Source organism: Paracoccus zhouxuedongae (assembly GCF_041927815.1).
Taxonomy (GTDB): Bacteria; Pseudomonadota; Alphaproteobacteria; order Rhodobacterales; family Rhodobacteraceae; genus Paracoccus.
In genome coordinates this window covers 224,761-280,521 of sequence record NZ_JBHFHM010000003.1, presented here as the reverse complement: position 1 = coordinate 280,521, position 55,761 = coordinate 224,761, and the positions used below count along the sequence as shown (strand labels likewise).

The window sequence follows — 55,761 nt, the reverse complement described above, 5'->3', positions numbered from 1 at the left end:
GAGGCCGACTCGACCTCTTTCAGCACGGCCTTCAGCCGCTCCTCGAACTCGCCGCGATATTTCGCACCGGCGATCAGCGCGCCCATGTCCAGCGCCATCAGCCGCTTGTCGCGCAGGCTTTCCGGCACATCGCCATTGACGATGCGCAGGGCCAGCCCCTCGGCGATGGCGGTCTTGCCGACACCGGGTTCACCGATCAATACCGGGTTGTTCTTGGTGCGGCGGCTCAGCACCTGCATGGCGCGGCGGATTTCCTCATCGCGGCCGATGATCGGGTCGATCTTGCCATCCTCGGCGGCGGCGGTCAGATCGCGGGCGTATTTCTTCAACGCCTCCATCGTATCCTCGGCGGACGCGCTGTCGGCCGTCCGGCCCTTGCGGATGTCGTTGATCGCGGTGTTCAGCTTTTGCGCGGTGACGGCACCGGCATCCAGCGCATCCTTGGCGCGGGTGTTGACCACCGCCAGCGCCATCAGGATGCGTTCGACCGGCACGAAACTGTCGCCCGCCTTCTTGGCGATCTTTTCGGCCTCATCCAGCACGCGCACCAACTGGCCATCGGTGTAAACCTGACCGTCGCCGCCGCTAACCTTGGGCTGCTTGTCGATCAGCGCGTCAACCGCCTCGGTCACGCGCGCAGGCTCGCCCCCGGCGCGGCGGATCAGATTGGCGGCCAGCCCCTGATCGTCATCCATCAGCGCCTTCAGCAGATGTTCGGGCAACAGGCGCTGGTGGCCCTCACGCAGCGCGATGGTCTGGGCGGCTTGCAGAAAACCGCGCGACCGTTCGGTAAACTTTTCCATGTTCATGGGCATGTCCTTTCCTCAGCCCCCGCGATGATGCCGCCCGAAAGGCGCGGCCCGGTGCGGGTCTTGATCCCGATGTGTGCAGCGGAAAACGGGCTTTCAAGGGGCAGGGTTCCGTGACATAACGCGGCCGTTTCAGGAACCGGGGGATCACCATGGACGACCGTCTGATCGTGGCGCTGGACGTGCCCAATGCCTTGGCCGGGCTTGAGCTGGCGCAAGCCCTGGGCGATACCGTCAGCTTCTACAAGATCGGGCTGGGGATGCTGACCGGCGGAGGCCTTGCGCTGGCCAACGAACTGAAGGCCGAACACGGCAAGCGCATCTTCCTGGACATGAAGCTGTTCGACATCGGCGCGACGGTCGAATCCGCCGTTCGTGGCCTGGCGCAGTTCGATCTGGATTTCCTGACCGTGCATGGCGATCCGCATGTGGTCGCGGCGGCCAAAGAGGGCGCGGCTGGCAAGGACATGAAGATCCTGGCCGTGACGATCCTGACCTCGCTGGACCGTGCCGATCTGGATGCGGGCCTGATCCGCGAAGGCGCGATCCCCGATCTGGTGGTTGAACGCGCCGCCCGCGCCTTTGCCGCCGGGGCTGATGGCGTCATCGCCAGCCCGCAAGAGGCCGCGCTGATCCGCGCCCTGCCCGAATCCGCGGGCCGCCTGATCGTCACCCCCGGCGTGCGCCCGGCAGGGGCTGCGCTTGGTGATCAGAAACGCGTCGAGACGCCCGCCGCGGCCATCGCGGCAGGTGCCGATCACATCGTCGTCGGCCGCCCGATCTGGCAGGCCGCCGATCCGGCCAGCGCTGCCCGCGCGATCCTGGCCGAACTGCCCGGCAGGTGAAAAAGGGCGGCCCGGTGGGCCGCCCCCGCGCTGCCCTCAGGCGGCGTTGATCTGTTTGACCGCCAGACCGGTCATCGCGGCATTGGCCGCCTTTTCCATGTCCAGAATGCGGGTCAGCTGGTCGCGGGCAATCGGCTCGCCCATCACCTCGGCCCATTGGCGCAGGGTGCCATAACGGGCGATCTCGTAATGCTCGATGGCTTGCAGCGCGCCCAGCAGCGCGGCGTTCAGCGCCACACCCTCGGCCTCCTCGACGATCCCCTCGGCCTCTTTGATCAGGCCGACGATGGCGTCGCATTTCTCACCCTCGGGCTTTTCGCCGATGGTGCGGAACACGCCTTCCAGCATCTCGATCTGCTGGCGGGTTTCCTCGACATGGGCCTCGATCGCGGCCTTCAGGTCGGCGTCGGTCGCGGCCTTGGCCAGCTTCGGCCCGGCTTTCACGATCGCCTTTTCAGCGTAGTAGATGTCTTTCAGAGTGTGGTGGAAAGCATCGGCAAGCGTCTTCATCTGCGGTGTCTCCTGTGGCTGTGGGGCCAAGGGTTCTGGCCCCCTTGCAGGATCAACCCGGCAGGTCGCACATCGTTCCAGCGTCAGTTGTCGTTGATATCGCGGTGCCAGATCCGCGCCTCGCCCCGCGCACCCATGCTGCGCCGCAACAGCCACCATGCCACCAGTGAGGCCAGCCCGAAGGCAACCAGCGCCATCGGCAGGCCCGCGCCCAGCACGCCCGTCCCGATCAGCGCCGCCACCACGCCCGCGCCGATGGCAAAGCCCAGCAGGATCCAGCCCGGCAGGATGATCTCAAGCCCGGCCAGAACCAGCGCCGCGACCGCCCAGGCCCAGGGACTTTGCCAGATCATCAGCCGCGCCCCTTCAACAGCTTGAAGGCGTCGCTGAATGCCTCGATCGCATTGGCGGGCAGGATCACGGTCTGTTTGCCCGGCCCCTTGCCGACCTCGGCCAGGGCCTCGACCTGCTTCAGTGCGACCTGGTATTGCGCGGCCTCGATACCATTGTCGCGGATCGCGGCTGCGATGGTCTGGGTCGCATAGGCCTCGGCATCGGCGGCGATGCGGCGGGCCTTGGCCTGCTGCTCGGCTGCATAAAGCTCGCCGTCGGCGGCCAGTTCGACGGCGCGGCGGCGGCCCTCGGCTTCTGTCACCTGCGCGCGACGGGCGCGTTCGGCGTTCAACTGCTGCAACATGGCGGCGCGGGTCGCCTCATCCAGGTTCACGTCCAGAATCTCGGCCCGCGTCACCTCGATCCCCCAGTCATCGACGACATTGGCCAACTGGTCGCGGATGCGGTCGATCAGGCTGGCGCGGTTCGATTGCACCTGGTCCAGCTCCATCGTGCCGATTTCCGACCGGACGATGCCAGCGACGGTGGTGGCAATGGCGGCGTCGATATCGCGGATGCGATAGACGGTCTTTTCCGGCTCGATGATGCGATAGAACACGCTGGTTTCGACCTGCACCAGCACGTTGTCGGCGGTGATGGCATCCTGGCGGTTGGTCGGCAACTGCCGTTCCAGGATGCTGATGCGATGTGCCACGCGGTCCAGCACCGGCACGATCATGTTGATCCCCGGCCCCAGAACCGCGCGCAGACGGCCAAAGCGTTCCACCACATGCTTTTCCGATTGCGGCACGATGCGCACCGCCTTCAGCACCAGCACGATCAGGAACAGGCCCAGAATCAGCAGAAACAGATTGCCCCCGCCGATGGTGTCGATGATCTGATCCATGCCGCTTCCCCCTGTGATGTCCCCTTCCATGTATGTCGCGGGGGTAACAGCCACAAGACGGCTACTCGGCCGCCAGCCGCCCCACGCCCGGCACCAGCATCGCCAAGCGCGCCCAGACCCGCGCCAGCCGGTCGCGAAAGGCAGGATAGCCCGGCAGCGGGCGCAGCGTCGCCTCATCCATATACAGCGCGCGGTCGATCTCGATCTGGATGGCGTGGCGGCCACGGTCGGGCGCGCTGTGACGATCCAGCACATAGGCCCCGGCGAAGGGCGTATTGCGGCGCGTCACGAAGCCCTCGGCCAGAAAGGCGGCGGCGACGGCATCTGTCACCCAGGCGTCGGCGGAACGCCCAAAGCGGTCGCCCAACACGATTTCGGGGCGGGGGCGGGTCAGGCTGGCGCAGGCATCATGCGGCATCGAATGCACGTCGATCAGCACCGTCTGGCCGCAATCGGCCTGGGTGCGGTCGATCAGCGCGGCCAAGGCTGCGTGATAGGGGTGCCAGACGGCAGCCAGCCGCGCCTCGGCCTCGGCCAGCGTGATCTTGCCGCGCAGGATCACCCGGCCCCGTGCCACGACGCGCGGGATGACCCCCAGCCCCGCCGCCACCCGGCCATTCAGCCGCGCGGGCGCCAGCCCCTCGATCAGCGCGGGGTCCAGCTCATCCGCGGCGCGGTTCAGATCGACCACCCCGCGCGCCACCCGCGCCGTCATCACCGTCGCGCCCAGCCGGTGCGCGGGCAGGATCAGATGGCCGACAAAGGCATCCTCGGACGACCTCAGCACCCGCAGCCCCAGCGGGCTTGCGGCGCGAATCCCCGCAGGCCACCACCGCCCGCTGTGCGGCGAGGCAAAGATCACCCCGCTGCGCCGGGGCGCGGGTTCGTGCAGGCGAAAGGGCGGCAGATCATCCATCCGCCACAGCATATCCGCCCGCATCCGAAGGCCAACAGGAACTTGTCACCGAACCGCCATTTCCTCTTGAACCGTCCGGCGACTCTGTCTATAGCACGCCAGACCGACGCGGTTTCGCCCGCGTCCTTGTTGTTTTCAGGGACGCCGAAGCCATCTGTCAGGGGGCGGTTAGCTCAGCGGTAGAGCACTACGTTGACATCGTAGTGGCCACTGGTTCGATCCCAGTACCGCCCACCATTTCACCGCTGCGGGGCATGCCCGGCAGCACAACAGTTTCAAGGCGGTCCCTGTGGGCAGCCGCGAATGGGGAAAAGACGATGAAGGTTGCGAACTCGCTCCGCTCGCTGAAAACGCGCCATCGTGATTGCCAGGTCGTGCGCCGCAAAGGCCGCATCTATGTGATCAACAAGACGCAAAAGCGCTACAAGGCCCGTCAGGGCTAAGTCGCCAGGCGACAGAACTGAAACGCCCGGACCGCTGGTCCGGGCGTTTTCTTTTTGTGCGATGGTGACCCGGCCGCCATGGCGACCGGGCGCGGGGCTCAGCGGCTGGCTGTGCCGTCGGTGCCGCGAATCGCCGAGACCTGATCGCCGTCCAGGTAGCCGGTGGCGGAAAGGCCCACCGAGCCCTGCCAGGCGGCAATCGCCCGCCGGGTGCCGCTGCCGAAGATGCCGTCGGTGCCGCGCGTGTCATAGCCCATCAGGGTCAGGCGGCGCTGGATCTCGGCGCGCTCGGTGCGGCTCAGGCCCAGCAAACCCTCCTCGATGCGGGCGCGGTCGCTGTCGCTGCTGGCCGTGGGCGTGGCGGGGGCGGTGCTGCGCAGGCTGCGGACCTGATCGGCGGTCAGATAGCCGGTCACGCTTTGGCCCTGGGCGTTCTGCCAGTTGGAAATGGCGCGACGGGTGCCGCTTCCGAAGATGCCATCAGTGCCGCGCGTGTCATAGCCCAGCCCGGTCAGCTGCTGCTGCACCATCCGCCGGTCGGCCCGCGACAGGCCCAGATTGTATTCGGCCCGCGCCGCAGCGTCGGTGCCGGTGGCGGGTGCGGGGGTCGTCGTGGTGGCCGGGCCGCCGACGTTCAGCACCTTGACCTGCGCCGCCGTCAGATAGCCGGTCACGCTGTCGCCGCGATCGCGCTGCCAGGTGGCGATCGCATTGCGGGTGCCGCGCCCGAACGCGCCATCGACGCCGCGCGTGTTATAGCCCAGCGCGGTCAGACGCGACTGGATGCGGGTGCGGTCGGCGCGCGACAGGCCCAGGTCAGCCTCGGTCGCAGCCGCATTGCCCGCGGCCGGCGCAGTGCCGGGCGCGGCCTGCCCCATGGCCTTCAGCCGCGCCTTGGCGGTGGCCGCATTCGGCCCCTGCGGATAGGCCGCCAGATAATTCTGATACGCCTGCGCGGTATTGGCCTGACGCGCGGCTTCCCACACTTGCGGCTCCTGTGCGGCCTTCAATTGCGCCTGCAACTGGGCGTTCAGAATGCCGCCGATCAGGTCGATCGGCTTCACCTCGGCCTGCGCGGTCACCGGCGCGACGGCGATCATCGCCGCCACGGCCAGAGGGATCAAACGGGTCTTCGTGCCAGCCATCATCGGCCCTCCCACACGGGGGGCCTAGTCGTAACGGCGGCGGTCCTCGATCACCTTGCCATCATTGGGCAGCGATCCCGGTGCCACCAGCTCGATCCGGCCCCGAAGTTTCAGCGCCTCGACAACCGAGGCCTCATACAACGCCCGATCCGTGGCATGGGTTTCAATCTGCACCGTCATCACATCCATTTCACCGTCCCGGTCGGCCAGCACACGCGCGCGTGCGATCTCGGGGTGGCGGGCGACCAGGGCCGCGACCTGTTCGGGGCGCACGAACATCCCTTTGATCTTGGTGGTCTGGTCGGCGCGGCCCATCCAGCCCTTGATGCGCAGGTTGCTGCGCCCGCAGGGGCTGGCGCCGGGCAGCACCGCCGACAGATCGCCGGTGGCAAAGCGGATCAGCGGATAGTCGGGGTTCAGCGTCGTCACCACGACCTCGCCCACCTCGCCATCTGGGACCGGATCGCCGGTTCCGGGGCGGACGATTTCCACGATCACGCCCTCATCGACGATCATCCCCTCGACCAGGGCGCCATCGGCCATCGTTTCATAGGCGATATTGCCCAGATCGGCGGTGGCATAGCACGACAGCGTGGTGACGCCGCGATCGGCATATTCCTTGCGCAGGCTGGGGAACAGCGCGCCGCCGCCGACGGCGGCACGGGTGATCGCCAGCCGCTCGCCCATCTCGTCGGCCTTGTCCAGGATGATCTTCAGATAATCCGGAGTGCCCGCGTAAACCGTGGTGCCGATATCGGCGGCGGCCCGCACCTGAAGCTCGGTCTGGCCGGTGCCGGCGGGCAGCACGGCGGCCCCCACGGCGCGCGCGCCCGATTCAAAGATCATCCCGGCGGGGGTCAGGTGATAGCCAAAGCAGTTCTGCACGATATCGCCCGCGCCGACGCCGCAGGCATGAAGGAACCGGCCCATGCGCCACCAGTCGCCGCCGACCATGCCCGGCTCATAGATCGGGCCGGGCGATTGGAAGATGTGGTGGAACGCCCCCGGTGCGCGCGCCGTCAACCCACCAAAGGGGGCATCGGCCTTTTGCGCCGCCGACAGGTCGGCCTTGCGGATCACCGGCAGGCGGGCCAGGGCGGCGCGGTCGGTGATGGCGGCGGCCTCGACGCCGCCCAGATGCGCGGCCATGCCCGGCGCGGTCAGCGCGCGCGCAATCGCGGCGGGCAGGTCGCGGGCCAGATCTGCCGCCCGCTGATCGGCCGAGCGGGTCTCAAGTTCATCGAAATGGCTCATGGTATCGTCCTCAGGCCAGCCAGCGCTTGCGGCGGCGATAGCTGCGCACGTCGCGGAACGACTTGCGCCCCTCCTCGGACATGCCCAGGTAAAACTCTTTCACGTCGGGGTTTTCGCGCAGGGCGTCGGCGGGGCCATCCATCACCACGCGGCCCGATTCCAGGATATAGCCGTAATGGGCATAGCGCAGCGCGACGTTGGTATTCTGTTCGGCCAACAGGAAGGTTACGCCCTCGCCCTGGTTCACCGCCTTGACGATCTCGAAGATCTGCTCGACCAGCTGCGGCGCCAGACCCATGCTGGGTTCGTCCAGCAGGATCGTTTCTGGGCGGCTCATCAGCGCGCGGCCCATTGCCACCATCTGCTGTTCCCCACCCGAGGTATACCCGGCCTGCGACCGCCGCCGTTCCTTCAGGCGCGGGAAGTAGTTGTAAACCATCTCAAGGTCAGCCGCGATCGCAGCGCGGCCATCGCTGCGGGTATAGGCGCCGGTCAGCAGGTTTTCCTCGACCGTCAGGTGTTCAAAGCAATGGCGGCCCTCCATCACCTGAATGACGCCCTTTTTCACCAGGCTGGCCGGGTCCATGTCCTGCACCCGCTCGCCCCGGTAGAAGATATTGCCCTTGGTCACCTCGCCGCGTTCGGAATGCAGCAGGTTGGAAATCGCCTTCAGCGTGGTGGTCTTGCCCGCGCCGTTGCCGCCCAGAAGCGCGGTGATCCCGCCCTTCGGCACGCTCAGGCTGACGCCCTTCAGCACCAGGATGACGTGGTTGTAGATGACCTCGATATTGTTGACCTCCAGCAGGGTTTCGCCCACTGCGGGGTTCTGGGCAGAGGTCTGGGGACTGGCGTCCAGCATGGCGGCATCCTTTCGCGGCATCGTGGCGGGTCGGGCGATCAGGGGTGTCCCCGGCCCAAGGATCGGGCCGGGGACGGGTCAGATCAGTTGCAGCGCGGGGTGATGGCCGCTTCCTTGGCGAAGGCCTCGGAATCCGACAGCACCAGCGGGTCCAGCACGTCGTGGTCCGGCTCGGTGAACTCGGTGATCAGGTTCCACTTGCCGGCAGCCGCGTCCCATTGCTGGACGCGCGACAGGCCAGTGCCGCCATGGTTGTCGCAGCTTGTCGCCAGCGCCGGGCCAAAGTCGGGCAGGCCCAGTTCGGTCATCCGCTCGGGCGTGATGTCCAGCGCCTCGAACCCGTCACGAACCTGCGCGGGGGTCACTTTCGACGTGCCGGCCAGTTCCTGCGCCTTGCGGATCGCCTCGGAAATCACCAGCGCCGCATACATGCCGCGCGAATACAGCACCGAACCGACATGCGCCCCGCCCTGCGACGCCTTGCCGGGATCGATGACGTATTTCTGCATGTCGGCATACATCGGATAGTCCTTGCCGGTGCCGTGGAAGGCCAGCGACTTGTAGCCATTGGCTGCCGCGCCCACCGGGGTCACGTCGACCTCGGAACCCGACCACCAGATGCCGACCATGTTTTCCAGCGGGAACCGGATGTTCGAGGCTTCCTGAATGGCGACCTGGTTCATCACGCCCCAGCCATACAGGATCACGAAGTCCGGCTTGTCGCGGCGCACTTGCAGCCATTGCGATTTCTGCTCCTGGCCGGGGCTGTCGACGGGGATTTCCGCCAGCTCGAACTTGTGCTTCTCGGCCAGCGCGCGCAGCGTCGGGATCGGCTCCTTGCCGAAGGCGCTGTTGTGATAGACCAGCGCGATCTTCTTGCCCTCAAGACTGCCGCCCGCCGTGTCCATCAGGTGCTTGACGATGACCGAGGCACCATCCCAATAGTTCGTCGGCGCGTTGAACACCCATTCAAACACCTTGCCATTCTTGGCCGAGGTGCGGCCATAGCCGGGGGTATACAGCGGGATCTTGTCCGCGGCGACCTTGGGGATCAGCTGATAGGTGATGCCGGTCGACAGCGGGTTGTAAACCAGCGCGCCCTGACCCTTGGTCGATTCATAGCATTCGACGCCTTTTTCGGTGTTATAGGCGGTCTCGCATTCCGGCACGACGACCTTTTCGCCGCCGATGCCGCCATCGCGTTCGTTCAGCAGGGTAAAGTAGTCGTTGAAACCATCGGCATATTGGGTGCCGTTGGCGGCAAAGGGACCGGTCCGATAGGACAGGTTCGGCACCACCAGATCGGCCATGGCCGGGGTGGCGATGGCCAGGGCGGCCGCAGTCATCAGGAACTTCTTCATCCGAATTTTCCTCCCAGTCGAATGATGACAGTCAGTCTTGCACCCGGCCGGTTGGCCCGGCCGGTGTGAACCTCAGTGCGGGAAGGGCCACAGCCGCAGCTTTTCCTTGGCCAGCTTCCACAGTTGCGCCAGCCCGTGCGGCTCCAGGATCAGGAAGGCCACGATCAGCGCGCCTACGATCATCAGCTCGATATGGGCGGCCAGATCGGTGGGCCAGCCCAGGCCGCCGACCAGCACGTTTTTCAGAAACACCGGCAGCAGCACCAGAAATGCCGCGCCCGCGAAGGAACCGAACACCGACCCCAGGCCACCGATGATGACCATGAACAGGATCAGGAACGATTTGTTGATGCCAAAGGCCTCGCCAACCTCGGCAGCCCCCAGATAGACGGCAAAGAACAGCGCCCCGGCGATGCCGATGTAAAAGCTGCTGACCGCAAAGGCCGTCAGCTTGGCGCGCAGCGGGTTCACGCCGATGATCTCGGCGGCGATGTCCATGTCGCGAATTGCCATCCACTGCCGACCGCTGGCGCCGCGCGTCAGGTTGCGCGCAACCCATGCCAAAGTGAACAGCAGCACCAGGCAGAACAGGTATTTGGCGGCGGCACTGGTGTTCGGGCCGGTCACGAACTGGCCAAACAGAGTGCGTTCTGGCGCGGTGATCTGGCCCGAGGCCGAATAGTTGTAAAACCACGGCACCTTGTTGAACAGCCAGACCAGAAAGAACTGCGCCGCAAGGGTCGAGACCGCCAGGTAAAAGCCCTTGATGCGCAGGCTGGGCAGGCCGAACAGCACGCCCACCACGGCGGTGATGCCGCCCGCGATCAGCACATGGATCAGGATGTTCACCTCGGGGAAGGCGGTCATCAGCTTGTAGCAGGCATAGGCCCCCACCGCCATGAACCCGCCGGTGCCAAGCGACACCTGCCCGGCATAGCCGACCAGGATGTTCAGCCCCAGGGCCGCGATCGCATAGATCAGGAACGGAACAAAGACCGCGTTCGCCCAGTAATCGTTGATGACAAAGGGGATGATCCCGAATGCCACCGCGATCAACGCATAGTAGCGCCAGCGGTCGAACCGGATCGGGAACGTCTGGCTGTCGTCCCGATAGGTCGTCTTGAAATCGCCTGCTTCACGATACAGCATTCAACGCCCCTTCCCCATGGTGTTCCGGGGAAGGGCGGCTGCGCTTCCCCCTAGGCGGCGCGGCGCAGCCGCAGCCAGCTTGTCAGTCCGATGGCCGCGCCCAGGGCGGCCAGGATGATGTTCAGAACCAGATGACTTGCGGCAGCGCCCGCCGGTGCGGCAAGCGCGATCCAGCCAAAGGTGGCCGCCGCGGCCCAGCCGATCACACAGATCACAGCCAAGGTTTGCATGGTGTTCATGGCTGGTCCTCCCCCCTGCCCCTGCGACAGGGACACAGCCGGACTCCATGACGGGCCGCGGCGGCGTCCCTTGTCTCCGGCTGATGGGTCCGACGGGGCCTCCCCACCCCGCGGCAACCGGATCTGTGACAGGTTGCCGCAGACCAAAGTCGTAATCAACGCCTTTTTCTTGCGACGAAGGGACCAAGTTTGCGCGCGCCATCATCACACCCGTTCGATGATCTTTTCGCCGAACAGACCCTGGGGACGGAACACCAGGAAGATCAGCGCCAGCACATAGGCGAACCAGTTTTCGGTCGCGCCGCCGATCATCGGGCCGACGAAGAACTCGAACAGTTTTTCGCCCACGCCGATGATGAGACCGCCGACGATCGCACCGGGGATCGAGGTGAAGCCGCCCAGCATCAGCACCGGCAGCGCCTTCAACGCGATCAGCGACAGGCTGAACTGGACGCCGGATTTCGACCCCCACATGATCCCCGCGACCAGCGCCACGAAACCGGCGATCGACCAGACCATCACCCAGATGAAGCGCAGGCTGATGCCCACCGACAGCGCCGCCTGATGGTCGTCTGCGACGGCGCGCATCGCCCGGCCCTGCTTGGTGTATTGGCTGAAGGCGACAAGGCTGGCGACCAGAATGGCGGCGATCACCGTGGCCCAGATGTCCAGCCGGTCGATGAAGAAGCCATAGCCAAAGATGCTGTCGGTCGCGGCCTCGACGGTTTCCGACAGACCCTGCGGGATGCCGACATCCAGCGCCTTGATGTTGGCGCCCCACATCACATCGCCCAGCCCCTCAAGGAAATAGGCCAGTCCGATGGTCGCCATGAACAGGATGATCGGCGGCTGGTTCACCAGATGGCGCAGCACCGCCCATTCGATGATGATCGCCAGCAGCACCATCACAGCAGCGGCCAGCAGGATCGACAGCCAGGCCGGCAGCGTCCAGCCGAAATGTTCAAGCTGGCTGCCGAAGATCGCGTTGATGATATGGGCGAAGGGCACCTGCCCCTGTTGCAGCCCCACCAGGGTCAGCGCGGCAAACAGCGCCAGCACCCCCTGGGCATAGTTGAACACGCCCGACGCTTTGTAGATCAGCACGAAGCCCAAGGCGACAAGCGCATACATGACCCCGGCCATCAGGCCATTCAGGGTCACTTCCATGGCGTAAAGAAGCTGGTCCATCACAGGGCCTCCATCCGGGTCGGGGCGGGAACAGTGCACGAACGGTGCACAACCTGTGCACAGGCGGCGCATGGGTTGTGCAGGGCGGTGTCGCGGCGCGGGCTAGTCATGGGCCACCCCCAGATAGGCGGCGATCACCTCGGGGTTGTTGCGCACCTCATCGGGGGTGCCGTCACCGATCTTCTTGCCGTAGTCCATCACGACCACGCGGTCCGACAGGTCCATGACCACGCCCATGTCGTGTTCGATCAGCGCGATGGTGGTGCCGAACTCGTCGTTCACATCCAGGATAAAGCGGGACATGTCCTCTTTTTCCTCGACGTTCATGCCGGCCATCGGCTCGTCCAGCATCAACAGCTTGGGTTCGGCAGCCAGCGCGCGGGCCAGTTCCACCCGCTTTTTCAGGCCATAGGGAAGGCGCCCCACCGGCGTCTTGCGGATGTTCTGGATTTCCAGAAAGTCGATGATCTTCTCGACCTTTTCGCGGTGTTCGTTTTCCTCGCGCTCGGCGGCGCCCCACCAGATCGCCTGGCTGAGCAGCCCCGATTTCATCATCGTCAGGCGGCCAGTCATGATGTTGTCCAGCACCGTCATGCCGTCGAACAGCGCGATGTTCTGGAACGTGCGCGCCAGCCCCAGCCGCGCCACCTGATAGGGGCGCATCGGCGGGCGCTTTTCGCCACGAAACCAGACCTCGCCCTCTTGCGGGACATAAAAGCCGGACATGACGTTCATCATCGACGACTTGCCGGCGCCGTTCGGGCCGATGATCGCGCGGATCTCGCCCTCGCGGATGTCGAAGCTGATATCCTTGATCGCCACCACACCGCCAAAGCGCAGGGTGATGTTCTTCATCTCCATCAGCACGCCGCCAATCTGGCGACCGTCCGCTGTAACGTAACCTTCGGAAGTTGCTTGCGTCTTCATGCCGCCACCTTGCCTTTCACCGGCACCACGGCGGCATCTTCCAGCCGCAGCGTGGCCTTGATCTTGCCCTTGCGGCCGTCCTCATAGGTGACTTCCGTTTCGGTATAGATGCTGTCCTTCCCGTCATAGAGCGCGGCAATCAGATCGGCGAACTTGTCGGCGATGATGTTGCGGCGCACCTTGCGGGTGCGGGTCATTTCGCCGTCATCGGCATCCAGTTCCTTGTGCAGGATCAGGAAGCGGTGGATCTGGCAGCCCGACAGCATCGGGTCTTGCGCGACCGACCGGTTCACCTCCTCCACATGGGCCTTGATCATCTCATAGACCTTGGGATGACCGGCCAGTTCCTGATAGCTGGCATAGGCGATGTTGTTGCGTTCTGCCCAGTTGCCGACCGCCGTCAGGTCGATGTTGATGAAGGCGGTGCAGCGGTCGCGGCCGGCACCGAACACCACGGCCTCAAGGATGTTGGGATAGAACTTCAGCTTGTTTTCAACATATTTCGGCGCGAAAAGGCTGCCGTCGGCCATCTTGCCCACGTCCTTGGCGCGGTCGATGATGCGCAGATGGCCGGTGCCGGGTTCAAAGAAGCCCGCATCGCCGGTCGCCACCCAGCCCTCGGGGTCTTTGGTCGAGGCGGTGCTTTCCGGGTTCTTGTAGTATTCGACAAAGGTGCCGGGGCTGCGATACAGAACCTCGCCGTTTTCGGCGATCTTCACCTCAACCCCGGGGCTGGGCACGCCCACCGTGTCGGAGCGAACCTGCCCGTTCGGCTGCTGGGTGATGAAAACCGACGCCTCGGTCTGGCCGTACAGCTGTTTCAGGTTGATGCCCAGGCTGCGGTAGAACTCGAAGATCTCGGGGCCGATCGCCTCACCCGCCGTATAGGCCACGCGGATGCGCGACAGGCCCAGCGTGTTCTTCAGCGGCGCGAACATCATCACATCGCCGGTGCGATAGTCGAAATAGTCGCGCAAAGGCTGGGGATAGAGGTTCAGCAGCGGCCCGCGCGCGTTGAAATGGGCGCGGGTGTCGACCGGGTGGCGCAGCTTGGTCAGGGTCAGGCGAACGGCGTTTTCCAGCATCGTCTCGGCCGCGAAGCCGATCCCCATGGCATAGCGCCACGCCCACCGCAGGCGGCGGCGAAGGGTCGGCTTGGACCGCTGCACGCGATAGCGCGGCATCCCGTATTCTTCCCCGGTGGTCTTGGCGAAGTTCATGAAATGCTTGAACATCCCATGCTTCAGATCGCCCGCATCCTCCATCCGGATCATCACGCTGGTCAGCATCTGTTCAAAGATGCGCGGCGGCGCAAAGAAATAGGTCGGGCCGATTTCGCGCAGGTCGGTCATCATCGTATGCGCGCCTTCGGGGCAGTTGACCGTAAAGCCGACATACATCGCCTGACCCAGCGAAAAGATGAAATCGCCGACCCAGGCCATCGGCAGATAGGCCAGCACGTCCTCATCCGGACCAAGATTGTCGAACGCGGCCGAGTTCTTGGCCGTCTCGATGATGTTGCGGTTCGACAGAACCACGCCCTTGGGCTTGCCAGTGGTGCCGCTGGTATACAGCATCACACATGTGCTGTCGTAAGTCAGTTCCGCGATCCGGGCATCCAGTTCGCCGCCCAGTCGCTGATGGGCCGCGCGGCCCTCGGCCTGCACGTCGGCCAGGGCGTTCATGCGGGAATGGTCGTATTTCCGCATCCCGCGCTTGTCGGTATAGATGACCTGTTCGGCCTTCTGGATCTTGGCCTCGGCCTCGATCACCTTGTCGACCTGTTCCTGATCGCCGCAGATGATGAAGCGCGCGCCGCAGTGATCCAGCACATAGGCCATCTCGTCTGCGGCGGCATCCTGATAGAGCGGCACCGGCACCGCGCCGCACATCTGCGCGGCGACCATGGCCCAGTAATGCGCCGGCCGGTTGCGCCCGATCACCGCGACATGATCGCCCCGGTTCAGCCCCAAAGCCAGCATCCCCAGGGCAAGCGCGCGGATTTCCTCGGCGGCCTCGGCCCAGGTCCAGGATTGCCATATCCCGAACTCTTTTTCCCGATAGGCCGTGCGATCGCCGAAACGGTCGACATTGCGCGCCAAAAGCGCCGGAATCGAGCTTTGCGCGGGATCCCCCGCCACCGGCTGTGTCGTCATGTAACCTCCCCGCGGCCCTGCGGACCCCTGATCCGAACGGGCGATTCCTCGCGCGCCCATTGCGGCATGTCCGAACCCTTGCCGTCAAAGGTTTCCTCAATTTGTCGTGAATGTTACGAAACCTTTCACGCCAACACCGGGGGCGCAAACAGCCTTTCGCCGCACCGCGACGGGTGTTAGCCAAGGATCGGGGGGAAGACATGGACGACCAGCTGATCCTGTCGGGGCTGAACCTGATCCAGCAGGCCCTGTCGATCTTTGACAGCGATCTGCGGCTGCGGGTCTGCAACCGCCCCTATCGCCAATTGTTCGACCTGCCCGACCGGCTGGTGCGGCCCGGCGCCAGCTTTCAGGATACAGTGCGCTATCTGGCCGAGCGTGGCGAATACGGCGGCCAGGACGATCTGGAGGCCGCAGTCCAGCTTCGCGTCGATCAGGCCCGCGCCTTTCAGCCGCATTATCTGGAACGTCAGCGCCCCGATGGCCGCTGGATCTCGGTCGAGGGCGCGCCGCTGGCCCAAGGCGGCTGGGTCGCCGTCTATACCGACATCACCGACATCAAACGCCAGGAAGCCCTGCTGCGGGCGCGGTCGGCGGAATTGTCGGGCCAGCTTCTGACCCGCGCCGAGGAGCTGGCCGAGGCCAACCGCGCTTTGGCCGCGCTGAACGCCAGCCTGACCGAGGCGCAGCAGACCCTGACCGAGACCGAGGCGCGCACCCGGCTGGTCACCCAGATGGTGCCCGCCCATATCGCGCATATGGATCGGGCCTATCGCTATACCTTTTCCAACCGGCGGCTGAATGCGGTGATGCCAGGTTCCAGCGCCGATGTGGTCGGGATGACCGGCGAACAGGCACTGGGCCGCGCCACCTTCGACCGCATCCGCCCCCAGATCGACCAGGCCCTTGCCGGGCGATCTTCGGTGTTCGAGATCAGCCACGACCCGTCCGGGCGGCGCATCCGCATCGCGCTGACCCCCGATCCGGGGCCGGATGGCGCGGCGCCGGTGGGCGTGTTCGTGCTGTCGACCGATGTGACGGCGGAAACCCAGGCGCGCGCGGCCCTCGCGCAGGCGGCGCGGCGGCAGATCGGGGCGCAGCTGACCTCGGGTCTGGCGCATGATTTCGCCAATCTTCTGACCGTGATCCTGGGGCTTCAGGGGCGGCTGGCGCGGGTGCAGGGCCTGCCGCCCGAGGCCGCCGACCTGGCCGCCGCCACCCTGTCCGCCGCGCGGCGCGGCGGCACCCTGCTGGACCGCATCGCTACCATCACCGGCAAGCGCGAGATCACCCCCCAGCCCGTCGATCTGTCGGTCCTGCTTGAGGATCTGGCGGCGATGGCGCGGCCCACTTTGGGCGATGGCATCCGGCTGTCGGTCACGACGCTGGCCCTGCCCGGCCCGCTGCTGCTGGATCCCGGCGCGTTGCAGGACAGCCTGCTGAACCTGCTGCTGAACGCCCGCGACGCGATCCGGGGTGCGACCGGCGAGGCCTCGGGGCGCATCGGCATCGTCGCCGCACCGATCCGCGACACCTGGATCGAGATCATCGTGACCGACAGCGGCCCCGGCTTTTCCGACGAAGCCCTGGACCGGGGGATGGAGCCGTTCTTCACCACCAAGGGCGGCGGCGGTTCCGGCCTTGGGCTGTCGATGGTCTATGACCAGACCGTGCTGGCGGGCGGCACCGTGCGGCTGGGCAACAGCCCCGATGGCGGGGGCGAGGTGCGGCTGCGCCTGCCGCTGCGCCCCGCGCCGCATCTGGACGCCGCGCCGCCGACCATGGTGCTGCTGATCGACGACCATCCCGACATCCGCGCCGCCGTGCGCGACCAGTTGCGCGACCTGGGCCATTCGGTGATCGAGGCCGCCTCGGTCGCCGAGGCGCGGCAACTGGCCGACCTGCCGGGGCTGGGCATGATTCTGTCCGACATCACCCTGCCCGGCGGCGAAACCGGCGCCGACCTGATGCGCGATCTGGCCGCGCGCGATCATCCCGTGCCGCGCCTGTTGATGACCGCGCTGCCCGAAGCCCATCCCGACCGACAGGCCGCGCCCTGCCCGATCCTGTCCAAACCCGTCAGCGCCGCCGATCTGGCCGCCGCGCTGTCCGCGATCAAGGCCCAGCCATGACCCAAGCCCATATCGCCATTCTGGATGACGAAGCCGAGATCCGCAGGATGCTGTCGGATGCCCTGGAGGAGGCGGGCTTCCGCACCACCTGCTACGCCCGCGCGACCGAGTTCGAGGCCGCCTTGCGCCGCATGACCCCCGATGTCTGCCTGGTCGATCTGGGCCTGCCCGACCGCGACGGGCTGGCCCTGGTGCATCGGCTGGCGCTGGAATCGGGATCGACGATCATCATCATCTCGGGCCGGGCGCAGGTGCAGGATCGGGTCACCGGGCTGGAACTGGGCGCCGACGATTACATCATCAAGCCCTTCGACCCCGCCGAGGTCGTCGCCCGCATCCGCGCCCGCCTGCGCCGCCCCGCGCCCGGTGCCGCAAGCGCCCGCGCGACCGCGCGTTTCGCGGGCTGGACGGCGCATTTCGACCGCTACACCCTGACCGACGCCGAGGGCCGCGTGACGCCCTTTTCCCATGCCGAGGGCGAGGTGCTGCGGTTATTTCTGGACAGCCCGAACCGGCTGATCTCACGCGCGCAGATGCAGGAAATGCTGGGCGGGGCGGCGGGGGAAAGCTTCGACCGGGCGATGGATGTGCGGATTTCGCGGCTGCGCACCAAGCTGGGCGAAGATCCGAAAAACCCGCGCCTGATCAAGACGATCTACGGCGCGGGCTATATTTTCCTGGGGGATGTCGTCTGGTCCTGAGGCCGCGCCCTTGGCTGGCTGCGGATGCGTATTTGGACAAGAAAGAAGGGCTAACGGCGCAGGATGTCGGCCTCGGCCTCCTCAGAGGACAGACCAAGCGCCTCCATCCCTTCCTCAAGGTAATCGGCCAGATTGGGCACGCCCATCAGGTAGTCCTCGGTCGGCGTCGTCGCCTCGGCCCGCGCGGTGGCGATCGCCTCGGGCAGTTCCTCGGGCGAAAAGGTCTGGCGGCCGATCCACATGACGGCGACCAGGCTGGCCTGTTCATCCTCGTTCAGACCGGCGATGAAGTCGCGCAGTTCGGATTCGGTGCCGGTCTGGCCACGGCGGCTTCCCTGATGTTCCCAGGCATTGACGCCGCTGTCGAACTCTCGCGCGCGGATGATGACGTAGCCGATCTTGTCAGGGCTGATGGGCAGCATGGTGATCTCCTTCGCCCGCATCATCGCGCCGGGGCGGGGCGAGGGCAAGCTATTCCGCCCTGCCGCCCCCCGATTTCGACGCCGCCAGCAGCGCGCCACCCGGATCGGCGGGCGGATCGGCGGCCAGTTCCTCGAAATCGACGTTATCCAGACGGCGGGCGCGTTTGCCGGCCTTGTCGGCGGAAATCTTGATCTCGTCGATGTCGCGGGCGGCCTGGGTGAAATGCCGGTCCAGATTGCCCACCCGATCCACAAGCCGCGTCACATCCGCGCCAAGCGCCGCCAGCTCCTTGCGGATCGCCCCGGCCTGCGCCCGCATCCGGGCATCCTTCAGAATGGCGCGCATCGTGTGCAGCGTGGCCATGCAGGTGGTGGGCGACACGATCCAGACGCGCGCCGCAAAGCCGTCACGCACCAGTTCGGGGAAGTTGGCGTGCAATTCGGCATAGACCGCCTCGGAGGGCAGGAACATCAGCGCGCCATCCGCCGTCTCGCCCTCGATGATGTATTTCTCGGCAATCGCCTTGATATGACCGCGCACCGAAATCCGCATCATCCGCTGCGCCTCGATCAGCTCGGCCTGATTGGTCGCGGCGCGCAGCTTTTCATAGGCCTCAAGCGGGAACTTGGCGTCCACGACGATCGGCCCTGGCGGGTTCGGCAGGTGAATCAGGCAATCGGCGCGCTTGCCGTTCGACAAGGTGGCCTGCCAGGCATAGGCATCGGGCGGCAGCGCCTTGGCCACGATGTCGCGCAACTGGATCTCGCCGAAGGCGCCGCGGGTCTGCTTGTTCGACAGGATGTCTTGCAGGCCCAACACCTCGCCCGACAGTTTTTCGATCTTGGCTTGCGCGCGGTCGATCATTTCCAGCCGCTGTTGCAGATCGCCCAGGCTGCGCGCGGTGCGGGTGGCGCTGCCGTGCAGGTTTTCGGCCATGCCGGTGGCGACCTCGGCCAGACGCTGTTCCATCAGCGCCAGCACGCGGGCCTGCGATGCCGCATGGGCTTCGCTGACGTGATGCAGCCCCCCGGCCAGTTGTTGCTGGCCATCCGACAGGCCCTGAACCCGCGCGCCCAGGGCGCCGACCTGATCGTAAAGGGGCGCGGCCATGCGCGCCGACCGGCCCGCCGCGCGCAGGGTCAGGATCAGCAGCACCAGCACCAGCAGCACCAGCCCGGCCACGGCCAGCACCACGGGATCGCCCGGATCAATGACGCGGTTGCCAATCTGCATCACGCCCGCCCGAACAGCCGTTCGACATCGGCCAGCCGCAATTCCACATAGGTCGGGCGGCCGTGGTTACACTGGCCCGACAGCGGCGTCGCCTCCATCTCGCGCAGAAGGGCGTTCATCTCCTCGGGGCGCATCTGCCGCCCGGCGCGGATCGAGCCATGGCAGGACATGCGCGACAGCACCGCGTCGAGCCGCGCCGTCAGCGTCAGGCTGTCGCCCTGATCGGCCAGTTCATCCAGAATGTCGGCGATCAGCGCGGCGGCATTGACCTGCCCCAGCAGGGCCGGGGTTTCCCGCACCGCCACCGCGCCGCCGCCAAAGGGTTCGATGGTCAGCCCCAACCGGTGCAGATCGGGCGCGACCTCCAGCAGGCGGGCGGCGTCGGCTTCGGACAGGCTGACGATCTCGGGGATCAGCAGCGCCTGCGCGGCCACGCCCTTGGCCGCCATCTGCGCCTTCAGCCGCTCATAGACCAGTCGTTCATGGGCAGCGTGCTGATCGACGATGACGATACCGGTTGCGGTCTGCGCGATGATATAGGTGTCATGCACCTGCGCGCGGGCGGCCCCCAAAGGGTGATCCGTCACCTCTGCGGTCGGTGCATCGGCGCGCATGGCCGGGGGCAGGTCAAAGCCGGTCGCGGCCTCGGCCATGCCCGATTCTGGCGCCTGCGCGCGGGTCGCCGCGTAAAGCGCGCCCTGCGACGGGCGGTCCATCTGATAGACGCGCGGCGGCAGCGGGGCTTCGGGCCGCATCGCGCCCAGCGTCGCACTGGCCACGGTCGAGGAGGCGCGATGCCCCTGCATCGCCAGCCCGTGCCGCAGCGCGCTGACCATCAGGCCGCGCGCCAGCCCCGGATCGCGGAACCGCACCTCGGCCTTGGCGGGATGCACGTTCACGTCGACAAGCTGGGGGTCGCAGGTGATGAACAGCGCCGCCGCCGGATGGCGGTCGCGCGCCAGCACATCCATATATCCCGCCCGCAGCGCGCCGATCAGCAGCTTGTCACGCACCGGGCGATTGTTCACGAACAGATGCTGCGCCACCGCCGCGCCGCGCGAATAGGTGGGCAGGCTGGCGTAGCCGGTCAGTCGCAACCCGTCGCGTTCGGCGTCGATCACCAGCGCATTCTCGATGAAGTCGCGGCCCATGATCCGGCCCAGCCGCGCAGCCAAAGCCGAAAACAGATCGCCCTGTTCAGCGTCTAATCGCAGCAGTTCACGCGGGGTGCCACCGGTGGCGTCGGTCAGCGTAAAGCTGACGCCGGGTTCGGCCATCGCCAGGCGGCGGACCACATCGGCGATGGCCTGCGCCTCGGCGCGGTCGGATCGCAGGAACTTCAGCCGGGCCGGAGTGGCGTGGAACAGGTCGCGCAGTTCCACCACCGTGCCAGCGGTCAGCGCCGCCGGGCGGGGCGCGCCGATGCGCCCGCCATCGACGGTCAGGCTGGCGGCCTCATGCCCCTGGGCGCGGCTGGTCAGCGACAGGCGCCCCACGGCGCCAAGGCTGGGCAGCGCCTCGCCGCGAAAGCCGAAGGTGGTGATGTTCAGCAGGTCCGAGCCGTCGATCTTCGACGTGGCATGACGTGACAGCGCCAGCGGCAGGTCATCCGCCGTCATCCCGCAGCCGTCATCGGCCACCCGGATCAGCGTCTTGCCGCCATCGGCATAGGTCACGTCGATGCGCCGCGCACCCGCATCCAACGCATTTTCAACAAGTTCCTTGACCGCCGAGGCCGGGCGTTCGACCACCTCGCCCGCCGCGATGCGGTTGGCCGCAGCCTCATCCAATTGGCGGATGACGGGGCGGGGCGGGCTGATCTTGTGGTCCATGGCGTTCATCCCACAAGTCTTAGCAAGATCCGCGCCGACCCGCAAAGATTCGTCGCCCCTCTGACGCAGCCTGCAGTTGCAACCGCGCCCCAAAAGGTTGAGTCACACTGAACCGCATCGTATGAAACCTTCAATTGCACGCTTTTTTCGACAGACCTATTTTATTCCCAACATGGAGGGAAAATGTCCTTTCCCAAAGTCGTTAAGGGTCGCAAGTTTCAGCAAGTGCTGGAAGGCGCGCGGAAAGTCTTTTTGCGCGACGGGTTCGACGGGGCCAGCGTGGATGATATCGCACGCGAGGCCAGCGTGTCCAAGGCCACGCTGTATAGCTATTTCCCCGAAAAGCGGCTGATGCTGATCGAGGTCGCGCGGGCCGAGTTCGAGCAACTGGCCAATTCCGCGCATGAGGATGTCGACCTGACGCTGCCGACGCCCGACCTGCTGCGCGCCGTCGCCTATCTGGTCGCCACCAATATCGCGTCCGATTTCAGCATCCAGGTGTTCCGCCTGGCGGTGGCGGAATCGCCGCGTTTTCCGGCCATCGGGCATGAATATCTGCGCGCCGGGCCGGGGCTGCTGAATGACCGGCTGTCGATGCTGATGACCCTGCTTGTGCAGCGCGGCGATCTGGCGATCGACGATCTAGATCTTGCCGTTGAGCAGTTCATGGAGCTGTGCTCGGTCAAGCTGCACGATCTGGCGCAGTTCGGGCAGCGCGACCAGGTGACGCCGCAGATGATCGACCGCGTGGTCGATGGCGCCGTGCGGCTGTTCCTGGCGGGTTACGGCGCCGCCCGCGCCTGAACCTCAGGCAAGGTCGCGCGCCAGCCACAGATTGCCGGGGCCTTGCTTCATCTCGAATCGCGCGGTCTTGCGGATCAGATCCGACAGCTTGGCCGCGCCATAACTGCGCACGTCGAAATCCGGGTTCTTCTGGGTGATGAACTGGCCGATCTCGCCCAGCGAATACCATTCGCCTTCGGGGTCGATGGCGCGCATCGCCGCGACGATCAACGGAATCGCGCTGACCGGCGACTGCTTTTCGGTCGCCGCCGGGACTGCCTCGGCGGTGCGCGCGGGACCGGTCGCGGGCAGCGGCGTGGCGGGGTCGGCCTGGCCCAGGTTTTCGACATAGATGAATCGCTTGCAGGCCATGCGGAAGGCCTCGGGGGTCTTCTTCTCACCGATGCCGTAGACATCCAGCCCCTGTTCGCGGATCCGCGCCGCCAGCCGGGTGAAATCGCTGTCGGAACTGACCAGCACAAAGCCGTCGAACAGCCCCGAATGCAGGAAATCCATCGCCGCGATGACCAGGCCGATGTCGCTGGCATTCTTGCCTTTGGTATTGGAAAACTGCTGATCAGCCACCAGCCCCAGCATCGCCACGCGCTCGGCCCAGCGGTTCAGCCGGGTGGCCGACCAGTCGCCATAGATGCGCCGCACAGAGGCCTCGCCCAGGCTCGCGATCTCGTCAAAGATCGCGTCGGCGTAATGGGCGGGCACGTTATCGGCGTCGATCAGCACGCACAGGCGCGGGGCGCGGGTGTCGGACATGTCACATTCCTGTCAGTCTGCTGCGGGCAGTTGCGGCCTTGCGCGCGGGGCATGTTAACAAACGCGCCGCGCCGGGTTAGGAACGGGGGATCAACCGCCCGCAGCGCCCGATACTGGGCGAAGTGGCGGCCTGATGCAACCAACAGGCCGATGCAACCAACAGGCCAATGCAATCAACAGGATTGACCGCCATGACCCGTCTTGCCTTTCTTGCCCCGGTCGCGCTGATCGCGCTGACCGCCTGCGCCCCCGCCCCTGCGCCCACCACCGTGGTCGTTGCCGACCCCGCCGCCGGTGCCGCGCCGGTCGTACCCGTCACCCAGATCGCCGGGGTTCAGGAACGCGCCCCCGACCTGTGCAAGGGCAGCTCTTATGTCGGCTCGCTGGGCCAGCCGGGCAGCGTGATCCCCGGCCTGGGAATCACCCGCGAATATCGCGTCGTGCAGTGGCGCGGGATCGAACCGCAGGACTACAACCCCGCCCGCATCGTGTTCCGCCTGGATGCGGCCGGCAACATCTACAACATTGATTGCGGCTGATTGACCGATCAATCAACGCCTGAAGATGACGCCGGGGCCTGCTGCGCCCCGGCGTTTTTCGTGGCAAGGGTCAGTTCTTGTAGCGTTGATGGCAGGCTGTGCAGGTCGCCTGGATGGCCTTTGATCCTGCCGTCACACCCGCGGCGCTGTCGGGGTCAAGCGCCTGGGCGGCCTTGAACAGGGCATCCGACTGGGCGGTGAAATCGGCGTAGTTGTCCCAGATCGCGGGCTTGGCCTTGCCGCCGAGGGCGTTCGCCTCGAACTCTTGCGGGATGGTGATGGCAAGGGCGGCAAGGGCGGCGGCGGCCTCGCGCGCGGCGCGGGGGTCGTGGGCGCTGCGGCCCGCGGCCATGTCGTCCAGCACCTTGGCGCGGGCCTCGATCTTGTCCATCGTGGCGATGCGCTGATCGACACCGGCAGCCGCAAAGGCCGCCCCGGCAGCCAGAACCGCCGCCACACCCATCAGTCCAGCCTTGCGCATGACGCCCCCACTGCCGTGATCCTGCCGCGAATATAGGCGCAAGCGGCCCTTTGGCCAACACCCGCCCCTTGATCGGCGCGCCGGGGGGTGTCACGCTTGCGTCATGTCCAGCCTGCCGCCCATCCCCTTTCCGACCCCCGGCGCCGACGATCGCGTGGCCTTTGACCGGGCCGAGCTGTCGGCGATCCTGTCAGTCTATGGCCGCATGGTCGCCGCAGGGGAATGGCGTGATTACGCCATGGCCTTTCTGCGCGACGTGGCGGTGTTTTCCGTCTTCCGCCGCGCCGCCGAACATCCGCTGTATCGGATCGAGAAGCGCCCCCGCCTGCGCGCCCGGCAGGGGGCCTATGCGGTGATCGGCATGGATGGCCGGGTGCTGAAGCGCGGCCATGACCTGCGCCAGGTTCTGCGGGTCTTCGACAAGGCGCTGATCCGCCCGGTAGACTAGCCGCCCAGGCTGTCGTCGCGGCGGCGGATCGTCACCTCACCCTCGCCGCCCGCGCGGATGCGGGTGATGGCGTCGGCCAGACCCTCATGCGTCACGGCCATGCGGTGCGCGTTGGCGTGGATGATGCGGTCGGGGCCGGTGACGATGGCCACATGGCCGCGCCAGAACACCAGATCGCCGCGCCGCAGACGGGCGCTGTCGGGCAGGGGCTGGCCCAGCCCACGGGCCTGCATGTCGCTGTCGCCCGGCGCGGCGCGGCCCGCGACCTGCCAGCACAGTTGCACCAGACCCGAGCAATCAATCCCGGCGCGGCTGTTGCCGCCCCACAGATAGGGCGTGCCGATCAGCGTTTCCGCCAGGGCGACGGGATCGGCAGGCGGGGCCTCCAGCGGCGCCACATGGCTTTCGGGGATGAACAGCCCGTCCTGGCTGCGCAGGAACCGCCCCTCGGCGCCGTCGATGGCCAGCCGCACCCCCATCGAGACGCCCGCCACCTCGTGCGATTTCAGATCGGCGCGGGAATAAAGGTGACTGGCAGGCACGATCACCCGATGCGTCGCCGCCTGCGCCGGGCCAAGCGCGTTGCTGCGGACATAGCCGCAATAGCCGTCATCGCCCGCGACGACAAAGGCCCAGCCCTGCCGCCGTTCCAGCACCGTGACCGAGGCCCCCATCAGCATCTGCCGATCCCGCGCCCCATCCGGCGCGGCGCACAGATCGACGACCGGTAGAACGATCCGCGCCGGACTGCCACGGGTGTAACGCGGCGCGTCGACCAGCCCCTTCAGGCTGGCATGGGCGACGCGATCATTGGCCGGGGTCAGGCGGCGATCCGGGCGCGGTTGGGCGGTGTCAGTCATCCCAGAATCTCCGATCCCAGCAATTCGGGCAGCGCGGCCAGGATCGCGCGCGCGCCCTGCTGCACCGCGCCCTTGGGCCGCGCGGGCGCGGCGGCAGGCTGCCAGCCATAGATGTCCAGATGCGCGAACCGCGGCGTCGCGGTGACGAATCGGCGCAGGAACAGCGCGGCGGTGATCGACCCTGCCATGCCGCCGCCCGGCGCATTGTCCAGATCGGCGATGCCGGGTTCGATCATCCCCTCATACGGGGTCCAGAAGGGCATCCGCCACAGCGGGTCGGCGGCGGGACGGCTGGCCTCGGCCAGGGCCTGCGCCACGCCATCGTCATCGGTGTAAAACGGCGGCAAATCCGGGCCAAGCGCCACCCGCGCGGCGCCGGTCAGCGTGGCCATGCAGACCAGAAGGTCGGGCGGCGTCTCATCCGCCAGGGCAAGCGCGTCGGCCAGCACCAGCCGCCCCTCGGCATCGGTATTGTTCACCTCGACCGTCAGGCCCTTGCGGCTGGCCAGCACATCCTGCGGGCGGAAGGCATCGCCCGCCACGGCGTTTTCCACCGCCGGGATCAGCACCCGCAGCCGCAGCCGCAGCCGCAGCGCCATGATCGCCTGTGCAAGGCCCAGCACGGTCGCGGCCCCGCCCATGTCCTTTTTCATCAGTCCCATGCTGGAGACCGGCTTGATGTCCAGCCCACCGGTGTCGAAGCACACGCCCTTGCCGACCAGCACAAGGCTCGGCCCATCGCTGCCCCAGCTCAGGTCGATCAGACGCGGCGCGCGCGGGCTGGCGCGGCCGACGGCGTGGATCAGCGGAAAGCCCTCGCGCAGCGCATCGCCGGTGGTGACGGTCACATCGGCGCCGAAGCGACTGGCCAGATCGCGGGCCGCGGCCTCAAGCTCATCCGGGCCCATGTCATTGGCGGGGGTGTTGATCAGATCGCGGGTCAGCGCCTCGGATTGCGCCAGAATGGCGATCTGTGCGGCATCGACGCCCTTCGGCGCGACCAGACGGGCGCGGGGCGGGGCGGGCGCGGGCTTGTAGCGGTCAAAGCGATAGCCGGCCAGCAGCCAGCCAAGCGCGGTTTCCTCGATCCGGGTGCTGTCGGGATGGGCGGCGATGCGCCAGTCACCGGCGGGCAGGGCATCGGCGGCGCGCGACAAGGCAAAGCGCTCGCGGGCGCGACGGGCGGCCTTGCCCGCGCCACAAAGCGCCGCGCCAAGGCCGCCATCGGCGGCAGGCAACAGACACAGCTGCCCCGCCGCCCCGGTAAAGCCGCAAGCTGCCGCCCAATCCCGTTGCGCCGGGGACAAGGCTTCGGGCAGGGCCGCGCCATCCTCGACATAGAACAGATCGCGGGCGGCGCCCGTGTCCGGAGCGAAATCAAGCTGGGCCATGGCTTACCTTTCCTGTTGGCGCCACCCTATCGCGCGGGCCTGTCGGCGCAAGCCCGCGCCGGGTGCTATTCGGCCGCGCAGGGCGGCAGCGGCACCGCGCCCGACGCTTGCGCCGGGCAGGTCGCATCCGCGGGCGAGGCCTGAAGCCCGCTCGGCCGCCCGGCGATCACGATGCGCAGATCGCCTGGCCGCACCCGTTCCGACGCCACCCGCGCCACATCCGCCGCTGTCACGGCGTTTACCAGATCGTTGCGCCGGTCGATGTAATCGGCGGGCAGGCCGACAAGCTGCATCCCGGACAGCAGCCCGGCAATCGTGCCATTGCCGTCAAAGCGCAACGGATAGGCGCCGGTCAGATAGGTCTTGGCCGCGGAAAGCTCATCCTCGGTCACGCCGCCTTCCGCCATCCGCGCCCATTCAGACCGCAGCAGCGCCACCGCCTCGGCGGTCTTGTCGTTGGCGGATGCAAAGCCACCCACCCAACTGTCGCCAAAGGGACGGCTGACCAGATGCGCGGCCACGCCATAGGTCAGGCCGCGCTTGTCGCGCAACTCATCCATCAGCCGCGCTGAAAAGCCGGACCCCGACAGCACCTGCTGGGCGATCATCAGCGGGAAATAATCGGGATCGTCCAGCGCCATGCCGGGCTGGCCAAAGGTGACCACCGATTGCGGGCTGTCCCAGTCGATCACGGTCAGATCGTCGCCACTGGCCATCGCCACGCGCGGCGGCATCGGGGCACCGGTGGCGGGCAGTCCGGCCAGCAGGCTGTCGATCATCGCGCCCGCGTCCTGCGCGTCGATGTCGCCGACCAGCGTGACGATCGCATGATCGCGGGCAATCACCCGATCCTTGGCGGCGCGCAGATCGTCGCGGGTCAGGGCCGTCACGCTGTCCTCGGTGCCCATGGTCGAGGTGCCATAGGGGTGATCGCCCCAGGCCTGCCGCGCGAAAGCCAGCGATGCCAAGGTGTTGGGGTCTTTCTGCCCGGCCCGGATCGACTGGATGACCTGCGCGCGCACCCGCGCCACGGCATCCTCATCAAAGCGCGGTTCGCTCAGCGCCTCGGCCAGCAGCGCGGTCGACGCGGCGCGACGGTCGGTCAGCATCTGCGCCGAGACCGACAGCACGTCATCGCCCGCGCTAAAGGACATGCGCGCGCCCTCGGCCTCGACCGCCGCGACAAAGGCCTCCGCGTCACGATCGCCCGCGCCTTCCTCAAGCAGGGCAGTCATCAGGTTGATCGCGCCGCGTTTGCCGGGCGCGTCCAGACTGGCGCCGCCCCGGAAATCCAGTTGCAGCGCGACAAAGGGCAGGCTGTGGTCGGTCACCAGCCAATAATCCTGCCCCTTGGGCGAGGTCAGCACCTGGATATCCACCGCCATCGCACGCAAGGGCAGCAGAATCAGCACAAGGATCGACAGCAGCCGCATCACGATTCACCCCCTGCCGGCAGCAGCCAGCCATTCACGGATTTCGCCGGGTCCAGCACAGCGCGGGCGGCGGCCATCACATCCTCGGCGGTGACGGCGGCCAGGGCATCGGGCCAGGCCTGCACATCGGCCACGCCAAGGCCGGTGGTCAGCGCCGCGCCATATTCCTGCGCCTGCGCCATGGCGCTGTCGCGCTTGTAGATCTCGGCTGCGCGCACCTGGGTGCGGATGCGGTCAAGCTGCGCGGGGTCAACGCCGTCTTTCAGAAACTGCGCCAGGGCGGCATCCATCGCCGCCTCGGCCTCATCGGGGTCGGCACCGGGCAGCGGCACCAAAGCCAAATCGAAGCTGCCGTAATCCAGCGCGTCGCCATCATACCACGCACCGACTTGCAGCGCCTTGGGGGCATCGCCCAGCGTCAGCGACCGGCCCAGAACCGAGGTCTGCGCCGACCCGCCCAGCACCTCGGCCAGCACGGTCAGCGCGGCGGCCTGACGCTGATCGCCGGGGCGGCGATGGTCGGCCAGATAGGACCGGCGCAGGATCGGCTGCGACACGCGCGGGTCGGCCATTTCCAGACGGCGCTGCGCCAGTTGCGGCGGCTCGGCCACGCGCTGACGCGGGGCCAGCCCCTCGGTCGGGGCCAGCGGGCCATAATGCTTTTCGGCCAAGGCCTTGACCTGATCGGGCGTCACATCGCCCGCCACCACCAGCACCGCATTATTGGGCGCGTAGAATCGCTGATACCAGGCCAGGGCATCCTCGCGCGTCAGCGCCCGCATCTCATCCGGCCAGCCGATCACCGGTGCGCCATAGGGATGGTTCAGATATTGCGCGGCACGCAACTGTTCACCAAACAGCGCGCCGGGGTCGCTGTCGGTGCGCTCGGCCCGTTCCTCGATGATCACCTGAAGCTCGGTCGCCCAGTCGTCTTCGGACAGTTTCAGGCCGCGCATCCGGTCGGCCTCCATCCCCATCACCAGATCCAGCCGGTCAGAGGCGATGCGCTGGAAATAGGCGGTGTAATCCTGGCTGGTGAAGGCGTTGTCGGACCCGCCATTCGCTTCGACCACTTTCGACAGCTCACCGGGCGCCAGATGCTCGGTGCCCTTGAACATCAGATGTTCCAGAAAATGCGCCACGCCGGTCTTGCCGCGCGCCTCGTCGGCAGCACCGGCGCGATACCAGACCATCTGCACGACGACCGGGGCGCGGTGATCCTCGATCACCACGGCCTCAAGCCCGTTGTCCAGACGAAAGGTGCTGACGCCGGGCGCTGCGGTTTCCGCCAGAACCGGCTGCGCCAAGGCCAGCATCACAGGCAAGATCAAGCCACGCATCATCAACCCCTTTTCCGGCCCGTTCCATCGGCGGCCAAGCTAGGGCCAGCTACGGGCCGCCGCAACCGGGCCGACCGCCCGGTGCCGGGGATGTGAGGGGTGCGTCAGTCCAGCGGGGCGGGGGGCGCAGAGGGCGTGCGCGCCCCGGCCCGACGCCAGCGTTCCAGTTCCTGATAGGCGTTCAGCGCATAGGGCCGATAGGCCTTGTCATAGACATTCACGCTGAAGGCGCGCTCCAGCAGGCGGCCATCGTTGCGGCGGCGATAGTCCAGATCCTCGGCTGCCAGTTGGCTGCGGATCTGCGCATTGCCGCCAAAGCGACCGGCATGGGCGATCAGCGCGCCGTCACCGGCATTGATGCCGCCGCGCGCCAAGGCGGCGGGGTTGCCGCCCAGGGCGGCCACGGCATCTTCCATCGGGGTCGGATCGACCAGATTGCGCCCGCCCGGCGTCGGCGCGGGCAGTGCGGCAAGATCGGGCGGCATTTGCAGGGGCTTGGTCGGCAGCACGCCGAACTCATCAGGCGAATCGCTGCCGGCACCGGCATGCATCAGGATCGGCGCATCGCCGCTGCTGCCGCATCCTGCCAGCACCAAGGCCAGCCCCATCATCATCCCTGCCGACAGACCGCGCATGAATGCCCCCTTCGCCGTTCGCGCCCGGTTTAGCGCAAAGTCGGACCGGCGTCACGGGGCTTTGACGGGGCCGGTCGCGCGGCCCGCAAGGACGGCTCGACCCGCGTGGCGGGGGCCGCCGGTTTGGGCTTGGCGGCGCGGGCTTGCGTCGGGCGCGGATCGGCGCGCAGCACCTTTTTCGCGGTATCCTTCGGGGCGTCCTTCGGCGCATCCTTGGGCGGGGCCTCGGGGGCCGGTGCCGGGCGCAAGACCGGTTCGGGCTTGGTGGCGGCCGTCCTGGGGGCGGGCTTGCGCCGCACCGGCGGCTCATCCCGGCCGCGACCGCTGCCACCCGGCATCAGGATCAGCCCGATCGCCCCGGCGAAAATCGCGATGTCGGCCACGTTGAACGAATAGGGATTGGTCCAGTTCGGCAGCGACATGTTCAGGAAATCGGCCACCGCGCCATAGGCAAGCCGGTCGACGATATTGCCCAAAGCGCCGCCGACCAGCATTCCGCCCGCAATCGGCGCGATTCGGCTGGCGCTGCGCTGCACCCAGGCGATGACCCAGATGCAGATGACCAGGCCGATGCCGATCAGCAGCCAGCGGGTCAGCTCGGTCGAGCTGGCCATCAGCCCGAAGTTCATCCCCTGATTCCACGCCATGCGCAGGTTGACCCAAGGCGGCAGCAGGTCGATGGACCGCACCCGGTCCAGGTTCAGCACATGCAGAACCCAGTATTTCGTGATCTGATCCAGAACGAAGATCAGGGTGGCGGTGATTCCAAGGCTGCGCATGTCAGTGCCGGAAGTGACGCTGGCCGGTAAAGACCATGGCAAGGCCCAGCCGGTTCGCGGCCTCGATCACCTCGGCGTCGCGCATCGAGCCGCCGGGCTGGATGACGGCCTTCGCGCCCGCCGCCGCCAGGGCTTCGATCCCGTCGGCAAAGGGGAAAAAGGCGTCCGATGCCACCGCCGCGCCCTCGGTCAGGGGGGCGGGCAGGCCCAGATCCTCGGCCATGTCCTCGGATTTGCGGCGGCCGATGCGGGTGCTGTCCACGCGGCTCATCTGGCCCGCGCCGATGCCGACGGTGGCCAGGCCCTTGGCATAGACGATGGCGTTGGATTTCACATGCTTGGCGACGGTCCAGGCGAACATCAGGTCCGCCAGTTCCGCGTCCGAGGGCTGGCGTTCAGTCACTACCTTCAGGTCGGTGCGGGCAACATGGCCGTTGTCGCGACCCTGCACCAGGAACCCGCCCGCGACCTGACGGAAGGTCAGCCCACCGGCCCGTGCGTCCGGCAGCCCGCCGGTGGTCAGCAGCCGCAGGTTCTTTTTCGCGGCAAAGATCGCACGCGCCTCGTCGCTGGCGTCCGGAGCGATCACGACCTCGGTGAAGATCTCGGTGATGGCGCGGGCGGTGTCGGCATCCAGCGGCTGATTCAGCGCGATGATGCCGCCAAAGGCACTGGTGCGGTCACAGTCAAAGGCGCGGGCATAGGCCTCGACCGCAGTTGCCCCGCGCGCCACGCCGCAGGGGTTGGCGTGCTTGATGATCGCGCAGGCCGGGCCATCCGCCGGGTCGAACTCGGCCACCAGTTCAAAGGCGGCATCGGTGTCGTTGATGTTGTTGTAGGACAGTTCCTTGCCCTGCCACTGCCGCGCGGTGGCGACGCCGGGGCGGCCCGATCCATCGGTATAGAATGCCGCCGCCTGATGCGGGTTTTCGCCATAGCGCAGGGGCTGCGCCAGCGTCCCTGCAAAGGCGCGGCGGCGGGGGGTGTCGTCGCCGATCGCGCCCGCCATCCAGGTGCTGACCGCCGCATCATAGGCCGCCGTGCGCGCATAGGCGGTCTGCGCCAGCCGCTTGCGGAAGCCATAGGTGGTCTGCCCTGCATTCGCATCCAGTTCCGCCAGCAGCGTGTCATAATCGGCGACATCGGTGACGACGCAGACATGGGCGTGGTTCTTGGCCGCCGCGCGGATCATCGCCGGGCCGCCGATGTCGATGTTTTCCACCGCCAGGCCGTAGTCCGCGCCCTTGGCCACGGTGTCCTCGAACGGGTAAAGATTGACGACCAGCAGGTCGATGGCGGGGATGCCATGCGCGGCCATATCGGCCAGATGGCGTGCGTCACCTCGGTCGGCCAGCAGCCCGCCATGCACCATCGGGTGCAGGGTCTTGACGCGACCGTCCATCATTTCGGGAAAGCCGGTCACATCGGCCACATCGCGCACCGGCAGGCCCGCCTCGCGCAGCGCCGCCGCCGTGCCGCCGGTGGACAGCAGATCAACCCCGCGCGCGGCAAGTGCCTGCGCAAAGGGCACCAGCCCGGCCTTGTCCGACACCGACAACAGCGCGCGTTTCAGCGGCGCAAGTTCGGGGGCGGGGGTGGCGATGTGGGAAACCATGCTGTCCTCCTTGGCGGCTATGCGCGCGGGGTAACGCCGGATCGCGCCAAGGTCCAGCCAATCCGGCAATCGCCGCCCGCGACGGGGGCGCGCAGAACGATCTGAAGGCCGGGTTCGGGGGCGTCCGCCCCACCCTCCAGCGCAGCGCCGGGTTCCAGGGTCAGGCGCGCGCTGCCGTCATGCGTCAGGCGCCACAACTCATCCGGCAGCGCCCCGTCCTCGGTCGCGGGCAGGCGGATCGTGGCGCCCAAGCCATCGACATCGGCGGCGGCCTGAACGCCGGGCGGCAGGTGAAACCGCAGCTCGGCGACCGCCCCGTCCTGGGGCGTCTGGCCGGGCAGCGGTGCGAAGCCATCCGCCCCGTCCAGCCGCGTGCCATCATCCGAAAGCGTCAGGCTGCGCACCACTGCAAGGCCGTGGCTGGCGCCATAGCCGTCATGGCCCGCCACCGCCGCGTGATCGCCGCTGGTGGGGTCGGGCTGGTCCAGCCAGACCCGCGCCGGGCGTTCGATCAGCGCCCCGCCCGCCGCCGCCGCGCGGGATGAGGCGAGGCCCGCGATGCCCGGCGCCGAATGCATTGCCGTGGCGCGCACCGCGCGACCCCAGGCGGGGCCGAAGCGCGCCCCCTCACCCCCGGTCACGATCAGCATCCGGCCGCCCGACGACATTTCAAACCCCAGGGTGCTGGCCTGACCCTCGGGTGCGGTGTCGGGCGGGGCGGCGGCATCCATCACCAGGACGCTGCGCCCGGCGGCCAGCCGCACAAAGCCCATCGGCTGCGCCGAGGCCGGGCCGCGCAGGCCCGAATCGGCCAAGGCGTGATCCAGCCTGCCGCGCGCCCCGCGCACGCCGCCGTGAAAGCGCGCCAGCCGACCGTCGGCCAGCCGCAGCCCCCGCAGCACCGGCGCGGTGCGCGACAGCGCGTCAAGATGCGCGGGACCGGCCACGTGACCGGCCATCGACAGCGCATCCGCCGTCCAGACCAGCAGTTCAAAGGCCGCCAGCAGATCGCCGGGGCTGCGGCTGGCGATGCCGCCGGTCGCGTCGATCAGATGGGGGATATTCGCCTGAAACGCGGCGCTTGCGTCACCCAGAAGATCGCCCGCGCCCTGAATCAGCACCGCCCCGCAGATCAGCGCCGCAAGGGCCTGCGCGCGCGGCAGACCCGGCGCGGCGCGGTCGGCGCGGCTGGCCAGATCGCGCAACTGACGGTCCAGCGCGGCGGCAAAGCGGCGCTGATCGTCCTTGCGTCGGTGCTGGGTCAGAAAGCCCGCATGGTGCAGCCACCGCAGCAGCCGCTGGCCCGTCACGGCGGGGTCGCGGGCGATGTCACCGATGGGCCAGCCGTCACCCTGATCCCGGTCGATCCAGGCGAACACCGCCGCCTGCGCCGCCTGCCGCGCGCCGATGCCGCCGACCGCCGCCAGATCGTCCAGCCAGACCATCGCCTGCGCCTCGGCCCGGGCAGAGGGCGACAGCGGCAGATCCCACAGCCGGGGTCCGGCGGGGCTGCGGTCGATGCGTTGACCGCCCAGCATCCAGATGCCCGCGGCCATGCGCAGGCCGGCGGCGGCGCTGCCGGGGCTGCGCGGCGCGGGCTCATGCGCAAAGCCCGGCGGGATGCGCCCAGAGGGTCGGGTTGGCGGGATCGTCGGATCGGTCATATCGGGCGTAACGGGTCGGGATGTGATGGCCCCGGCACCTTAGGCAAAGGCGCGGGGCAAGTCACGCCCCCCGCCGCGGCCCCTTCAGGCGCGCCCCGCGTCCGACGACAGGGCGAGGGGATCAATCCCCTGCGCGCGCAGGCTGGCCGACCAGACCCGGCCCGGCTGCGGGGCAAAGATCAGGTCGGGATCGGCGGGGCCGGTCAGCCAGCCGTTGCGCGCGATTTCCGATTCCAGTTGCCCCGCGCCCCAACCGGCATAGCCAAGCGCCAGCATCACGCGGTCCGGCCCGCCGCCCTGCGCCAGATCGGCCAGAATGTCGCGGCTGGTGGTGATCGCCAGCCCCGGTCCGGCGGCCATCACCGGGCTGCCGGGGTCCGCCGCCAACCCTTCGGGATCGTCATGCAGCACAAAGCCGCGCTGCGTATCGACCGGCCCGCCGTAATGCACCGCCAGCCGCCGGGTGGCGGGGCCGGTTTCGATCTGAAGCTGCTTCAGCAGCGGCAGAAAGCCCAGGTCGGGGATCGGCTTGTTCACGATCAGACCCATCGCGCCCTTGGCGCCATGCGCGGCGATCAGCACCACCGCATGTTCGAATCGCGCATCGCCCATGCCCGGCATGGCGATCAGTATCTGTCCGGTCAGATCCATCGGTTCCATGCGCCCAAGATGCGCCCGCGCCGAGGCTTGCGCAAGCCGGTGGCGCGTTTGTGACTTTCGCCGCGCGCCGGGTCAGCCTAAGCACGGGCCATGATGCGCCCTGCCCTCATTGCCGCCCTTGCCCTGTTGCCGCTGCCCGCCCTGGCCGCGGACCTGCCCCCCGGCGTCACCGACGCCCGCCTGACCCAAGGCTGGGTCGAGGCCGACGGCAGCCGCCGCGCCGCGCTGATCGTCGAGTTGATGCCGCGCTGGAAAACCTATTGGCGCGAACCCGGCGAGGCGGGCGTGCCGCCGCTGCTGGACTGGTCAGCCTCGGACAATCTGGCGCCGGTGCGCATCGACTGGCCTGCGCCGCAGGTGTTCGACAGCGCCGGTGTGGTGACGCTGGGCTATCACGACCGGATGGTGCTGCCGCTGCGCATCGCCCCCGCCACGCCGGGTGAGCCGATCGCGGCGCGGCTGCATGTCGATCTGGGCGTGTGTGAAGATATCTGCGTGCCGGTCTCGCTGGATCTGGCGGCCGACTGGGCGGCGGCAGGCACGCCGCCCGACCCCGGCCCCGATGCCGAACTGATCCGCGCCGCATTGGCCGCCGTGCCGCAGCCTGCCGCCCCGCCCACCGCCTGCACGGTCGAGCCGATCCGCGACGGAATGCGCGTCACCGCGCGCTTTGCCGCCGCCCCGGCGGGGACCGAGGCCGCCGCCGTCGAAACCGACCAGAAGGGGATCTGGGTGTCGCCCGCCATCGTGACGCAGGATGGGCAGGGCATCAGCCTGCGCGCCGATCTGGTCCCGCCCGAGGGCAAGCCCTTTGATGCCGATCTGACGGCGCTGCGCTTTACCCTGCTGGGGGCCGACAGCGCGACCGAATCGCCCGGCTGCCCCTAGGGGAATGTGGGGGCGGAACCGGGCGAACCCCTTACCCGCCACCCGCCGCGGCAATACGGACCCTGTATCCGGCGCGGGCTGCGGCAACCTGATCGACATGACGTCCGGCTCCTCAGGCTTGAACGGGCCCGGGCAGGGTTTCCGTCGCCGAAAGGATCAGCCGCGCAGCCGCGCCTGAATGGCCAGCAGATCGGCCCATGCCTCGCGCTTGGCGGCGGGATTGCGCAGCAGATAGGCCGGGTGCGTCATCGGCATCGCCGGACGCCCGGCCACCGTCGCCCATGTGCCGCGCAGCCGCAGGATGCCGGATTGGCCCAGCAGCGCCTGACAGGGCGTATTGCCCATCATCACCACCAGATCGGGGCCGATCAGGTCGATGTGGCGTTCCAGAAACGGCAGCATCATGGCGATTTCAGCCGCTTCGGGCTTGCGATTGCCGGGCGGACGCCAGCACAGGACATTGGTGATATACAGCGCCGCCTGGGCATCGGGCGCGGCGCGCGACAGGCCGATGGCGGCGAACATGCGATCCAGCAACTGCCCGGCCTTGCCGACAAAAGGCAGGCCGCGGGCGTCCTCCTCGGCGCCCGGCGCCTCGCCCACGATCATCACGCGGGCCTGGGGATTGCCGTCGGCAAAGACAAAGTTGCGCGCGCCCTGCCGCAGTTCCATCGGGTCAAAGTCGCGCATCGCCTGCGCGAGGGCGGCCAGATCGGGTGCAGCGGTGGCAGCGGCGCGGGCCAGCTCCACCGGGTCGGCGCCGGTTTCCGGCAGCAGCGCGGGCGTCTCGACAGGCGGGGGCGCGGCCTCGGGCAGCTTGCGCGGCGTGTCATAGCGGTTCACCGGCGCGTCGCAGATCGGCTCATCCACGCCCCATTCGCGCTGCCAGATCAGCATCGCTGCCGCCGTGTCGGCATCCAGCGCCGCGATCCAGTCATCGGACCACAAGGGCGGCAGATCGGTGATCGTATCGGGTGGGGCGGGTAGCGACATGGCCCCAAGCTAGGGCGCATCGCCGCGCAGGGCAAGCAAGCCTTGCCTTTTGCCGCAAGCGCCGCTATATGACGGCTCAACAGCGGCGCAGGGGTCCACACCTTGCACCACCGAAGGATCTCGACGGGCCGCGCGGCCCGTTTTTTGTTTTTGGAAAGGACCATCATGTCCGACCTGATCGCCAAGACCGCCATCGACCGGCGCATGGCCGACATCATCACCCCGATCCTGACGGATATGGGGTTTGAGCTGGTCCGCATCCGGCTGATGGGGGGCGAAACGCCGACCCTGCAGATCATGGCCGACCGCCCCGACGGCGGCATTACCGTTGACGATTGCGGCGACATTTCGGTGGCGGTTTCCGCCGTGCTGGACGTCGAAGACCCGCTGGAAGGCGCCTACCACCTTGAGGTGTCCAGCCCCGGTCTGGACCGCCCCCTGACCCGGCTGAAGGATTTCGACGCCTGGCAGGGCTATGAGGCGAAGCTGGAAACCAGCGAACAGATCGACGGCCGCAAGCGGTTCAAGGGCGAAATCGCCGGGACCGAAGGCGACGAGGTGCTGATCAACATCGACACCGGCAAGGACGGTGTGCAGACCATCGGGCTGAAGTTCGACTGGCTGACCGACGCCAAGCTGGTGCTGACCGATGATCTGATCCGCGAAATGCTGCGCCAGCGCAAGGACGCCGGCGTGCTGGATGAAACCGCTTTTGACGCGGTGGAAACCGAACTGACCGAAACCGACCAATCCGACACGAAGGAATCGTGATCCATGGCCATTACCTCTGCCAACCAGCTTGAGCTTCTTCAGACCGCCGAGGCCGTCGCGCGCGAGAAGATGATCGACCCCGATCTGGTCATTCAAGCGATGGAAGACAGCCTCGCCCGCGCCGCCAAGTCGCGCTATGGGGCCGAAATGGACATCCGCGTGTCCATCGACCGCAAGACCGGCCGCGCCCGGTTCACCCGCGTGCGCACCGTGGTCGAAGATGAGGCGGTCGAGAATTACCAGGCGCAACTGACCGTGGCGCAGGCCCGCGATTATCTTGAGGCCCCGCAGGTCGGCGATGAAATCGTCGATGAGGTGCCGCCGGTCGACCTCGGCCGCATCGCCGCGCAATCGGCCAAGCAGGTCATCCTGCAAAAGGTGCGCGAGGCCGAGCGCGACCGCCAGTTCGAGGAGTTCCAGGACCGCAAGGGCACGATCATCAACGGCATCGTCAAGCGCGAGGAATATGGCAACCTGATCGTCGACGTCGGCCGGGGCGAGGCCGTGCTGCGCCGCAACGAAAAGATCGGCCGCGAAGCCTATCGCCCGAACGACCGCATCCGCGCCTATGTCAAGGACGTGCGGCGCGAGACCCGTGGCCCGCAGATCTTCCTGTCGCGCACCGATCCGCAGTTCATGGCCGAGCTGTTCAAGATGGAAGTGCCGGAAATCTATGAGGGCGTGATCGAGATCAAGGCCGTGGCCCGCGATCCCGGCTCGCGCGCGAAGATCGCCGTCATCAGCTATGACAACTCGATCGACCCGGTGGGCGCCTGCGTGGGTATGCGCGGCTCGCGTGTGCAGGCCGTGGTGGGCGAACTTCAGGGCGAAAAGATCGATATCATTCCGTGGAACGAGGATCAGGCGACCTTCCTGGTGAACGCCCTGCAGCCGGCCGAGGTCAGCAAGGTCGTCGTCGATGAGGACGCCGGCAAGATCGAAGTCGTGGTGCCGGACGAACAGCTGTCGCTGGCCATCGGCCGTCGCGGCCAGAACGTGCGTCTGGCCAGCCAGCTGACCGGTCTCGACATCGACATCCTGACCGAGGAAGAAGAATCCAAGCGCCGCCAGGCCGAGTTCAACGCCCGCACCCAATTGTTCATGGAGGCGCTGGACCTGGATGAGTTCTTCGCGCAACTGCTGGTCGCGGAAGGCTTCACCAATCTGGAAGAAGTCGCCTATGTCGATCTGGACGAACTGCTGTCCATCGACGGCGTGGACGAAGGCACCGCGCAGGAACTGCAAGCCCGCGCCCGCGACACGATCGAGGCGGCCAACACCAAGGCGCTGGAAAATGCCCGCGCCTTGGGGGTCGAGGACAGCCTGGTTGACTTTGACGGCCTGACCCCCCAGATGATCGAGGCGCTGGCCAAGGACGGCGTGAAGACGCTGGAAGACTTTGCCACCTGCGCCGACTGGGAACTGGCCGGCGGCTGGACCACCCAGAACGGTCAGCGCAGCAAGGATGATGGCCTGCTTGAACCCTTCGGCGTCACGCTGGAACAGGCGCAGGATATGGTCATGACCGCCCGCGTCATGCTGGGCTGGGTCGACCCGTCCGAGCTTGAAGCCGAGGACGAGGCCGAAGCCGACGAGGGTCAGGCCTGATGACGCGCGGCGGACGGGACAAGCTGCGGGACGAAGCGGAACGCCGGTGCATCGTCACCGGCGAGACGCAGCCCAAGGCGGGCCTGATCCGCTTTGCCATCAGCCCCGACGGGTTGGTGGTGCCCGATCTGGCGGGCAAGCTGGGCGGTCGCGGCATCTGGGTTGCCGCTGATCGCGCGGTGCTGGACAAGGCGGCGAAAAAGGGCGTCTTCGCCCGCGCCGCCAAACGCCCGGTGACGCTGCCCGACGACCTGACCGACCTGATCGAGGCCGGACTGGCGCGGCGGGTTGTCGAACTGGTCAGCCTGGCGCGCAAGGCCGGTCTGTCGGTCGCCGGGTTTGAAAAGGTCAAGGACTGGCTGGCCAGTGGCCGCGCGAAGGTGCTGTTGCAGGCGATGGACGGTTCCGATCGCGGCAAGGGCAAGTTGTGGACACCCGAGGGCGGACGCTGGTTCGGCTGCCTGACGGCCAGTGAAATGGGTTTGGCTTTCGGCCGCGATCATGTCATACACGGCGCGCTTTCGGCTGGCGGCCTGACAACCCGTGTTATAGAGGAAGCCACGCGCCTTTCCGGGCTGCGTGGGCTGGACGGCGGTTTGATGACCGCCCGGAAGGATACAGAGACGCAATGAGCGATACCGACGGCAAAGACGGCAAGAAAACCCTGGGCCTGGGTGGCATCGGGGGACGTTCCGGTCAGGTGAAGCAAAGCTTCAGCCACGGCCGGACGAAGAATGTCGTGGTCGAAACCAAGAAAAAGCGCGTCGTTGTGCCCAAGCCCGGCGCCAGCCCCACCGGCGGCCCGGCCTCGGGTGGCCGCGCACCGGCCATGCCCGACCCCTCGCGCCGGCCCGCCGGCATTTCGGACGCCGAGATGGAGCGCCGCCTGGCCGCCCTGCGCGCCGCCAAGGCCCGCGAGGCTGACGAAGCCGCCGCCCGCGAAGCCGAGGAAAAGGCCCGCGAGGAAGAACGCGAACGCCGCCGCGCCGAGATCGAGGCGAAAGAGCGTGAGGACCGCGAGCGCGAGGAAGCCCTGCGGCTGAAGGCCGAAGAGGATGAACGCAAGGCCGCCGAGGCCGCCCTGCGCGCCCAGAAGAAAGAGGACGTGCGCAAGGCCCCCGAAAAGCCTGCCACTCCCGCCGACCGCGCCAGTGCCGAGGCCGCCGCCGCGCGCGCCGAAAAGCCCGGCGTGGGCCTTGGGCCGCGCAAGACCGACCGTGACCGCGACGACCGCGGCGGGCCGGATCGTGGCGACAACCGCACCGCCAAGGGCCGCGACGACAACCGCCGCGCCGGCAAGCTGACCCTGACCGACGCCCTGGACGGCGAAGGCGGGCGCCAGCGGTCGCTGGCCGCGATGAAGCGCAAGCAGGAAAAGGCCCGGCAAAAGGCCATGGGCATGGGCCATCGCGCCGAAAAGCAGGTGCGCGACGTGCAACTGCCCGAAGCGATCGTGGTCAGCGAACTGGCGAACCGGATGGCCGAACGCGCCGCCGATGTCGTCAAGGCGCTGATGAAGATGGGCATGATGGTCAGCATGAACCAGTCCATCGACGCCGACACCGCCGAACTGGTCATCGAAGAGTTCGGCCACCGCGCCGTCCGCGTCAGCGATGCCGACGTGGAACAGGTGATCGACACGGTCGAGGACAAGCCCGAAGACCTGCAATCGCGCCCGCCGATCATCACGATCATGGGCCATGTCGACCACGGCAAGACCAGCCTGCTGGACGCGATCCGCCACGCCAATGTCGTGTCGGGCGAAGCCGGCGGCATCACCCAGCATATCGGCGCCTATCAGGTGACGACGGATTCGGGTGCGGTGCTGACCTTCCTCGACACGCCCGGCCACGCCGCCTTCACCAGCATGCGTGCCCGTGGTGCGCAGGTGACCGACATCGTGGTTCTGGTCGTGGCCGCCGACGACGCGGTGATGCCGCAGACGATCGAGGCGATCAACCACGCCAAGGCCGCCAAGGTGCCGATGATCGTGGCGATCAACAAATGCGACAAGCCCAGTGCCGACCCGCAAAAGGTCCGCACCGATCTGCTGCAACACGAAGTCGTGGTTGAGCAGTTCTCGGGCGAGGTGCAGGATGTCGAAGTGTCCGCCAAAACCGGCAAGGGCCTGGATCAACTGCTTGAGGCGATCGCCCTGCAAGCCGAGATCCTGGAACTGAAAGCCAACCCCGGCCGTCAGGCGCAGGGCGCGGTGATCGAAGCCAAGCTGGATGTGGGTCGTGGCCCGGTGGCGACCGTGCTGGTTCAGCACGGCACCCTGCGCCAGGGCGACATCTTTGTTGTCGGCGAACAATGGGGCAAGGTCCGCGCCCTGGTCGACGACAAGGGCGCCCGCGTGACCGAGGCTGGCCCCTCGGTTCCGGTCGAGGTTCTGGGCCTGAACGGCACCCCCGAGGCCGGCGACGTGCTGAACGTGGTCGAGACCGAGGCCCAGGCCCGCGAAATTGCTGATTACCGCATCCAGGCCGCCAAGGACAAACGCGCCGCCGCCGGTGCCGCCGTCACGCTGGATCAGCTGCTGGCCAAGGCCAAGGCCGATGAATCGGTTGCGGAACTGCCGGTCGTGGTCAAGGCCGACGTGCAAGGCTCGGCCGAGGCCATCGTGCAGGCGCTGGAAAAGGTCGGCAACGACGAAGTGCGCGTGCGCGTGCTTCATTCGGGCGTCGGCGCGATCACCGAATCCGACATCGGCCTGGCCGAGGCTTCGGGCGCGCCGGTGATCGGCTTCAACGTCCGCGCCAATGCCCCGGCCCGCAACAGCGCCAACCAGAAGGGCGTGGAAATCCGTTACTACTCGATCATCTACGATCTGGTGGATGACGTGAAGCAAGCGGCGTCGGGCCTGCTGTCGGCAGAAGTGCGCGAAAACTTCATCGGCTATGCCGAGATCCGCGAGACCTTCAAGGTCACGGGCGTCGGCACGGTCGCAGGCTGTCTGGTCACCGAGGGCGTCGCCCGCCGGTCGGCCGGCGTGCGCCTGCTGCGCGACAACGTGGTGATCCACGAAGGCACGCTGAAGACGCTGAAGCGCTTCAAGGATGAGGTCAAGGAAGTGCAATCCGGTCAGGAATGCGGCATGGCCTTTGAAAACTATGACGACATCCGCAAGGGCGACGTCATCGAAATCTTTGAACGCGAGGAAGTGGCGCGCAAGCTGTAAGCACCACACACAGAACGCAAAAAGGGGGCCGCTGGCCCCCTTTTTCGTGCCTGGATGCAGGGCGCGTCAGGCGGAAACCGGATGGCCCTCGAACAGCCGGTCACCGACCCGCACCAGCATCGTGCCGCTGGCCGTCAGCCCCTCGAACAGGCCCTGCACGGACACGCAGCTTCCGATTGAAATCGTGCGCAACATGGGTGTTCCCTCCCCCTTCCCGAATGATCGCGTTGGCCAAGATTTGCCAAGGTGCATTGCGCATTCAAGCAAAATCTGACCGAAACCGTTCACGGGCCGGGCGCCTGCGACTTTCGCGCTATGGTTGCACCCGAGGAGAGCAGCGGACTGCCCAATTTTCAGGCAAATGCCGCTATAGCCAATCCCGCAGGATCGGGATCAGCGGCAGGTCGGCGGGCGGCATCGGATAGCGCGCCAGATCGCCGGGCTTGACCCAGGCCAGCTTCTGCCCCTCACGCGGGGACGGGATGCCGCCCCATTTGCGACAGACGAACAGCGGCATCAACAGGTGGAAATCGTCATAGCCATGGCTGGCAAAGGTCAGCGGCGCCAGGCAGGAGGACCAGGTCTCGATCCCCAGCTCCTCATGCAGCTCGCGGATCAGCGCGGCTTCCGGCGTCTCGCCCGGCTCGACCTTGCCACCCGGAAACTCCCACAGACCGGCCAGGGACTTGCCCTCGGGCCGCTGCGCCAACAGCACCCGCCCGTCGGGGTCGATCAGGGCCACCGCAGTCACCAGAACCATGCGCATCGCGGCCCCTTCTTCTTGGCTGAAACATCCCGCGGGGGTTCGGGGGCGCGAAGCCCCCGGTCCGCCCTCAGGACCGGTAATCGGCGTTGATGTCGATATAGCGATGCGTCAGATCGCAGGTCCAGACCGAGGTGGCCGCCCGCCCCAGCCCCAGATCGACGCCGATCACCAGCTCGTCCTGCTGCATATAGGCGCTCGCGGCATCCTCGCTGTAATCGGGCGCGCGCCAGCCGTTTTCGGCCAGAACCATGTCGCCGAAGCGGATCGTCAGCCGGTCGCGGTCGGCCTTGGCGCCCGACTTGCCCACGGCGGCCACCACCCGGCCCCAGTTCGCATCCTGACCGGCGATCGCGGTCTTGACCAGCGGCGAGTTCGCCACCGCCATCGCCACGCGCCGGGCATCGGCCTTGGTCGCGGCACCCGTCACCCGCACCTCGACGAACTTGGTCGCGCCTTCGCCGTCACGCACCACCTGATGCGCCAGATCGCGCATCACCCCGGCCAAAGCCTGACTGAAGGCGCGGCCCACGCCCCGGCCGAGGTTAGTGATCTCGGCGGACTTGCTCTTACCCGTCGCCGCCACGATCAGCGCATCCGAGGTCGAGGTATCGCTATCCACCGTGATCGCGTTGAAGCTGCCGTCCAGATGACGGCTGACGGCGCGTTGCAGCAGCTCGGGCGCGATCTTCGCATCGGTGAAGATGTAAACCAGCATCGTCGCCATATCGGGCGCGATCATCCCCGAACCCTTTGCGATCCCGGCGATGCGGATCACGCCGCCCTCGCCCGCGACCTCGGCCATCGCGCCCTTGGGGAAGGTGTCGGTGGTCATGATCGCGCGGGCCGCGGCCTCGATCCCGTCGGGGTCCAGCGCCTCGACCAGGCCGGGCACGGCAGCGACGATCCGGTCATGGGGCAGCGGCTCACCGATCACCCCGGTCGAGGACGAGAACACCCGCCCCGCCGGCATGTTCAGCGCCTTGGCCACCGCGCCGGTCACAGCATCGACGGATTGCTGGCCCGCCGCGCCGGTAAAGGCATTGGCATTGCCCGAGTTCACGACAATCGCCGCGCCCCGGTTGCCCGCGGCCCCTGCGGCCAGCTTGGCCTGGCAATCCAGCACACAGGCGGCGCGGGTCGATGACCGGGTAAAGGCCCCGGCGATGGCGGTGCCGGGGGCCAGACGCACCAGCATCACATCGGTGCGCCCGGCGTAACGCACCCCCGCCGCAGCAGCGGCAAAGGACACGCCCTCGATCACCGGCAGCGCCGGAAAGGATGCAGGCGCCAGGGGCGACACGATGACCTTCTTGGCGGGCTTCGCAGCCGCATCGGGCGCGGCGGGCGCGGCCTCATCCTCGCCCATGCGTGCCTTCAGCTTGTCCAGCTTGGCCCGGAACTTCTTGGCCTTGGCCTTCCAATCGTCCTTCTTTGCCATCGGATCATCCCCCGGTTGCGGCTGCGCTTACTGGTCCAGCAATTCGGTCTTGGTCAGCAGGGCGGGGTCGATGGCCTCGGCGGGCTTTTCGACCTTCGCGGCCTCCATCACCTCGGTCATCTTGGCCTCCATCGCCTGCGATTGCGCCTGGGCGGCCAACTGGTCCTTGACCTCATCAAAGCTGGGCACGGCGGCGTTGCGCACCTCGTTCAGCTTGATGACATGCCAGCCGAACTGGGTCTGCACCGGATCGGACACCTTCCCGGCCTCCAGCTTGCTGACCGCATCCGCAAAGGGCTGCACCATCATGTCCAGCGTGAACCAGCCCAGATCGCCCGAGTTCGGGCCAGACGGACCCGTCGACTTTTCCTTGGCAATCTCGCCAAAATCCTTGCCGCCGTCGATCTCGGCCTTGATGGCCTTGGCCTCGTCCTCTGTCTCGACCAGGATATGCGCGGCATTGAACTCTTGCTTCGGCTCGGCACTGGCGAATTGCTTGTCATAGGCCGCCTTCAGCTGCTCCTCGGGCACCTCGACACGGGCGGCGCGTTCCAGCACGGCACCGGCCAGATAGGCGCGGCGATCCAGCACCAGGGCGACCTCATCACGCTTGGTCTTTTCGCCATCACCCACCTGCGACAGCGCGACCTGACGCACCATCTGATCCAGGATCGCGTCATACAGTTCCTGGGGGGGCATCTGGCCGAATTGCTCTTGCAGGCCCTCACGCACGGCGATCATCTGCGCCAGCGTGATCTGTTCGCCATTCACGGTGGCGACGACGGTTTCACCCGTCACCTCGGCCTGGGCGGGCAGGGCCAGCATCATCGCGGTGGCACCGGCCAGCCAGAAACGGGTTTTCATCGCCATATCGTGACACTCCTGTAATGCGGCTGGCCCGTGCATCGGGGGCCGCAGCGTTGACAGTCTGACGGGGGCCGCTTACATCGCGGTGGTCCTGTGGGGGCCGTCAGGCCTTTGATCGCAGCCGTTCTAGGCAAGCATTGAAGGCCGGGCAAGGCCGCGTCTCACACGAATAAGTCATGCAAGCCAGGCGGAGATCACATGCTGGGCCTCGGAACTATCGCACGCAAGCTGTTTGGCACGCCGAACGACCGCAAGGTGAAATCGGTTCGCCCGCTGGTGGCCCAGATCAACGCGCTTGAGGCCGACTATCAGGCGCTGACCGACGATCAGATCAAGGAACGCACCCAGTCGTTCAAGGATCGCCATGCAGCCGGGGAAAGCCTGGACAAGCTGTTGCCCGAGGCCTTCGCCAACTGCCGTGAGGCCGCGCGCCGCGCGCTTGGTCTGCGCGCCTTTGACGTGCAGCTGATGGGTGGCATCTTCCTGCATCAGGGCAATATCGCCGAGATGAAGACCGGCGAAGGCAAGACGCTTGTCGCCACCTTCCCGGCCTATCTGAACGCGCTGACCGGGCGCGGCGTGCACGTGGTCACGGTCAACGATTACCTGGCCAAGCGTGACGCGGAATGGATGTCCAAGGTCTATGCCGCCCTGGGGATGACCACCGGCGTCGTCTATCCGTTCCAGGCCGATGGAGAAAAGCGCGGCGCCTATCAGGCCGACATCACCTATGCGACGAACAACGAACTGGGCTTCGATTACCTGCGCGACAACATGAAGGGCACGATCGAGGAAATGGTCCAGCGCGACCATTACTTTGCCATCGTGGATGAGGTCGACAGCATTCTGATCGACGAGGCGCGGACACCGCTGATCATCTCGGGTCCGTCGCAGGACCGGTCCGACCTGTATGTGGCGCTGGACAAGTTCATCCCCGAACTGGACGACAGCCATTTCAAGCTGGACGAAAAAGCCCGCAACGCCACCTTCACCGAGGAAGGCAACGAGTTTCTGGAACAGCGCCTGCATCAGGCCGGTGTCCTGCCCGAGGGGCAGACGCTGTATGACCCGGAATCCACCAGCGTCGTGCACCACGTCACCCAGGCCCTGCGCGCCCACAAGCTGTTTCACCGCGACCAGAACTATATCGTCCGCGACGGCGAGGTGGTGCTGATCGACGAGTTCACCGGCCGCATGATGAAGGGCCGCCGCCTGTCGGACGGCCTGCATCAGGCGATCGAGGCCAAGGAAGGCGTCAAGATCCAGTCCGAAAACGTCACCCTCGCCAGCGTGACGTTCCAGAACTACTTCCGCCTGTATGACAAGCTGGGCGGCATGACCGGCACCGCCGCGACCGAGGCCGACGAGTTCGCCGAGATCTACAAGCTGGGCGTGGTCGAGGTGCCGACCAACCGTGGCGTGGCGCGGATCGACGAACATGATCGTGTCTATCGCACCGCCGCCGACAAGTATCGGGCTGTCATCGAGGAGATCAAGGACGCCCATGGCCGTGGCCAGCCGATCCTGGTTGGCACCACCTCCATCGAAAAGTCGGAAATGCTGGCCGAGATGCTGAAGGCCGAGGGAATCCCCCACAACGTCCTGAACGCCCGCCAGCACGAGCAAGAGGCCAAGATCGTGGCCGATGCCGGCAAGTTCGGCGCCGTCACCATCGCCACCAACATGGCCGGTCGCGGCACCGACATCCAGTTGGGCGGCAATGTCGAGATGAAGGTGATGGAGGCCCTGGCCGCCGACCCCGACGCCCATCCCGACGATCTGCGCGCCCGGATCGAGGCTGAACATGCCGATGAAAAGGCCCGCGTTCTGGATGCGGGTGGCCTGTATGTGCTGGCCACTGAACGCCACGAAAGCCGCCGCATCGACAACCAGTTGCGCGGTCGCTCGGGCCGGCAGGGCGATCCGGGGCGGTCGCTGTTCTTCCTGTCGCTGGAAGACGACCTGATGCGCATCTTCGGTTCCGAACGGCTGGATTCGGTCCTGTCCAAGCTGGGCATGAAGGACGGCGAGGCGATCATCCACCCCTGGGTGAACAAGTCGCTGGAACGCGCCCAGGCCAAGGTCGAGGGCCGCAACTTCGACGTGCGCAAGCAGTTGCTGAAGTTCGATGATGTGATGAACGATCAGCGCAAGGCGATCTTCAGCCAGCGCCGCGAGATCATGGACAGCGACGACACGTCCGAGATTGTGGCCGATATGCGCCATCAGGTGATCGAGGATCTGGTCGACACCCATATGCCGCCGAAAAGCTATCCCGAACAATGGGATGCCGCCGGGCTGCATCGCGCGGTGATCGAAGGCATCAACATCGACCTGCCGATTCAGACCTGGGCGGCCGAGGAAGGCGTGGATCAGGAAGCCATCACCGAGCGCCTGAAAGAGGCGACCGACCGCTTCATGGCCGACAAGGAGGCCGCCTTCGGCCCCGAGACCATGCGCCAGGTCGAAAAGCAGGTGCTGTTGCAGATGATCGACACCAAATGGCGCGAGCATCTGGTGACGCTGGAACATCTGCGGTCCGTCGTCGGCTTCCGCGGCTATGCGCAGCGTGACCCGCTGTCGGAATACAAGACCGAGAGTTTCCAGCTGTTTGAAAACCTGCTGGAGGGGCTGCGCGGTGCCGTCACCCAGCGCATCGGCCAGCTTCGCCCGCTGACCGAGGCCGAACGCGAGGAGATGATGCGCCAGTATCAGGCGCAGGTCGCCGCCGCCGACGCCACCAATCGCGGCGCCGCAGCCCCGCCCTCGCCGGACGCCGCCCCGGCACCCGAAGGCCGCCTGGCGGGTTTCGACGAAGCCGACCCGTCAACCTGGGGCAACCCGTCGCGCAATGACCCCTGCCCCTGCGGATCGGGCGAGAAGTTCAAGCATTGCCACGGGCGCTTCGCCTGACACCGACCCAGACAGCCCGCGCACCGACGCGGGCTGTTGTCTTTTGGCCGCCGATCTGGCGGGGCAAGGGCTTGATCCATTGATCAGAGACCGCAATCACCGTCGCCAAGCCGGATTTGTGCAGCGGCGGCAGGGCCCGCCAACACGGCATTCGTGGCAAGTTACGCCCTGCAAGGCAGCCGTAGTGATCGGCCTCCCGCGCGGTGCTGCGGTATTCGCGCGACACGGTGCCGAGCGACCTCGGCACCTGCGAGCGCACGGCACCTTCAAAGCGTCCCCGCGGCAGGGCCTCTATGTACAAGTGTCAGGCATCTTGCCGGGCGCCAAGGCAGTGGGCAAACAAGTGCCAAGCGCCCTCTGCAACCGCCTGCGCACAGCGCTTTCAGATCTTCCCCGCGACAGGGCCATTATGCGCAAGAATTCGGTATCTAGCGGGTTCCAAGGTGGTCGTCGAATATGTGCCGGGTGACCTCGGCACTGGCCAGCACACCGCGCTTTCACAACTCCGCAGCGGCAGATCCTGCGCGCGCAAGTGTTCGTTATCTCTCCGGGTGGCAAGGTAGGCGGCAAACAACTGCGGGGCGACCTCGGCACCTGCCAGCGCACCGCGCTTTCAGAGCGCCCCCGCGGCAGCGCCTTTATGCGCAAGAGATCGGTATTTCGCAGGGCGCCAAGGCAGTGGGCAAACAAGTGCCGAGCGCCCTCTGCACCCACCAGCGCACGGCGCTTTCAGATCTTCCCCGCGACAGGGCCCTTATGCGCAAGAATTCGGTATCTAGCGGGTACCAAGGTGGTCGACGAACATGTGCCGGGCGACCTCGGCACTGGCCAGCACACCGCGCTTTCACAACTCCGCTGCGAGATCGCGCTCACTGCAATGACTCGGACCGCGTTTTTTAGAAACACCTTGTGCAAGGACCGTGTTTTTGCGGCCACTTACGCCCGCAACCGGATGAAACCTTCGTGCGCCTCGTGATCAGGCAACGGGATCAGACCCCGATGGCGCGGATTTCCGGACCCGCCGCACCGAGCGCGGAGAGGCGACTGCACAAGGCGACTTCCGAATACCTCGGGCGGGGGTCACGACGGATCAACTGCGACTGAGGCGATTGAACGAACCCTCGATCCTCGCGCGGCATATCCGCGCCGTTATGCTATTCTCCCGCCCAACGCCCCCCTATCCCGCCACGGACGAGCCGGCCCAGAATGCAACACCCGCCCAGGCCACGATCCAGCTAAACGCGCCTTGGCCAACGCAACTTTGCGGCATATCCGCCCCCTTGTTGTATTCACTCCCCAGGCACAGCCGCCGCACCCTCCCCGCGGAGTGACACGCCGCCATGGCGCCGACGCCCCTCAATCCCGGGAAGGACGAGCGGCCAAGCCAATCGGACCGCACCCGCCCCGCCCGCCACCCGACCGGAGGCGTCTCGCCGAAAGCACCCGCCCAGCACATCCGCCCCTTTTGCTATTCATTCGCCAATCACAGCCGCCGCATCAGTTCAGCAGCATAACAAGCTGCCATTCCCCCATGCCGGCCCGATCCCGGAACGGACGATCCGACCAAGCCGATAAGATGCAACCGCCGCCCCGGCTACGGTCCAGCCAAACGCCATCGGCTAAAAGGACGGCAAGACAGCCAAAACTCCACGACACGCGATTCACCAAAAGGTCAGACACGGGGTGCAGCGGCGCTTCACGCTATCCCGGTTTGACCCCACTAGTTCACCACGAACTCGGCATGAAGAGCCCCTGCTGCGTGGATGCTTTTCAGAATGTCGATCATGTCGCGTGGGCTGACGCCCAGGGCATTCAGCCCGGCCACCACATCCGACAGGTTGGTCCCGCCATTCACCATGGCAAGGCCGATGCCTGGCTCCTCCTCGACCGAGGCCGTCGTGCGCGGAACGACTACCGTTTCCCCTTCTGCAAAGGGGTTGGGCTGAGATACCATCGGCTCCTCCTGAATGCGCAGCGTCAGGTTGCCCTGACTGACCGCCACGCGCGAAATCCGCACATCCTCACCCATCACGATCGTGCCGGACCGCTGATCGACTACCACGCGAGCCCGGCGCTCAGGCTCGACCTCGATCACCTCGATCTGGCTGATGAAATGCGCAGGCGACAGGGCATCGCTTGCAGCCACATCCATGCTGATCGTGCCGGAATCCAGCATCGTGGCAACACGCCGCCCGTATGTGTTGTTGATCGCGCGTTCGATCCGGTTGGCGGTGGTGAAATCCGGGTTCCGCAGCGCCATCCGCAAGGTCTGCATCGCTGCAAAGTCAAACTCGATCTCACGCTCGACCCGCGCGCCGGAGGGGATGACACCGGCCGTCGGCACGCCCAAAGTGACGCTGGCCCCCTTGCCCGAGGCTTCCGCACCACCGGAAATGATCGTCCCCTGTGCGACGGCGTAGATTTCGCCATCGGCGGCGTTCAGTGGCGTCATTACCAGTGATCCGCCCAAAAGGCTTTTGGCGTCGCCGATGGCCGACACGGTCACGTCGATCTGGCTGCCTGCGCGGGCAAAGGGCGGCAGGCTGGCGGTGACCAATACCGCCGCGACATTCTTGGGACGGAACGCCTCACCCGTGACATTGACACCCAGCCGCTCAAGTATGTTGGCCATGATGTCTTCCGTGAATGGCGCATTGCGCAAGCCGTCGCCGGTGCCGGCAAGCCCGACCACCAGCCCATAGCCGACCAGATCGTTGCCCCTGACACCGTCGATGGTGACCAGATCCTTGATGCGGACCGGGGCGGCGACGGCCAAGGCGGGACAGAGAAGAATGAGGCACAGGATCAACCGGATCATTTCAGGTAATTCGCCAGGCTCAGGCGCGCATTGCGCGCGGTCAGGGAGTGAAGCGTTTCGATCTGGGCGCGCACCGCCTCCAGCGCGGTGGCGGTGTCATAGGGGTCGGCCTCGGCCAGGGCGCTGCGCACCTTGGACATGGTGGCAGTCTCGGCCGCGTTGCGGGTTTCGGCGGCACCGATCGACTGCTGGCGGATACCCAGTTGCGACTGAAGCGCGATCAGCCCGCCATCCGCCGACAGGATGCGTTCGCCCGCAAGCCGTGTCAGACGCGCGCGTTCGGTGTCGTCGCCGGCCAGCAGCCCTTCGGCCAGTAAGGCGCCGGTCGCCAACCCTTTCAGGACGTTACGCAGCTCGGCGCTGGTCGCGGTCGCCGGCAGGTCGACAATATCGCCGGGCGCAACGGGCACGCCGGTCAACGGGTTGGCCGAGCCTTGATAGGCCAGATCAACGAACCCGCCACCGCCCGCCGGCGCATCGAACCAGGCCGAAATCGCCGTGTCGATGTCGCGGGCGCTTAGCTGGCCGCTGACCGCAGTCCGCAGCCAACCCAGAATGTCAGCGCCCTCGGCAACGGGTCGGCGGTCGGTCGCGGCCCCTGACAGCACATAGCGCCCGCCGGCGTTGCTGTTCAGCGCGGTAATCGTCTGCATGAACTTGTCGTGCACATCGGCCGTCTTGGCGCTGATCGATTCCGGTGTCGCGGTGGTGGCAAAGGCGATTAGCGCGGGGCCTGCACGGGCGGTCATCGACTGGATCGAGCCAAGCGCCGCCTGCATCGTATCGACCATGAGCGTGGCCTCGGCAGCGGCCGCCTTGTAGCTTTTCAGTGAGGCGAGCGAGGCCTCGACCCCGCCCAGTGTCGTAAAGTCGCCGCGCAGGGCCGCCGCCGTGTCCTGCTTGCGGCCGGTCGTCAGTTCGTCGCTAAGCTGGGCGAGTTGCGTTTTCAGCGCGCCGCTGTGGTGGCGAAGTTGAAAGGCGCGGGCCATGTCACCGACAGAAACAAAGTTCATCTTACCACCTCAGCAATTGTGACAGCATGTCGTCGATGGTCTGAACCACGCGGGCATTCGCCGCATAGGCCTGTTCGATCTGCAGCAGGCGCTGCATTTCGGCGTCGGTATCCACCCCGTCCGACAGGTGCAGCGTCTTCAATGTTTCCTGCCGCGCTGTGGCATAGGCCGTGTCAGCCTCGGCCCCCAGCCGCTGCGACGAAACTTGCGACAGAAGATCCGCGGCGACGCCCGAAAGCGAGCGGGCGGCCCCAAGGAAATTGCCCGAAGCGGGTGCCTGCGGCGTATTCAGCGCGCGATCCAGCGCCGACAGCAGGCTGCCGTTGCCGACGTCGCCGGGCGCGGTCGCGCCCAGACCGTCGCGCAGCCGCCATAGGGCGCCACCGCGCGCGGGATCGGGCAGCGCGTTGGTCGTCAGACGGTTGGCAAGGCCCAGCTCTTTCGCCGGGTCAAGGGCCGCGCCCTTGTCCGTGAACAGCCCCGGTTGCCCCGCCGGGCGCGTCGGATCAAGGCCGGGCGCCGCAAAGCGGTCGATCAGGTTGCGCGCGACGGCATCCAGCTGGACCTGCGCAGCGGGCGCCAGCTCATCGCGCAACTGGAATGCGGCGCCCAGGCTGCCACCAGACAGGATCCCGGTGGTCCCGGTCGGGATCGCCTGCCCGTTCAGCTTCAGGCCTGACAGATCACCCAGGGCCTGCGACATCTCGGGTGTCACATAGGTCTTGGGAGTGAACGAAAGTTCGGCAGGCCCTCCATCCAGCAGAATGGCCCCACCCTTGGAAAACAGCGCGATCTGGTTGTTGTCGCGCGGCATTTCGACCACCGGGATCACCTTGGACAGGCCGTCGATCATCGCCTGCCGCTGGTCCAGCAATGCACTGGTATCGCGGCCCGCAGCGGTCTGCGCCAGGATGCGGGCGTTCATCTCATCCAGGTTTTTGAGGGTAGAGTTGACAAAGTCCACGTCGCGGGAAATTGCGCGATCGGCATTCGTCCGCGCGTCCGACACCTGCTGGGCGACGCTGCGGATGCTGGCGGCCAGGTCATTCGCGGCCGTCATGACGGTGGCCAGGCGCCCCTCACTGTCGGGGCGGCTGGCGGCCTCGACCAGGGCAGTGTCCAACGTGCTGATCCGGCCAGAGATCGAGTTCGGCACTGTCGGGCTGCCCAGTGCCAGTTCCAGTTGCTTGTGAAAGTCCGAGCGCAATCTGGAATCGGCGACCGCAGCGTCGGCCAGTCGCCGGTCGCCCAGGATCGACTGGTCGACCACGCGCTTGACGCCTGTCACCTGAACGCCGCCACCAAGCCCCCCGAACAGCCGGGGCGCAAGTTGCAGCTCGCGCCGGGCGTGACCTTCGGTCATCGCATTCGATATGTTCGAGGACACGATCTCGGTCGCCCGTGCGGCGGCTGTCAGCCCGGACAATGCGTTGGAAAGTGACCCCGACAGGCTCATCCTGGTGTCCTATCACCGTTTGATATTCGTGGTTTCCTGAAGCATCTCGTCGACGGTCTGGATCACCTTCGCGTTCGACGAATAGGCGCGCTGCGTCTGGATCAGGTTGGTCAGTTCCGCCGCGACATCGGTCGTGGAACCTTCGCGCGCATAGCCGACGACCGCGCCGGTCGGGCCGTCACCCGCATCCCACAGGAAGAACGACCCCGAGCTGGGCGACACCTGAAACACCTGATTGCTGAGCGAGGTCAGGCCATTGGGGTTCGGCACGTCGACCAGCGGCACCTGATAGATGGTGCGGATGAAGCCGGTGTCATAGGTGGCGCGCAGATAGCCCTTTTCGTCCACCTCGACGGCGGTAAGGTTGCCGACGGGTGAGCCATCCTTGGTGATCGAGGTCGGCGCGAACTTGTTCGACAACTGCGTCAGGCCGTTCGGATCGCCCAGCTTGCCGATCGTCATCTTCAGCGGCCCGCCCTTGACCGACAGCGCCAGCGTTCCGGTGGCCGGATCATAGGCGCCGCCACCCACCTGCGTGACCGAGGCCAGCGTGCCGCCGCTGCCCCGACTGTCATCAAAGACCAGTTTGTATTCACCAATCACGGCATTGGCTTGAGCGCTGTCCTTGATGACCATCGTCCAGGTGTTCGACGCGCCCGCAGTCGGCACGGTCGGCTTGAAGGTGATGTTCAGCGTCTCGGAGGTGCCGAGGTTGCCGAAGTATTCCACCGACAGCGGCAGCGTGGTGCCAGCGGCCCCGACCTCGGTTTCGACGGCGGGCAGGTTGACGCCCAGGCCCATCACCGTGGTCGGGTCGCCCGCCGTCTGGTTGGCATTCACCACCACCGGGCGCAGCCCTGATACGGTATCGCGCGGCATCACCGGGATGGTGCCATCGGCATTGGCCGGCCAGCCCATCAGCACAAGTCCGGTGTCAGTGCGCAACACCCCCTTGGAATCCGGGCGAAAGGCACCGGTTGTGGTCATCATCATCGGCTTGTCGCCCATGGTGGTATTGTCCAGCGTCACCGAGGGCGCGACCGGCAGCATCCCGCGCCCCGACACCGCCAGATCCAGCGCATTGGAGGTCGAGACGAGCGCGCCCCGTTCATCGACCAGCCGGGCGGTATGTGCGCGCACCCCGCCCGCCGAATAGACGCCGGCACCGCGGGACTGGTTAATGACCATCCCCTCGAAATCGGCGGATGCGCGCTTGTATCCGTAGGTTCCCGAGTTGGCGATGTTGTCGGAAATGGTCGCCAGCCGCGTCGCATTCGCGGCCAGCCCCGCAACACCCGCGTTCAGCGAAGACGAAATGGACATGGGATGCGCCTTTCTGCTGCAAAGTCCTTGGACCGGACCATGCGCCAGCAGGTGTTAAGGCTGTGCTAACAGGCGACGATTTTCATCCCTAGCCGACCCATCCAAAATCCGTCGCATTCAACCTAGTTTTTCAGCACCATGCAGGCACCGCCGCGCGCCCGCAGCAGTTGGCAGAACGCATAGGCATCGCTGCGATCATCCCAGCCGACCTGGGCGGTATGCATGTAACGCCCGCGCCCGCGCAGCTTAAGCCGATGATAGGACACGGTTTTGCCGCCCAGGATCGGTTGCAGACGCGACAGCATCCGGTCGGCCTGACGCTGCGCCCCGGCGCGGCTGGTCGAGGTGGCGACAATCGCACCCCATGGCCAGACCCGTTCGGGGGTGGCGAACTCGGTGATGCGGCGCTTGGCGGCCAAGGTCACGCAGGCCTGATGAAAGCTGTCGGTCCTGGACAGCCGCAGATCGACCTTTGCGGGGGGCGATTCGCGCCAATCCTCGGCGGTGAAGCCGGTGATCGCCAGGACATAGTCCTGCGTCTCATAGGGCAGCCGGCCACCCTTGGCGATAAACCGCGCGGCGCGATCCTCGCCGCCGTTATAGGCGACGGCAGCCAGGCCCAGATTGCCGAACCGGTCGCGCAGGCGGGATAGATAGGCGGCGGAAAAGCGGATCGCCTCGGCCGGGTTCATCGGGTCGTCCAGCCCGACGATGCGCGCTGTGCCAGGCATGAATTGCGCGATGCCAAGCGCACCCGCGGGGCTGATCGCGCCCGGATCAAAGCGGCTTTCGCGCCACAAGAGGCGGGCGAAAAAATGCGGGTCGAGCGCATTCAGCCGGGCGTGCGTTTCAATCGCGCGGCAGGTGTCGGGGATAAAGGCCCCCAGCGTAATGCAGCTATGCCCGTCACCCGAACAGCGCCGTTCGGCCCGCGCGGGCGGCGGCGCCAGCACGCGGCTGTCGGT

General features: G+C 66.9%; 51 protein-coding genes and 1 tRNA gene (2 of these 52 cut by a window edge). 14 read left to right on the top strand and 38 right to left on the bottom strand.

Annotated features, from left to right (window positions below; all coding sequences use genetic code 11):
- Positions 1-809 carry the beginning of an ATP-dependent chaperone ClpB gene (gene clpB, locus ACEYYA_RS06015; protein WP_374798611.1) on the bottom strand. Its footprint begins 1,774 nt before the window's first position, so 809 of the gene's 2,583 nt are visible here — the first part of the coding sequence; its start codon is at positions 807-809; its stop codon lies off the left edge, out of view.
- Between the two features lie 152 nt (positions 810-961).
- Here clpB and pyrF point away from each other — a divergent pair, with 152 nt between their 5' ends.
- Positions 962-1,654, top strand: coding sequence for an orotidine-5'-phosphate decarboxylase (gene pyrF, locus ACEYYA_RS06010; protein ID WP_374798609.1), 693 nt, complete (start codon positions 962-964; stop codon positions 1,652-1,654).
- Positions 1,655-1,690: 36 nt separating this feature from the next.
- Here the strand turns inward: pyrF and ACEYYA_RS06005 are convergent, their stop codons facing one another.
- From ACEYYA_RS06005 to ACEYYA_RS05990, 4 genes are all read right to left on the bottom strand, one after another.
- Positions 1,691-2,164, bottom strand: a complete 474-nt coding sequence (locus tag ACEYYA_RS06005) for a YciE/YciF ferroxidase family protein (protein WP_374798607.1) — start codon at positions 2,162-2,164, stop codon at positions 1,691-1,693.
- Between the two features lie 83 nt (positions 2,165-2,247).
- Complete coding sequence (locus ACEYYA_RS06000) at positions 2,248-2,517, bottom strand: NfeD family protein (protein WP_374798605.1); 270 nt, start codon at positions 2,515-2,517, stop codon at positions 2,248-2,250.
- A complete protein-coding gene (locus ACEYYA_RS05995) occupies positions 2,517-3,404 on the bottom strand; it encodes an SPFH domain-containing protein (RefSeq protein ID WP_374798603.1) in 888 nt (295 codons plus the stop codon). The genes ACEYYA_RS06000 and ACEYYA_RS05995 overlap by 1 nt, the downstream gene beginning before the upstream one ends.
- A 61-nt stretch (positions 3,405-3,465) precedes the next feature.
- Positions 3,466-4,344 (bottom strand): N-formylglutamate amidohydrolase, encoded by an 879-nt coding sequence (locus ACEYYA_RS05990; protein ID WP_374798601.1) that lies wholly within the window; start codon positions 4,342-4,344, stop codon positions 3,466-3,468.
- A gap of 138 nt (positions 4,345-4,482) precedes the next feature.
- Here ACEYYA_RS05990 and ACEYYA_RS05985 point away from each other — a divergent pair.
- Positions 4,483-4,557 (top strand) — tRNA-Val (locus ACEYYA_RS05985).
- 80 nt (positions 4,558-4,637) lie between these two features.
- Positions 4,638-4,763, top strand: a complete 126-nt coding sequence (gene ykgO, locus ACEYYA_RS05980; protein WP_124085357.1) for a type B 50S ribosomal protein L36 — start codon at positions 4,638-4,640, stop codon at positions 4,761-4,763.
- A gap of 98 nt (positions 4,764-4,861) precedes the next feature.
- Here the strand turns inward: ykgO and ACEYYA_RS05975 are convergent, their stop codons facing one another.
- From ACEYYA_RS05975 to ACEYYA_RS05935, 9 genes are all read right to left on the bottom strand, one after another.
- The gene (locus ACEYYA_RS05975) at positions 4,862-5,908 is read right to left on the bottom strand and encodes a peptidoglycan-binding domain-containing protein (protein WP_374798598.1); all 1,047 of its coding nucleotides are present in this window, start codon (positions 5,906-5,908) and stop codon (positions 4,862-4,864) included.
- A 24-nt stretch (positions 5,909-5,932) separates the two neighbouring features.
- Complete coding sequence (locus ACEYYA_RS05970) at positions 5,933-7,162, bottom strand: phenylacetate--CoA ligase family protein (RefSeq protein ID WP_374798596.1); 1,230 nt, start codon at positions 7,160-7,162, stop codon at positions 5,933-5,935.
- A gap of 10 nt (positions 7,163-7,172) precedes the next feature.
- Complete coding sequence (locus tag ACEYYA_RS05965; RefSeq protein ID WP_374798594.1) at positions 7,173-8,021, bottom strand: ABC transporter ATP-binding protein; 849 nt, start codon at positions 8,019-8,021, stop codon at positions 7,173-7,175.
- Positions 8,022-8,104: 83 nt separating this feature from the next.
- Positions 8,105-9,382 carry an ABC transporter substrate-binding protein gene (locus ACEYYA_RS05960; protein ID WP_374798592.1) on the bottom strand — a complete coding sequence of 426 codons (1,278 nt, stop codon included), beginning with the start codon at positions 9,380-9,382 and terminating at the stop codon, positions 8,105-8,107.
- A 72-nt stretch (positions 9,383-9,454) separates the two neighbouring features.
- On the bottom strand, positions 9,455-10,531 hold the full coding sequence (locus tag ACEYYA_RS05955) for a branched-chain amino acid ABC transporter permease (RefSeq protein WP_374798590.1): 1,077 nt from the start codon (positions 10,529-10,531) through the stop codon (positions 9,455-9,457).
- Between the two features lie 50 nt (positions 10,532-10,581).
- Complete coding sequence (locus tag ACEYYA_RS05950; protein ID WP_374798588.1) at positions 10,582-10,770, bottom strand: hypothetical protein; 189 nt, start codon at positions 10,768-10,770, stop codon at positions 10,582-10,584.
- 204 nt (positions 10,771-10,974) lie between these two features.
- Entirely contained in the window at positions 10,975-11,958 is a 984-nt protein-coding gene (locus ACEYYA_RS05945) for a branched-chain amino acid ABC transporter permease (RefSeq protein ID WP_374798586.1), read from the bottom strand.
- Between the two features lie 102 nt (positions 11,959-12,060).
- Positions 12,061-12,885: an ABC transporter ATP-binding protein gene (locus ACEYYA_RS05940; RefSeq protein WP_374798584.1), complete on the bottom strand. Its 825-nt coding sequence runs from the start codon at positions 12,883-12,885 to the stop codon at positions 12,061-12,063.
- A complete protein-coding gene (locus ACEYYA_RS05935; protein ID WP_374798582.1) occupies positions 12,882-15,041 on the bottom strand; it encodes an AMP-binding protein in 2,160 nt (719 codons plus the stop codon). Before ACEYYA_RS05935 ends, ACEYYA_RS05940 begins: the two co-directional genes overlap by 4 nt.
- Before the next feature lie 200 nt (positions 15,042-15,241).
- Between ACEYYA_RS05935 and ACEYYA_RS05930 the strand changes: the two genes are divergently transcribed.
- Both ACEYYA_RS05930 and ACEYYA_RS05925 read left to right on the top strand, forming a co-directional pair.
- Complete coding sequence (locus tag ACEYYA_RS05930; protein WP_374798580.1) at positions 15,242-17,173, top strand: PAS-domain containing protein; 1,932 nt, start codon at positions 15,242-15,244, stop codon at positions 17,171-17,173.
- Positions 17,170-17,874: a response regulator transcription factor gene (locus tag ACEYYA_RS05925; RefSeq protein ID WP_374798578.1), complete on the top strand. Its 705-nt coding sequence runs from the start codon at positions 17,170-17,172 to the stop codon at positions 17,872-17,874. Before ACEYYA_RS05930 ends, ACEYYA_RS05925 begins: the two co-directional genes overlap by 4 nt.
- Positions 17,875-17,924: 50 nt before the next feature.
- Here ACEYYA_RS05925 and ACEYYA_RS05920 read toward each other — a convergent pair whose 3' ends face one another.
- From ACEYYA_RS05920 to mutL, 3 genes are read right to left on the bottom strand one after another with little or no spacing between them, the layout of a single operon-like run.
- Positions 17,925-18,296 (bottom strand): DUF3775 domain-containing protein, encoded by a 372-nt coding sequence (locus ACEYYA_RS05920; RefSeq protein ID WP_374798576.1) that lies wholly within the window; start codon positions 18,294-18,296, stop codon positions 17,925-17,927.
- A gap of 49 nt (positions 18,297-18,345) precedes the next feature.
- Entirely contained in the window at positions 18,346-19,533 is a 1,188-nt protein-coding gene (locus ACEYYA_RS05915) for a DNA recombination protein RmuC (RefSeq protein ID WP_374798574.1), read from the bottom strand.
- The gene (gene mutL / locus ACEYYA_RS05910; protein ID WP_374798572.1) at positions 19,530-21,371 is read right to left on the bottom strand and encodes a DNA mismatch repair endonuclease MutL; all 1,842 of its coding nucleotides are present in this window, start codon (positions 21,369-21,371) and stop codon (positions 19,530-19,532) included. The genes ACEYYA_RS05915 and mutL overlap by 4 nt, the downstream gene beginning before the upstream one ends.
- Positions 21,372-21,545: 174 nt before the next feature.
- Between mutL and ACEYYA_RS05905 the strand changes: the two genes are divergently transcribed.
- Complete coding sequence (locus tag ACEYYA_RS05905; protein ID WP_374798570.1) at positions 21,546-22,166, top strand: TetR/AcrR family transcriptional regulator; 621 nt, start codon at positions 21,546-21,548, stop codon at positions 22,164-22,166.
- A 3-nt stretch (positions 22,167-22,169) separates the two neighbouring features.
- Here ACEYYA_RS05905 and ACEYYA_RS05900 read toward each other — a convergent pair whose 3' ends face one another.
- Positions 22,170-22,916 (bottom strand): NYN domain-containing protein, encoded by a 747-nt coding sequence (locus ACEYYA_RS05900; protein ID WP_374798568.1) that lies wholly within the window; start codon positions 22,914-22,916, stop codon positions 22,170-22,172.
- 191 nt (positions 22,917-23,107) lie between these two features.
- Here ACEYYA_RS05900 and ACEYYA_RS05895 point away from each other — a divergent pair, with 191 nt between their 5' ends.
- Positions 23,108-23,455, top strand: a complete 348-nt coding sequence (locus ACEYYA_RS05895; protein WP_374798566.1) for a hypothetical protein — start codon at positions 23,108-23,110, stop codon at positions 23,453-23,455.
- A 70-nt stretch (positions 23,456-23,525) separates the two neighbouring features.
- Here ACEYYA_RS05895 and ACEYYA_RS05890 read toward each other — a convergent pair whose 3' ends face one another.
- Positions 23,526-23,936: a cytochrome c gene (locus tag ACEYYA_RS05890; protein ID WP_374798564.1), complete on the bottom strand. Its 411-nt coding sequence runs from the start codon at positions 23,934-23,936 to the stop codon at positions 23,526-23,528.
- A 103-nt stretch (positions 23,937-24,039) separates the two neighbouring features.
- Between ACEYYA_RS05890 and ACEYYA_RS05885 the strand changes: the two genes are divergently transcribed.
- On the top strand, positions 24,040-24,384 hold the full coding sequence (locus ACEYYA_RS05885) for a DUF2794 domain-containing protein (RefSeq protein ID WP_374798562.1): 345 nt from the start codon (positions 24,040-24,042) through the stop codon (positions 24,382-24,384).
- On the opposite strand, the gene ACEYYA_RS05880 is transcribed toward ACEYYA_RS05885, so the two are convergent.
- The 9 genes from ACEYYA_RS05880 to ACEYYA_RS05840 all read right to left on the bottom strand — a co-directional run bounded on the left by ACEYYA_RS05880 (position 24,381) and on the right by ACEYYA_RS05840 (position 34,761).
- A complete protein-coding gene (locus ACEYYA_RS05880) occupies positions 24,381-25,244 on the bottom strand; it encodes a C40 family peptidase (protein ID WP_374798560.1) in 864 nt (287 codons plus the stop codon). The genes ACEYYA_RS05885 and ACEYYA_RS05880 overlap by 4 nt on opposite strands.
- Positions 25,241-26,635, bottom strand: a complete 1,395-nt coding sequence (locus tag ACEYYA_RS05875) for a leucyl aminopeptidase family protein (protein ID WP_374798558.1) — start codon at positions 26,633-26,635, stop codon at positions 25,241-25,243. Before ACEYYA_RS05875 ends, ACEYYA_RS05880 begins: the two co-directional genes overlap by 4 nt.
- 65 nt (positions 26,636-26,700) lie before the next feature.
- Positions 26,701-28,068 carry a M16 family metallopeptidase gene (locus ACEYYA_RS05870; protein ID WP_374798640.1) on the bottom strand — a complete coding sequence of 456 codons (1,368 nt, stop codon included), beginning with the start codon at positions 28,066-28,068 and terminating at the stop codon, positions 26,701-26,703.
- Positions 28,068-29,414 (bottom strand): M16 family metallopeptidase, encoded by a 1,347-nt coding sequence (locus ACEYYA_RS05865; RefSeq protein ID WP_374798556.1) that lies wholly within the window; start codon positions 29,412-29,414, stop codon positions 28,068-28,070. The genes ACEYYA_RS05870 and ACEYYA_RS05865 overlap by 1 nt, the downstream gene beginning before the upstream one ends.
- A 98-nt stretch (positions 29,415-29,512) precedes the next feature.
- Complete coding sequence (locus ACEYYA_RS05860) at positions 29,513-30,043, bottom strand: DUF3035 domain-containing protein (RefSeq protein WP_374798554.1); 531 nt, start codon at positions 30,041-30,043, stop codon at positions 29,513-29,515.
- A 29-nt stretch (positions 30,044-30,072) separates the two neighbouring features.
- Positions 30,073-30,822: a signal peptidase II gene (lspA, locus tag ACEYYA_RS05855; RefSeq protein ID WP_374798552.1), complete on the bottom strand. Its 750-nt coding sequence runs from the start codon at positions 30,820-30,822 to the stop codon at positions 30,073-30,075.
- Position 30,823: 1 nt separating this feature from the next.
- Positions 30,824-32,437 carry a bifunctional phosphoribosylaminoimidazolecarboxamide formyltransferase/IMP cyclohydrolase gene (purH, locus tag ACEYYA_RS05850; RefSeq protein WP_374798550.1) on the bottom strand — a complete coding sequence of 538 codons (1,614 nt, stop codon included), beginning with the start codon at positions 32,435-32,437 and terminating at the stop codon, positions 30,824-30,826.
- Positions 32,438-32,454: 17 nt separating this feature from the next.
- Positions 32,455-34,101, bottom strand: a complete 1,647-nt coding sequence (locus ACEYYA_RS05845) for a heparinase II/III family protein (protein ID WP_374798548.1) — start codon at positions 34,099-34,101, stop codon at positions 32,455-32,457.
- A gap of 84 nt (positions 34,102-34,185) precedes the next feature.
- A complete protein-coding gene (locus ACEYYA_RS05840; RefSeq protein ID WP_374798546.1) occupies positions 34,186-34,761 on the bottom strand; it encodes a YqgE/AlgH family protein in 576 nt (191 codons plus the stop codon).
- 90 nt (positions 34,762-34,851) lie between these two features.
- Between ACEYYA_RS05840 and ACEYYA_RS05835 the strand changes: the two genes are divergently transcribed.
- Positions 34,852-35,649, top strand: coding sequence for a protein-disulfide reductase DsbD domain-containing protein (locus tag ACEYYA_RS05835; RefSeq protein ID WP_374798544.1), 798 nt, complete (start codon positions 34,852-34,854; stop codon positions 35,647-35,649).
- Positions 35,650-35,805: 156 nt separating this feature from the next.
- Here the strand turns inward: ACEYYA_RS05835 and ACEYYA_RS05830 are convergent, their stop codons facing one another.
- Positions 35,806-36,579: a uracil-DNA glycosylase gene (locus tag ACEYYA_RS05830; protein ID WP_374798638.1), complete on the bottom strand. Its 774-nt coding sequence runs from the start codon at positions 36,577-36,579 to the stop codon at positions 35,806-35,808.
- A 228-nt stretch (positions 36,580-36,807) separates the two neighbouring features.
- Between ACEYYA_RS05830 and rimP the strand changes: the two genes are divergently transcribed.
- Genes rimP through infB form a run of 4 tightly spaced genes read left to right on the top strand, consistent with a single transcriptional unit; the run spans position 36,808 to position 42,202 of the window.
- Positions 36,808-37,413, top strand: a complete 606-nt coding sequence (rimP, locus tag ACEYYA_RS05825; protein WP_374798542.1) for a ribosome maturation factor RimP — start codon at positions 36,808-36,810, stop codon at positions 37,411-37,413.
- 3 nt (positions 37,414-37,416) lie between these two features.
- Positions 37,417-39,021 (top strand): transcription termination factor NusA, encoded by a 1,605-nt coding sequence (gene nusA, locus ACEYYA_RS05820; protein WP_374798540.1) that lies wholly within the window; start codon positions 37,417-37,419, stop codon positions 39,019-39,021.
- Positions 39,021-39,653, top strand: coding sequence for an RNA-binding protein (locus ACEYYA_RS05815; RefSeq protein ID WP_374798538.1), 633 nt, complete (start codon positions 39,021-39,023; stop codon positions 39,651-39,653). The genes nusA and ACEYYA_RS05815 overlap by 1 nt, the downstream gene beginning before the upstream one ends.
- Positions 39,650-42,202, top strand: a complete 2,553-nt coding sequence (gene infB, locus ACEYYA_RS05810) for a translation initiation factor IF-2 (protein WP_374798536.1) — start codon at positions 39,650-39,652, stop codon at positions 42,200-42,202. The genes ACEYYA_RS05815 and infB overlap by 4 nt, the downstream gene beginning before the upstream one ends.
- A 66-nt stretch (positions 42,203-42,268) precedes the next feature.
- On the opposite strand, the gene ACEYYA_RS05805 is transcribed toward infB, so the two are convergent.
- From ACEYYA_RS05805 to ACEYYA_RS05790, 4 genes are all read right to left on the bottom strand, one after another.
- Complete coding sequence (locus tag ACEYYA_RS05805) at positions 42,269-42,397, bottom strand: hypothetical protein (RefSeq protein ID WP_374798534.1); 129 nt, start codon at positions 42,395-42,397, stop codon at positions 42,269-42,271.
- A gap of 172 nt (positions 42,398-42,569) precedes the next feature.
- Entirely contained in the window at positions 42,570-42,968 is a 399-nt protein-coding gene (locus tag ACEYYA_RS05800; RefSeq protein ID WP_374798532.1) for a (deoxy)nucleoside triphosphate pyrophosphohydrolase, read from the bottom strand.
- A 67-nt stretch (positions 42,969-43,035) separates the two neighbouring features.
- A complete protein-coding gene (gene argJ, locus ACEYYA_RS05795; RefSeq protein WP_374798530.1) occupies positions 43,036-44,406 on the bottom strand; it encodes a bifunctional glutamate N-acetyltransferase/amino-acid acetyltransferase ArgJ in 1,371 nt (456 codons plus the stop codon).
- Positions 44,407-44,433: 27 nt separating this feature from the next.
- Positions 44,434-45,276, bottom strand: coding sequence for a peptidylprolyl isomerase (locus ACEYYA_RS05790; protein WP_374798529.1), 843 nt, complete (start codon positions 45,274-45,276; stop codon positions 44,434-44,436).
- Between the two features lie 195 nt (positions 45,277-45,471).
- Between ACEYYA_RS05790 and secA the strand changes: the two genes are divergently transcribed.
- The gene (gene secA / locus ACEYYA_RS05785; RefSeq protein ID WP_374798528.1) at positions 45,472-48,186 is read left to right on the top strand and encodes a preprotein translocase subunit SecA; all 2,715 of its coding nucleotides are present in this window, start codon (positions 45,472-45,474) and stop codon (positions 48,184-48,186) included.
- Between the two features lie 1,720 nt (positions 48,187-49,906).
- Here the strand turns inward: secA and ACEYYA_RS05780 are convergent.
- The 5 genes from ACEYYA_RS05780 to ACEYYA_RS05760 form a co-directional block, all read right to left on the bottom strand.
- The gene (locus ACEYYA_RS05780) at positions 49,907-51,004 is read right to left on the bottom strand and encodes a flagellar basal body P-ring protein FlgI (protein ID WP_374798526.1); all 1,098 of its coding nucleotides are present in this window, start codon (positions 51,002-51,004) and stop codon (positions 49,907-49,909) included.
- Entirely contained in the window at positions 51,001-52,017 is a 1,017-nt protein-coding gene (locus tag ACEYYA_RS05775; protein ID WP_374798524.1) for a flagellar hook protein, read from the bottom strand. Before ACEYYA_RS05775 ends, ACEYYA_RS05780 begins: the two co-directional genes overlap by 4 nt.
- Before the next feature lies 1 nt (position 52,018).
- Complete coding sequence (flgK, locus tag ACEYYA_RS05770; RefSeq protein ID WP_374798522.1) at positions 52,019-53,473, bottom strand: flagellar hook-associated protein FlgK; 1,455 nt, start codon at positions 53,471-53,473, stop codon at positions 52,019-52,021.
- 12 nt (positions 53,474-53,485) lie between these two features.
- Positions 53,486-54,796 (bottom strand): flagellar hook protein FlgE, encoded by a 1,311-nt coding sequence (locus tag ACEYYA_RS05765; RefSeq protein WP_374798520.1) that lies wholly within the window; start codon positions 54,794-54,796, stop codon positions 53,486-53,488.
- Between the two features lie 122 nt (positions 54,797-54,918).
- A protein-coding gene (locus ACEYYA_RS05760) for a lytic transglycosylase domain-containing protein (protein WP_374798518.1) crosses the window boundary here: on the bottom strand, positions 54,919-55,761 show its 3' portion. It continues 90 nt past the right edge of the window; only the last 843 of its 933 coding nucleotides appear in the window; the start codon falls outside the window, past its right edge; it ends in the stop codon at positions 54,919-54,921.

What these genes read in the sequence shown, in the direction of transcription:
- ACEYYA_RS05840 (WP_374798546.1), bottom strand. Translation starts at nt 34,761, where the DNA reads ATGGAACCGATGGATCTGACCGGACAGATACTGATCGCCATGCCGGGC.
- ACEYYA_RS05835 (WP_374798544.1), top strand. Translation starts at nt 34,852, where the DNA reads ATGATGCGCCCTGCCCTCATTGCCGCCCTTGCCCTGTTGCCGCTGCCC.
- ACEYYA_RS06005 (WP_374798607.1), bottom strand. Translation starts at nt 2,164, where the DNA reads ATGAAGACGCTTGCCGATGCTTTCCACCACACTCTGAAAGACATCTAC.
- ACEYYA_RS05880 (WP_374798560.1), bottom strand. Translation starts at nt 25,244, where the DNA reads ATGACTGACACCGCCCAACCGCGCCCGGATCGCCGCCTGACCCCGGCC.
- secA (WP_374798528.1), top strand. Translation starts at nt 45,472, where the DNA reads ATGCTGGGCCTCGGAACTATCGCACGCAAGCTGTTTGGCACGCCGAAC.
- ACEYYA_RS05970 (WP_374798596.1), bottom strand. Translation starts at nt 7,162, where the DNA reads ATGAGCCATTTCGATGAACTTGAGACCCGCTCGGCCGATCAGCGGGCG.
- mutL (WP_374798572.1), bottom strand. Translation starts at nt 21,371, where the DNA reads ATGAACGCCATGGACCACAAGATCAGCCCGCCCCGCCCCGTCATCCGC.
- infB (WP_374798536.1), top strand. Translation starts at nt 39,650, where the DNA reads ATGAGCGATACCGACGGCAAAGACGGCAAGAAAACCCTGGGCCTGGGT.
- ACEYYA_RS05900 (WP_374798568.1), bottom strand. Translation starts at nt 22,916, where the DNA reads ATGTCCGACACCCGCGCCCCGCGCCTGTGCGTGCTGATCGACGCCGAT.
- ACEYYA_RS05780 (WP_374798526.1), bottom strand. Translation starts at nt 51,004, where the DNA reads ATGATCCGGTTGATCCTGTGCCTCATTCTTCTCTGTCCCGCCTTGGCC.
- ACEYYA_RS05815 (WP_374798538.1), top strand. Translation starts at nt 39,021, where the DNA reads ATGACGCGCGGCGGACGGGACAAGCTGCGGGACGAAGCGGAACGCCGG.
- purH (WP_374798550.1), bottom strand. Translation starts at nt 32,437, where the DNA reads ATGGTTTCCCACATCGCCACCCCCGCCCCCGAACTTGCGCCGCTGAAA.
- ACEYYA_RS05805 (WP_374798534.1), bottom strand. Translation starts at nt 42,397, where the DNA reads ATGTTGCGCACGATTTCAATCGGAAGCTGCGTGTCCGTGCAGGGCCTG.
- ACEYYA_RS05905 (WP_374798570.1), top strand. Translation starts at nt 21,546, where the DNA reads ATGTCCTTTCCCAAAGTCGTTAAGGGTCGCAAGTTTCAGCAAGTGCTG.
- rimP (WP_374798542.1), top strand. Translation starts at nt 36,808, where the DNA reads ATGTCCGACCTGATCGCCAAGACCGCCATCGACCGGCGCATGGCCGAC.
- ACEYYA_RS05885 (WP_374798562.1), top strand. Translation starts at nt 24,040, where the DNA reads ATGTCCAGCCTGCCGCCCATCCCCTTTCCGACCCCCGGCGCCGACGAT.
- ACEYYA_RS05975 (WP_374798598.1), bottom strand. Translation starts at nt 5,908, where the DNA reads ATGGCTGGCACGAAGACCCGTTTGATCCCTCTGGCCGTGGCGGCGATG.
- ACEYYA_RS05860 (WP_374798554.1), bottom strand. Translation starts at nt 30,043, where the DNA reads ATGCGCGGTCTGTCGGCAGGGATGATGATGGGGCTGGCCTTGGTGCTG.
- flgK (WP_374798522.1), bottom strand. Translation starts at nt 53,473, where the DNA reads ATGAGCCTGTCGGGGTCACTTTCCAACGCATTGTCCGGGCTGACAGCC.
- ACEYYA_RS05800 (WP_374798532.1), bottom strand. Translation starts at nt 42,968, where the DNA reads ATGCGCATGGTTCTGGTGACTGCGGTGGCCCTGATCGACCCCGACGGG.
- argJ (WP_374798530.1), bottom strand. Translation starts at nt 44,406, where the DNA reads ATGGCAAAGAAGGACGATTGGAAGGCCAAGGCCAAGAAGTTCCGGGCC.
- ACEYYA_RS05895 (WP_374798566.1), top strand. Translation starts at nt 23,108, where the DNA reads ATGACCCGTCTTGCCTTTCTTGCCCCGGTCGCGCTGATCGCGCTGACC.
- ACEYYA_RS05925 (WP_374798578.1), top strand. Translation starts at nt 17,170, where the DNA reads ATGACCCAAGCCCATATCGCCATTCTGGATGACGAAGCCGAGATCCGC.
- ACEYYA_RS06000 (WP_374798605.1), bottom strand. Translation starts at nt 2,517, where the DNA reads ATGATCTGGCAAAGTCCCTGGGCCTGGGCGGTCGCGGCGCTGGTTCTG.
- ACEYYA_RS05875 (WP_374798558.1), bottom strand. Translation starts at nt 26,635, where the DNA reads ATGGCCCAGCTTGATTTCGCTCCGGACACGGGCGCCGCCCGCGATCTG.
- pyrF (WP_374798609.1), top strand. Translation starts at nt 962, where the DNA reads ATGGACGACCGTCTGATCGTGGCGCTGGACGTGCCCAATGCCTTGGCC.
- ACEYYA_RS05960 (WP_374798592.1), bottom strand. Translation starts at nt 9,382, where the DNA reads ATGAAGAAGTTCCTGATGACTGCGGCCGCCCTGGCCATCGCCACCCCG.
- ACEYYA_RS05930 (WP_374798580.1), top strand. Translation starts at nt 15,242, where the DNA reads ATGGACGACCAGCTGATCCTGTCGGGGCTGAACCTGATCCAGCAGGCC.
- lspA (WP_374798552.1), bottom strand. Translation starts at nt 30,822, where the DNA reads ATGCGCAGCCTTGGAATCACCGCCACCCTGATCTTCGTTCTGGATCAG.
- ACEYYA_RS05995 (WP_374798603.1), bottom strand. Translation starts at nt 3,404, where the DNA reads ATGGATCAGATCATCGACACCATCGGCGGGGGCAATCTGTTTCTGCTG.
- ACEYYA_RS05890 (WP_374798564.1), bottom strand. Translation starts at nt 23,936, where the DNA reads ATGCGCAAGGCTGGACTGATGGGTGTGGCGGCGGTTCTGGCTGCCGGG.
- ACEYYA_RS05920 (WP_374798576.1), bottom strand. Translation starts at nt 18,296, where the DNA reads ATGCTGCCCATCAGCCCTGACAAGATCGGCTACGTCATCATCCGCGCG.
- nusA (WP_374798540.1), top strand. Translation starts at nt 37,417, where the DNA reads ATGGCCATTACCTCTGCCAACCAGCTTGAGCTTCTTCAGACCGCCGAG.
- ACEYYA_RS05950 (WP_374798588.1), bottom strand. Translation starts at nt 10,770, where the DNA reads ATGAACACCATGCAAACCTTGGCTGTGATCTGTGTGATCGGCTGGGCC.
- ACEYYA_RS05955 (WP_374798590.1), bottom strand. Translation starts at nt 10,531, where the DNA reads ATGCTGTATCGTGAAGCAGGCGATTTCAAGACGACCTATCGGGACGAC.
- ACEYYA_RS05945 (WP_374798586.1), bottom strand. Translation starts at nt 11,958, where the DNA reads ATGGACCAGCTTCTTTACGCCATGGAAGTGACCCTGAATGGCCTGATG.
- ykgO (WP_124085357.1), top strand. Translation starts at nt 4,638, where the DNA reads ATGAAGGTTGCGAACTCGCTCCGCTCGCTGAAAACGCGCCATCGTGAT.
- ACEYYA_RS05765 (WP_374798520.1), bottom strand. Translation starts at nt 54,796, where the DNA reads ATGTCCATTTCGTCTTCGCTGAACGCGGGTGTTGCGGGGCTGGCCGCG.
- ACEYYA_RS05935 (WP_374798582.1), bottom strand. Translation starts at nt 15,041, where the DNA reads ATGACGACACAGCCGGTGGCGGGGGATCCCGCGCAAAGCTCGATTCCG.
- ACEYYA_RS05775 (WP_374798524.1), bottom strand. Translation starts at nt 52,017, where the DNA reads ATGAACTTTGTTTCTGTCGGTGACATGGCCCGCGCCTTTCAACTTCGC.
- ACEYYA_RS05790 (WP_374798529.1), bottom strand. Translation starts at nt 45,276, where the DNA reads ATGGCGATGAAAACCCGTTTCTGGCTGGCCGGTGCCACCGCGATGATG.
- ACEYYA_RS05940 (WP_374798584.1), bottom strand. Translation starts at nt 12,885, where the DNA reads ATGAAGACGCAAGCAACTTCCGAAGGTTACGTTACAGCGGACGGTCGC.
- ACEYYA_RS05845 (WP_374798548.1), bottom strand. Translation starts at nt 34,101, where the DNA reads ATGACCGATCCGACGATCCCGCCAACCCGACCCTCTGGGCGCATCCCG.
- ACEYYA_RS05990 (WP_374798601.1), bottom strand. Translation starts at nt 4,344, where the DNA reads ATGCGGGCGGATATGCTGTGGCGGATGGATGATCTGCCGCCCTTTCGC.
- ACEYYA_RS05965 (WP_374798594.1), bottom strand. Translation starts at nt 8,021, where the DNA reads ATGCTGGACGCCAGTCCCCAGACCTCTGCCCAGAACCCCGCAGTGGGC.
- ACEYYA_RS05870 (WP_374798640.1), bottom strand. Translation starts at nt 28,068, where the DNA reads ATGCGGCTGCTGTCGATCCTTGTGCTGATTCTGCTGCCCTTGCGTGCG.